The organism is Streptococcus sp. HMSC076H09 (assembly GCF_001811765.1).
Classification (GTDB): domain Bacteria; phylum Bacillota; class Bacilli; order Lactobacillales; family Streptococcaceae; genus Streptococcus; species Streptococcus agalactiae.
Window position 1 is genome coordinate 328,227 of the sequence record NZ_KV806614.1, and the last position, 57,671, is coordinate 385,897.

A 57,671-nucleotide genomic window follows, 5' to 3' on the forward strand; every position below is an offset into this window, starting at 1 on the left:
TATTCTTTTCGAAAATTATATCACTTTAGAGGTTAAGCACTATCAGATAAGAAAAAACATAGTATTGAAATACTATGCGAAATTATATCTATTTTTTTCCTTTCCAATTTAAAAAAGTAAGGAAAGTAGTAAAAATACTTTTAGTATTCTACTACTAATATGGACAATGTTTTTGTTTTTTTGAGAAAAAACCTTTATTTTAACTCATAGTATCAAAAAACTAGTGACAAACTCTATTATTTGTGATATGATATGCTAGTATCAAAGGAGAAAGCTATGTCATCACCACTTAAGCAAGAGCAAACTCACGAAAGCAAAACAGAGCAAGCTCAACCAAAATTTCAAGTATTTCAAGAATTTGATCACAGTGCTAAGTTGCGTGAGCTAGTCTTTTTTGCTCGTATCGCTCTCTTCAGTATAACCACTGTGCTAATCTCTTTCTTATTACTAGCACTAAGTTTAACACCTGTCTGGAGTTTCTTACTAGCGATGCTGGCAAGTCTAGCAGTTACATCTGCAGTCTCTTCATTCATTTGGTCACTCAGACAATAAAAATCTCATAAAAAAGAAGCTACTATAAGTAGCTTCTTTTTTATTTTTCTTTATCTTCTGTGTTTTCTTTATAATCAATGACAATATCTTCTACTTTTGTTTCAGGAGCCTTATTTTCTTTTTTAGCAGTATCCTCATCTGAGAATTTTGATTTAGCTTGATTGACAAAATCATTAGCAAAGTCAACTACTTCTCCGCTTTTTTCCTTAACGGCTGAGACGATATCCTCTGTTGTCAATTCACCTGATTCAAATTTACCTTTATAATCTTTAAAAGTATCAACAGCTAAATTTGAATATTCACTTGCTTTATCTTTAGCTATTTGATGATATTCTTCTGGATTTTCTTTATATTCTCCATAGAACTTTTCTGCATTTTTCCTTAGCTCTTTTCCTTTTTTTGTTGTTAAAAAATAAGCTGCTGCTGCACCTGATGCAGCACTGATAACTAAAGTTTTAAATAATTTACTCATTTTTTGTCTCCTTTTTTACGAAAAATTTTTGAAGCCGCTTTTCCAATAGCTAAAGCTGACCCTGCCTTAGTAACACTTGAGGTTGCACTACTTGCCTTTTGTCCAATGTGTCTTGCCTGTAGGTTTAAATCAGATACAGATTCTGATAAGTCAGCAATAGCTACAAAAAGAGGATCAATAGTAGATACTTTACCATTAACATCATCAACTAAAACATTAGCTTTGGCTAAAATTTCATTAGTTTGGTAAAGAGTCACGTTAACATCGCTTGTTAATACTTTAATAGTTTGCTTGGTTTCCTCAATCGTTTCTGATACTTTTTTCAGAACGAAAAGTATTCCTAAAACTAAAACAACAAACGCAATGGCAATAATTAATACAGCAATTTCTATCATAATACCTCCTCTGTTTAATAATATGAAATATGTTGTTCACGACGACGATAAATAATCATGACAATTCCGATAATAACTAAAATAACTGATAACCATTGTGACACGCGCAAACCCGCCAAATAAAGGCTATCTGTCCTCATCCCTTCAATAATGAACCGTCCACATCCATACCAAACTAAATAAAAACATGCCACTTCACCTTGTTTTAAAGTGCGCGGTCGATGACGAATAGACATGATGATGACAAAACCTAGGAGGTTCCAAAGAGACTCATATAAAAATGTAGGTACTCGGTAAGCTCCATCAATATACATTTGATTTTTTATAAAGTTGGGTAAGTAATTCAGATTTTTTACTGCCCTACCGTATGCTTCTTGATTAATAAAATTCCCCCATCTACCTATGGCTTGGGCAATCATCACTCCTGGAGCAGCAATATCCAGAAAATCAATGGGATTAATCAAGCGACGATATGAAAAAATCACAAGGAGAATGGCTCCGGTAATTAACCCTCCGTAAATAGCAATACCACCGTTCCAAATGGCGATAATCTCTACTGGGTGCTTAGAGTAATAAGCCCATTCGAAGATAACATAATAAATACGAGCTCCAACAATGGATAGTGGAAAAGCCATGAGAATGAAATCTAGAATATCATCCGACTTAATGTTCTTACGAGGGGCCTCTTTCATTGCTAAGTAAACTGCTAACAACATACCAGACACTATGCAAATAGCATACCAGCGAATAGAAAAGGGGCCTAATTGTATTGCTACTGGATTAATCATCATTGACCTCGTTCTGACTAATCAAATGTGTTAAACGATCCTCAAAAGTCTGGGTAGCATCAAACCCCATTTGTTTAGCTCTGTGATTCATAGCCGCTGCTTCAATAACTACTGACACGTTTCGGCCTGTTTTAACAGGAATACGTATCCGAGGAACCTTAACTCCAGATAATTCAATCTCTTCATTGCCATTTCCGAGTCTATCAAAAACTTTTCCAGTTTCAAAGTTTTCAAGGTATATAGCTAATTGCACTTGCGATGAATCTTTAACCGCACTAGCTCCATATAGGCTCATAATATCAATGATTCCCACACCTCTAATTTCAAGTAAATGACGTAATATCTCAGCAGGCTCTCCCCAAAGCGTCTCTTCGTCTTTAGCATAAACATCAACACGATCATCTGCTACCAAACGATGTCCTCGCTTAACTAGCTCTAGTCCTGTCTCACTCTTACCAATACCGGAATCTCCTTGAATCAGAACACCCATACCATAGATATCCATCAAGACACCATGAACACTTGTCCTCTCAGCTAAGCAAGAATCTAAATACCAAGAAACTTCACCTGATAAACGACTTGTAGGGGCCTTACTTTGAAGAATAGCAATACCGGTATCTTTAGCCGCCTCATACATCTCTTCTGGAATTTCTAAATCACGTGCTACAACAATAGCTGGTGTTTCTTTTTGGAACATCTCACGTAACACTTGATAACGATTATGTCCTGTCATAGCCATTAAATATGACCACTCTTTCATACCAACAAGTTGCAAACGCTCTGGTGCATAATAATCAAAATACCCTGTCATTTCTAGACCAGGACGTGAAATGTCAGCTGTTGTAATCCGCTTAGATAATAGATGTTCATCACCATAGATGACATTTAACTTTAAGCGGTCAACTAACATTTGAACAGTAACTGCCATACTTACTCCTTCTTATAAAAGTGAATATCCCTATTGCTATACCCTACAATTTAAAGTTGAGCAAAGGTACTAAACACTTTCATTAATTTACACCCACATTATATCATACTTTTTACTAAAAGTAAGCGCTAACGCGTTTTTCTGAAAAAAAGAAGATATTTTGAAAAAATGGTCTAAATAAAGCTAAGAAAAAAGGAGATTCGTCTAGCAAATCTCCTTTATATGAATTACCAGAACCAACCGTCATCATCAACAGGTTCAGCATCTTTACGTCTTCTGGGACCTTGTCTTCTTGTTTCAATAATATCTTCTTTATAGGGTAAGAAAACAGCTAATAAAATATATAGCAAAAGACCAAATTTGGTAAAATACAAAATCAGTGCAATCAACACCCGTGAAAGAGCTAAATCCCAGTTATACTTATCAGCTAGACCGGCGACAACACCGCAGACCAACTTACCTTTTCGTTGTTTGTAGAAGCTTGATTTCATACCTATCCTTCTTTCTATCTACTCTATATTTTAATTATAACTACTTTGACAGTAAAATTAAATAGGCCTTACGACTGATTTTAAAAACTCTCTATCAAGCGACCATGACAATAACCACAAGCAAACTTGCGTAAATTAACACGTCTCCTACGTCGGTATACTTGACCACAAGATTGGCAAGAGTAATGATGATAATTCACTTTAACAGCCGTAACTCTAGGGGTATATCGTAAGCCATCGACTTTTTCTAGTAACTCTTTAAAAGCTTTATCCCTATGTTGATATCCTTTACCTTGTATATAGAGATGATAATGGCAAAGCTCATGTCTTACAATCTTACGAAAAATATCAATACCAAACTCACGATAAATTTTGGGATTAAAGTCAAGGTGTCTATCGTTTGGAAAGAAGCGTCCTCCAGTTGTTCTCAAGCGATTATTCCAATGTGCAGTATGTAAAAACTGACATCCAAAATCTTCTATAGACACCTTCTTAACATAATTAGTCAAGTCCGTCTGGCTTGATAAGACTAAGTCCAATTCTGCTACGCTCCGCATCTACCTCTACAACCCAAACAGTTACAATATCACCAACAGAGAGATATTTGCTTGGATGTGGTAAAGGAGGCATTTTTCTAGTTTTTTTATCGCGTTTTCGCTTAATAAGGCGAGACTGGTGGATTAAACCATCTTCATGAACACCAATATCAACAAAAGCACCAAAATCAACGACGTTTCGAACAGTTCCTTGCAATTCCTGTCCAACTTTTAAATCACTGACATCTAAAACATCATGTCTCAAAACAGGCGCTTCAAAATCATCACGTAAATCACGACCTGGTTTCAAAAGATCTTCTATAATGTCTTTCAATGTTTCTTGACCTACCCCAATACTTTCTGCTGTTGCAATTAAGTCAAGGTTTTGTAACTTCTCTTTAGCAAAATCATCTAATTCTTTGATAGTCAGTTGGTCAAGCAACTTTTTAACAGCTTCATAAGACTCAGGGTGAACACCTGTATTATCCAAGAAATTTTTAGCATTAGGAATACGTAAGAATCCAGCAGCTTGCTCAAAAGCTTTTGCTCCTAATCTGGGTACTTTCTTAATTTCAGCACGTGACTTAATTTGCCCATTCTCTTCACGATATTTAACAATATTTTCAGATATTGTTTTATTTAAACCTGAAACGTGAGCTAACAAGGCTGGACTTGCTGTATTAACATTAACACCTACTTGGTTAACTACAGTTTCAACAACAAAATCAAGATTTTCTGCTAATTTTTTTTGACTAACATCATGTTGATATTGACCCACACCAATAGATTTTGGATCAATTTTGACTAGTTCTGCTAATGGGTCTTGCAGACGTCTTGCAATTGAGATGGCCGAACGTTTTTCAACCGTTAAGTCTGGAAATTCATGACGTGCCAATTCTGAGGCTGAATAAACAGAGGCACCACTTTCGTTAACAATCACATAGGATACGTCTGGAAAATCTTGTAAAACTTCTGCAACAAATGCTTCCGATTCACGACTCGCTGTTCCATTCCCTATAGCAATAATTTCTATATTGAATTCTTTGATAAGTTTTGCTAACTCTATTTTTGATTGTTCGATTTTTGCTTGATTAGCTGGAGGAACTGGATAAATCACTTGTGTTGTCATTAATTTTCCAGTTTGGTCTACTACTGCTAATTTTGCTCCTGTACGAAAGGCAGGGTCAAAACCTAACACCATTTTCCCCTTAAGCGGTGAGACTAACAATAAGTTACGAAGATTCTCTGAAAACAGTGAAATTGCACCATCTTCTGCTCCTTCACTTAGTTCTGTACGGATACGGCGTTCCATAGCTGGAACGATTTTTTTCTTGACAGTCTGTACAATAAGGTCATCTATATATTGGCTAGTTTCTTTAAATCGAACAGCAAAAAAGCGAAACATTTTTTCAAGGTTATGCTCAAAATTAACCTTAAGAACACCCATTTTCTCACCACGATTCAATGCTAAAACTTGATAGCCATGGAGTTTACTTATTTTTTCAGAAAAGTCATAGTAGATTTTGAAGACCTGTTTTTCATCAAGTGACTCATCTTTAACAACTGCAGTGATTGAGCTGTAGTTCCAAATCTCATTATATGTCCATGAACGTAATTTATTATCCTCAGAAAAAGCTTCGATAAGAATATCTACTGCTCCAGAAAGTGCCTTCGTAGTTGTCTCAAAACCATCTGTAAGATAGTTTTGAGCTTCTTCCTCAAGGTTATCCTTATTTTGTAAAATAAGACGTGCTAAAGGAAAAAGACCTGCTTCACGTGCAATCGTAGCTTTCGTACGACGTTTTTCTTTATAAGGTAGGTAGAGTTCCTCAACATCTGCTAGTTTAGTTGCTTCTTCAATAGCCTTTTTGAGTTCTTGAGTCAACTTTCCTTGTTCTTCAATTTTGGCTAAGACCGTAGTTTTACGATCTGAAAGAGCTGTCATACTCTTATCAAGGTCAATAATTGATTTGATTTGAACTTCATCCAAATTACCTGTCATTTCTTTACGATAACGGGCAATAAAAGGAATAGTATTTCCTTCATCTGTTAATTCTAAAACCTTTTCGATTTGTGACGCTTTAATACCTAAATCAATAGCAATTTGTGTAATATTTAAATTTTCCATAACGCTTTTATTATAGCATATTTTTGACTTACGAAGAGTTTTAAAAAGCGATTTCAAGATAGCGTTTTTATAATCTAACAATAAAAAACAGACCAGGTCTGCTTTAATTCTTTTCAAAATATTTTCGAACAATTGGTGCTACTTCCTCACCATAAAGTTTGATGGCATTTAGGACGTCTTTGTGAGGCATAGAGCCAACTGGTAGATGTAACATAAAACGGTCTAACTCAAGCGCTTCAACAAGTCCTATAATTTTATGTGCAACCACTTCAGGACTTCCTACAAAAATAGCACCTTCTGGACCTACTGAACGTAAATACTGCTCTTTAGTCATTTCAGACCAATGAGGGCGTCCCTTAGCAATATTATCGACGGTCTGTTTCGTAGGGAAAAAATAACGGTCAATAGCGGTTTGATTATCCTCTTCAATCCATCCCCAAGAGTGAGCGGCAACTTTTAGTTGTTCTGGTTTGTGTCCATTACGACTACCAACTTCTTTATAAATATGGACCAATTGACGAAAGGCTTTGGGATTCCCACCAATAGTTGCATAAACAATTGGCAAACCTTGTTCTGCAATACGAATTGTAGAATCAACATTTCCTCCTGTTGCCACCCATATTGGTAACTGTCTTTGTAATGCTCTTGGATAAATTGGTCGCTCATTAACTGTTTGTGTCAAATGACCTTTCCAATCGAGATTTGTCGCTGAGTTAATTGCTAACAACATATCCATTTTTTCATTAAATAAATCATCATAATCCGCTAAATCGTATCCAAACAATGGAAAAGACTCAATAAAGGAACCACGCCCTGCCATAATTTCTGCTCTACCATTTGAAAGTGCGTCAATCGTTGAAAATTGCTGGTAGACGCGAATAGGATCATTGGAAGAGAGAATCGTTACTGCACTAGATAAACGGATATTATTAGTTCTAACCGCTCCTGCTGCTAGGACAATTTCGGGTGCAGAGACCGCAAAATCTTCACGATGGTGCTCTCCAATACCATAGACATCTAAACCAACTTGATCAGCTAGTTCAATCTCAGCAACTAATTGGCGAATCCTCTCAGGATGTGAATAGCTTTGGTTTGTTTCTTCAAGGATTGTTGTCTCTCCGAATGTTGTAATACCTAATTCAATCATAATCTTACCTCATCAATCTACTAATAATATTTTATCACTATATAGTATTATTTCCAATCGATTTGTTTTTTTATGTTAAAAATAAGCTAATATAGTATAATAGGTTATTATATAAAGAAAGAGGTGCCATTAATGGCTATTACGCACAAACGTCAAGATGACTTAGAAAGTATGTTCGCTAGTTTTGCTAAAGTACCAAAACCTAAAAAAGTTGATTCTGATTCAAAACCTGAACAGAAAGATGATTCTCAGAAAGATTAAGTTCTATGGATATCTTTAATCAATTACCGGATAGTGTCCTTCAATGGTTTGCCATTTTCATTTCCATTATTATTGAGGCACTTCCTTTTGTTTTGCTTGGAACTATTTTATCAGGAATTATTGAAGTCTTTATAACACCTGATATAGTCAATAAGTTCTTACCGAAAAATAAATTTCTCAGAGTCTTATTTGGAACCTTCGTTGGCTTTGTCTTTCCTTCTTGCGAATGTGGTATCATTCCTATTATTAATCGATTCCTTGAAAAGCAAGTGCCTTCATACACGGCAGTTCCGTTTCTTGCTACTGCTCCTATTATTAATCCTATTGTTTTATTTGCAACCTACTCAGCATTTGGAAATTCTATACGCTTCCTGATATTACGCTTTGTAGGTGCTACCATTGTAGCCATTGCTTTAGGAGTCATGCTTGCCTTTTTAGTAGATGATAATATTCTAAAAGAAGACGCTAAACCTACTCATTTTCATGATTATTCTGATAAGAAGTGGTATCAAAAAATCTTTCTAGCCTTAGCTCATGCCATCGATGAATTTTTTGACACAGGACGCTATCTAGTATTTGGTACTTTAATTGCTTCAGCTATGCAAATTTATTTACCAACTCGAGTTCTTACTACTATCGGACACAGCCCTATCACAGCCATCTTAGTTATGATGTTGCTTGCTTTCATTTTGTCATTGTGTAGTGAAGCTGACGCTTTTATAGGTGCTTCTTTATTATCAACCTTTGGAATCGCGCCAGTAATGGCTTTCCTTTTAATTGGACCCATGATTGATATTAAGAATTTAATGATGATGGTAAATTCTTTTAAAACAAGGTTTATTGTCCAATTCATTAGTGTATCTTCTATTATTATTATCATCTATTGTCTATTTGTGGGGGTAATATAATGATTCGATTTCTTATTCTTGCTGGTTATTTTGAATTAAGCATGTATTTAAAATTATCAGGTAAACTAAATCAGTATATTAATACTCATTATACCTATTTGGCCTATATTTCAATGGTCCTATCTTTTATTTTAGCAATTGTACAGCTAATTATTTGGGTTAAAAATATGAAAATGCATAGTCACCTACATGGTAAAATAGCTAAATCAACAAGCCCAATGATTTTAGTATTTCCCGTTTTAGTAGGTTTGTTAGTACCTACAGTTAGTTTAGACTCAACCACAGTCTCTGCCAAGGGATATAATTTCCCTCTAGCAGCCGGCTCTACTGGTACTGTAAGTCAAGATGGGACACGCGTTCAATATTTGAAACCAGATACCAGCACTTATTTTACTTCTTCAGCCTATGAAAAAGAAATGCAAAAAGAGCTTAAAAAATATAAAGGCTCTGGTACATTAACCATCACAACTGAAAACTACATGGAAGTTATGGAACTAATTTATCTCTATCCCGAGCAATTCATGGATCGCCAAATACAATATACTGGGTTTGTTTATAACGAACCCAAACACGAAGGATATCAATTTATTTTCCGCTTTGGAATCATTCATTGTATTGCCGATTCAGGAGTTTATGGTCTACTAACAACTGGAAATCAAAAAAGTTATCCGGACAATACTTGGGTAACTGTTAGAGGTACAATTAAATCCGAGTATAATCAATTGTTACAACAAAACTTACCAGTCTTACACATTGAAGAGTCTCGTCAAGTTTCTAAACCTAATAATCCTTATGTTTATCGTGTCTTTTAATATAAAAAGAACTTTCTAAATGAAAGTTCTTTTTTCTTATAAAATTCCTTCCAGAAGGCCACGCATGAAATCTTCTGAATTAAATTCACCAATATCATCGATTTTTTCGCCGAAACCAATGAATTTAACAGGAATATCTAGTTCTTGACGAATAGCCAGTACCACACCACCCTTAGCAGTACCATCAATTTTAGTCAGAATAAGGCCAGTTAATGGTGTAATTTTCGAGAACTCTTTAGCTTGACTTAAAGCATTTTGTCCTGTAGATGCATCTAAAGCAAGCAAAGTTTCATGGGGAGCATCTGGTACGACACGCTTAATAATACGTCCAATTTTTTCCAACTCTGCCATAAGGTTTTCTTTATTTTGCAAACGTCCTGCTGTATCAATTAACAAGACATCAACGCCTTGAGCAATGGCTTTTTCCATGCCATCAAAGACAACGCTAGCCGGATCTGCTTTTTCTTCTCCAGTGACAACTGGTACATCAACACGGCGTCCCCATTCTACTAGTTGAGCCACAGCACCTGCACGGAAAGTATCAGCTGCTACTAACATAACTTTTTTCCCTTGAGACTTGTATTGATGAGCTAACTTACCTATAGATGTCGTTTTTCCAACACCATTAACACCTACAAAAAGCATTACGGTTAAACCTTCTTGGAAATTGATAGCCTCATTATAAATACCATCTTTTTCGTAGATTTCAACTAATTTTTCAACGATAACACGTTTTAAATCCTCTGATTTCTTGGCATTCTCTAATTTTGCTTCATAACGAAGATCTTCAGTTAACTGTGTTGCAACATTTACCCCAACGTCAGATAAGATTAACATTTCTTCTAATTCTTCAAAGAACTCTTCGTCAACACGACGGAAGTTAGAAAGGAAAGCATTAAGGCGTGCACTAAAACCTGTGCGTGTTTTTTTCAGGCTACGATTATATTTTTCCTCTTGACTCTCAGCTTTTATAGTGTCTGCCTGTGATTGCGATAAAACTTCCTGTGCCTCAGAAAGTTTTGACTCATCTGTTGACAGCGAATTAGACGAGATTTCTTTCTCAATTGCTTTACGTTTAGCATAGTAATCTGCTAAAAAAGCATCAGCCGCAGATGTATCCTCTGACTCTGTTTGTACCTCAGTTTTTCCACTAGACATCTCTTCTTGAAAGGGAGTTTCTGAAAACTGCTCTGAAGCCTGACTATTACTTGATTGCTCCTTATCACTAAAAGATGCCTCAGATTTAGCAGAAACATTGTCAGAAAGAGTCGTGGAATCAGGAACTACATTTCCTACCTCAGAAGTATCTGCTACCTTTGTCTTAGCCCTATCTTCTAGTTCTAAAAAACTATCGTCTTCTTTTACAGGAATTTCATCGGTATCTTCTGACTCTAAAGGATGAATTTCAGAGGTAACTGGTTGATGTGATTCTGACAATGCTGTATCTCTTTCTAATTCTAAGAAAGAATCATCTTCTGCAACAGGGACTTCAGAGGTTCGATTCAAAGTTGACTCCTTCGAAAAGTTGCTGCCCTCCTCTTTATCAATAACTGAATCTTCATCTTCTAAAACAACAGATTCTGATGCTTCAATTTCTGGTTCTTTATCTTTTTTCTTATGTCCAAATAGGCGGTCAAATAATCCCATTAATTTTCCTCACTTAAAATATATTTCCCAACTGCTTCGGCAACTCCAGACTCATCGTTATTACAAATAGTTGTCGCTTTTGCTATTGCCTTAGCTTCTGGAATACCATTAGCCATTGCAACTCCTAAGCCTGCCCACTCTAACATTGATAAATCATTTGCTTCATCTCCCATTGCCATAACTTGACTACTATCTAACCCAAGGTGTTTTGTCAGTAGTTCTAAGCCGACTGCTTTATGAACACCTTTAGGCATCAATTCTAAAATGATATCACGTGATTTAAACATTTCATAGTCAACTTTAAGTCTATCAGGAAGTTTAGCAATTTGTTGATCAAGATATGTAGCATCAATAACACTAACAATTTTATTATAAACTACATCCTTTGGCACTTGCTCTAAATCATCAACTTCTATAAATTCTAAGAGCGGGTTGGCTAAATGATATTGAGAATGGTGTCCCTTGTTAGCAATACTATATACCATTCCCTCACTTAAGATATCTGTTGGCAAACCCACTTGATACAACTCCTCATGGATATCTTCCACTTCTTGTCGTGTCATTGCAGTTTTAGCTAAGATTTTCCCTGTATTTTGTTGAACTAAACCACCGTTAAAAGTAATGCTGTAATCTTCATCAGATACTAACTCTAGGTCCTCTAACAAATTACCAATTGCTTTTAAAGGACGCCCTGTTGTAATAACAACTTTTATACCTTTTTCTCTAGCTGCTTTTAAGGCCACTTTATTTTCTTCTGAAACTTTTTTATCTGTTGTAAATAAAGTGCCATCTAAATCTAAAGCAAGTATTTTAATATCCGACATTAATCCACCATACTTTCTAAATAAGCCATTACAGCTTGATCATTGTGATGACCTATAATACAATCTGCTATCTCTTTAACTTCTGGTCTAGCATTTTCTGTTGCAATAGCTTTGCCTGACCACTCTAGCATTTCTAAATCATTAATATTGTCACCAAAAGATAAGACTTCTTCTGCTCTAATACCGTATTGTTCACAGAGGTGCTCTAAACCATTTCGTTTATTAACTGAGCTTAAAATAATATCAATGGATTTAAAGCCTGTTGTCACTGCTGTGGCATACGGTATAACTTGATTTACCCACTCCTCAGCTTGTCTAACAGTCTCTTCAGTAAAGTTAGCCGTTACTTTGAAAATAATATCATCAACATCTTCAAAGTGAGAAACTTTTTGCAAATTATCATAATAATGAGTGATGAATTCAATATAACCTGGATTGGCATCACTTAGAATATATGCACCATCCTTTCCAGATAAGACATATTCATTATTCTCCATATAAGGGCTCTTACTCAAATGGTCAATAATATCTAAGTATTGTTCTCGACTCAAGTGCTGTTCATATGCCAAGCGATCAAATAAGACTGCTGCACTTCCGTTTTCTGCTATAAAAGCCATCTGATCACGAAAGTCAGCAAATAATTGTTCAAGTGATAATAAGGAACGCCCACTTGCTGCCGTAAAGACAATTCCTTGTTCTTTAAATTTTTTTAGCACGTTTGCTAAACGTTTTTTATCATAGGTACCGTTTTCATCTAAGAATGTACCATCCATATCGGTTGCTACTAATTTTATCATGGAATCTCCTAACTAAAGGGTTTACATTTACTATTGTAACATAAAATAAGGCTGAAAATCCAAAAAACAGAAGGGATCCCCTTCTGTTTTCTAATTGGTCATTTCTTGAGCTTCTTTTAATTTTACAGAAACAATTTTGGAAACGCCTGATTCCTGCATCGTTACCCCATAGATACTATCAGCAGCAGACATAGTTCCTTTTCGGTGAGTAACAACGATAAATTGACTTGATTTATCAAATCGATTAAGATAATCGCCAAATCGCTTAACATTTGCTTCATCTAAAGCGGCCTCAACTTCATCCAAGATGACAAATGAAATTGTCTTAACACGGATAATGGCAAATAATAATGCTAACGCTGATAATGCTTTTTCACCACCTGACATCAAGTTTAAAGACTGGATTTTTTTACCAGGAGGTTGAACCGAAATATCAACCCCAGCTGATAATAAATCACCTTCTGTCAGAATAAGGTCCGCAGAACCTCCACCAAACATCTGTACAAAGGTTTCTTTGAAACTATGACGAATGGCTTCAAATGTCGATTTAAAACGAGTCTTAACTTCATCATCCATATCTGTAATCGTCTCTAGTAATAAATTTTTGGCATGAACTAAGTCGTCTCGCTGTGTGTTAAGGAAGGTCAATCGTTCATGAACTTCTTCAAATTGAGCAATTGCATCAATATTAACAGGTCCTAAAGCTTTAATTTTAGCTTGTAGAGATTTCAATTGTTCACGCGCCATCAAAATATCTTCCAAGACATTTGCTTTTACCTTCGCTTCATCCAATGTCATCTGATAGTCTTCTGATAATTGACGTGAGAATACCATCAATTGTTGAGATAATTGTTCACATTGTGACTCTAATTGAGCTTGCTGACGAATAAGGCTTTCATTTTTTTGTCCCTCTTTAGCCAGAGAAGCAGCTAAATCATCTAAAGCAGCTTCACAATCCTCCAATTCAAAACGGAGACTCACAAGCTTTTCTTCATCATTTTCTCTTCTCTTATTTGCTTGTAGCAACTGTTTTTCTATACGTGGAAGCTCTTCTTTGTCTAATTGACTGTCCTGATGGCTTAGTAATGTTTGTAAATTACTAATGTCACGTTTTATTTCAGACAAGGTAATCTCTAGACGTGTACAGTTGGCACGTTCAAATTTCTGCTCGTTTAGCAAATCACGTTCTTCTAGCTGTGCCTCTGACAATAATGTTGTTAGATTATTGACTTTTTCTTGAATTGAATCTTTATCTTCCTTAATTTGAGCAATTGAAGTTGTCAACTCCTCTTTTTTAATAGCAAATTGTTCAAGTTCTTTTTCTAAACGATTTTTTTCATTTTGAGAAGTAGTTTGTTCCGACACCCCGTTGCTTAATTGTAAGCCATTATATAGTTTATTTAAATCAGCAAGCTTTTCTGATAGTTGTTGATACTCTATATCAGCTCTTTGTTCCTCAAGACGAGCTTGTTCTCCATCATTCTTAAGTTGTGCTAAGGTTTCTTGTTTCTCTTTGAGTTGCTCTAACAATGCGGCAACTTCTTTTTCTTGAATTAATTGTTTACTTTGTGCCTGTTTTAATTCTTTTTTTAGATTATCCAATTCAGGCTTGATAAAAACAGTATTATTTTGACGATTTGCTCCCCCTGAGTACGACCCTCCAGGGCGTAATTCTGTTCCATCTAAGGTTACTAAACGTACTTGATAATTCAATTGTCTTGCAGCTACATTAGCATTATCAACCGTATCAAAAATAGCAGTTAACCCTAAGTTATTTTTAAAAATGTTTGACAAGCGTTGATCATAGGTTACCAATTCACTAGCTATTCCTAAAAACCCTTGAGAACTTTGTAATTTTGAGAGATAATGTTGTGCTAATTCTCTTGGTTTTATTGTAGTTAAAGGCAGAAATGTCGCTCTACCTTGGCGGTTTTTCTTTAAAAAAGCAATTGAACGTTTGGCAGCACTCTCGTCTTCAACAATGATGTGTTGGCTGCTACCTCCCAAAGCTATCTCCAATGCTATTTGGTAATGTTTGTCAAAGCTAAGATGCTCACTAACAGCACCTATGATACCTCCAAGCTGGTCCTTAGCCTGTAGAACTGACTTCACTCCAGCATAGAAATTACTATGATTTTTCAAAATAGATTCTAAACTCGAAATACGTGCTTGCTTTGATTTGATTTCATCTAAATGATCAAATAAAATTGACTGCTGATTCTTATACTCACCTTCTAGATTTTGCAAGGTTTGACCTAAATCTTGGTAGTGAGATAATAACCGACGAACATTCTTCTTTGCAGCCTCAAATCGTTCCAACGCTACCTTTGCGTTACTTTTTAATACTTCTAAATTTTTGCTAACTTCTTGTATTTCTTGAGATTTAGCTTGAGAAGCTTGTTTTTGATTCTCTATATCAGCTAGTAAAGCTGTTAAAGCGTTTGAAGTGTCGGCTTCTTCTTGCATCAAGGTAACAAAGTCTTCTCGAAGTTTTTCAATAATCTGATCCGGATTAGTTGAAAAACGCTCCAAGGAACTTTCTGTACTAACAATTTCTGATCTTATTTGGGCTATTTTTTCCGACAGAGTAGTTAACTCTATATTTTTTTGGGTAATCTGGTCACTACAATCTTTAGCTTTAATTTCTAACTCTGCTAAACGTTGACCTGCCTCTTCTTTTTTTTCAGCCTTTTGGTTTGACTCTAAACGAATCAGATCAATTTGGCGTTCCAAATCTGACTTTAACTTTGTAACGTCTAAAAGAGCTAACTGTTTAGCCTCAATTTCTTCAGATAAATGGTGACGTTTCTGTTTTAACGATTGATTTTCATCTTCAAGGGACTGACGTTGTTGGTAATAAGTTGCTAACTCTTCTCTTACTGTCAATAGCTTTTCCTCAACAGTAGTTAAATCTGATTGATGTTGTAAAATATCTTCAATCAAGATAGATAAGTGGAGTCCTTGTCGTTCCTCATCTAATACTAAAAAACGCTTGGCAATACTTGCTTGTTTTTCTAATGGTTGGACTTGCATATCCAATTCATAAATAATATCCTCTAAGCGATCTAAGTTCCCTTGAGTTTGTTCTAATTTGGATTGTGTTTCCTTCTTACGTGTTTTGTACTTCAGAACACCAGCGGCTTCTTCAAATATGGCACGGCGCTCTTCTGGTTTACTATTAAAAATAGCTTCAACGCGTCCTTGGGAAATAATAGAAAAAGAATCTCTTCCTAATCCAGTATCCATAAATAAATCATGAATATCACGTAAGCGAACTTTGCGTCCATCTATTAAATATTCACTATCTCCGTTTCGAAAAATACGACGTTCAACTCGAACTTCGTCAGCTATATTTTCGATAAAGTGGTCGCTATTATCTAAAGTAACACTCACTTGCGCATAATTAAGGGGCTTACGATTTTCTGTACCAGCAAATATGACGTCTGGCATCTTACCTCCTCGTAAACTTTTTGCGCTTGATTCTCCCAATGCCCAACGTAAACTCTCTGTGATATTACTTTTACCTGATCCATTTGGACCTACAACAGCAGTAACTCCTTGATCAAATTCTACCTTAGTTTTATCCGCAAAGGACTTAAAGCCTTGCATTTCAATTTCTTTTAAAAACATGATTTCCTCATTGTAACGTTGCTAAAGCATTTTTGGCAGCGTCTTGTTCAGCAGCTTTCTTTGATCGTCCAATTCCTTGGCTCAAATTTTCTTGGTTGACAGATACAGTCACCTCAAATTCCTTTGCATGTGCTGGACCACTTTCATTAGTAACTTGATAATCTATTTTTACATCCCCATGAGATTGAAGTAATTCTTGCAAGCTTGTCTTGTAATCTTTAACACGCTCATAGGTCCCTTTTTCAACGTGAGGGATCATTACCTTGTTAACAAAGGCATGAACCACTTCAACACCTTTATCCAATAATAAAGCTCCTAAAAAAGCCTCAAATAAATCTCCTAAAATAGTGTCACGATTACGTCCACCAGATTTTTCTTCTCCTTTTCCAAGTTTAATATAGTGATCAAAGCCACATAGACGTGAAAAACCTGCAAGACTTTCCTCACGAACAATCATTGAACGTAATTTTGATAAATCACCTTCTGCCTTTTGAGGGTACTTTGTAAAAAGATACTGTGAAATAAGTAATTGTAGAACAGCGTCTCCTAAAAATTCCAAACGTTCATTATGTGAAATGTTTAGGAGGCGATGCTCATTTGCGTATGATGTATGGGTAAAAGCTGTATCTAATAATTCTTGATTAGCAAAAACAATACCATAGTCTTTTTCCAGCTTTGATCTTAATTCTTTCATTTTTTCTCCTTGATTTCAATCATAGATAAAATATTAAACAAATACCATTATACCACAGTTGACAAATAATCAAACATTTTGGAAGTTAAACTTATCTTCCAAAGAAAACGTTTCCTTAATTACATATTTGAATATTCAACAAAAGACTAGGATACACACCTAGTCTCTTGTTAACTATTCATCAATTTTATCAGGTACTACATAAAAAAGCACATAAGTTCCTACAATAGTTCCAATCAATAATCCCAGTTTGAGCCACATTAGAGGAGCAAAATAGATTGAAATCCCCATCAAGATATAAATTTGCCAAATCATTGACTTTTTACGCGCTGGGGCAATACTTCTGCTTTCAACAAAATCTGCAGCGTAGTATTTATAAACTTTAGTTTGACGCAACCAAATATCAAATTTTTCAGAGCTTCTCGAAAAGCAAAAAGCTGAAAGCAATACTAATGGAGTCGTTGGAACTACCGGCAAGACAATACCTGCAATGCCTATCCCTAAACTAATAAATCCTAAACTAATGTAAAAAATCTTTTTCAATCTTAAATCCTCGTCAGTGGGGTAGCTGAATCAGGTGAAGTATCGTGAACAGAAAAATCTGTGCCCACACCAAAGTCAGCTCTCATTAAATTGTTTTCCATAGTCATGTGAGCAAGTTCCTTAATATTATTTTCCTTACTCAAGTGTCCTAAATAGATGTGTTTAGTACGGTTACCTATAGTGCGAATCATGGTTTCTGAACCATCTTCATTAGATAAATGTCCTTTATCTGATAAAATACGTTGCTTAAGTGTCCAAGGATAAGAACCCGAACGTAGAATCTCAATGTCGTGATTTGACTCGATCAAATAACCATCTGCATTCTCAATCAAACTTGCCATTCGGTCGCTAACATATCCTGTATCTGTCAACATCACAAAGCTCTTATCATCTTTCATCATACGGTAAAATTGGGGATCCACAGCATCATGACTTACACCAAAGCTCTCAATATCTAAATCCCCGAAAGTTAAGGTTTTACCGCGTCCAAAAACATGCTTTTGACTAACATCAACTTTGCCTAACATGTTACGCTCATCCATAACTTTCCACGTCTGCTCATTGGCATAAATATCAAGGTGATATTTCCTAGCCAATACGCCAACACCTTTAATGTGGTCAGAATGTTCGTGGGTAACTAGTATAGCATCTAAATCTTCTGGTTTACGATTAATTTCTGCAAGGAGGCTAGTCACTTTCTTGCCTGTTAAACCAGCGTCAATTAAAAGACGTTTTTGGGGTGTCTCAATATAAAAACAATTTCCAGTTGAACCTGAAGCTAAGATACTATATTTAAATCCTATTTCTGACATGTTTTAATCTTCAACGTCCTCCCATTCTTCATAAGTTACAGCATCTTTATCATAAGGCAAGACGATTGTAAAAGTAGATCCTTTACCATACTCACTCTTAGCCCAAATAAATCCCTTATGCTGCTTAACAATTTCTTTTGCAATTGACAAACCAAGTCCAGTCCCACCCTGTTGACGACTTCTCGCCTTATCAACACGATAAAAACGATCAAAAATGAGAGGTAAATCTTTTTTGGGAATACCTAAGCCTTGGTCTGATATTGATAAAATCATCTGCGTTTTAGTTGTGCGTAGATTAACTGTAATCTTACCACCATCTGGTGAATACTTGACTGCATTATTTAAAATGTTATCAATCACTTGAGTCATCTTATCTGTATCAATTTCCACCCAAATTGACTTAAGAGGATAATCTCTGACAATTTCATAAACTTTTCCTGTGACTGTTTTTTGATTTCTAATCTGATCAAATCGATTCAAAATTGAGGTCATGAAAGCTGTAAAATTCGTCATTTCAACATCTAAATGCGTTACTTCATTATCAATGCGCGATAAACTTAATAAATCTGATATCATACGCATCATACGATTTGTTTCATCTAGAGATACCTTAATAAAGCTTGGAGCAACTTCTTCATTGAGCGCTCCCTCATCTAAAGCTTCTAAATAAGATTTTACAGATGTCAAAGGTGTACGAAGTTCATGAGAAACATTAGATACAAAAAGTCTTCTTTCACGCTCTTCTTTCTCTTGCTCAGTAGCATCGTGTGATACTGCAACTAAACCGGAAATAAAACCACTTTCACGACGGTTCAAAGCAAATCGAATCCGTAAGGTAACAAATTCACCATTTTCATCACGTCTATTAAGAACTACCTCTGGCGTCTTAGAGACTAAATCTTGGAACGAATATGGACTTCCCGACCCTAACATATCAACAATATTCATTGATAAAGCTTCATCATATGCTAGATTGAACTGCTGTTGGGCTGTCTCATTAATCATAACGATTTTTCCTGAACGATCTGTAGCCAGCACACCGTCAGTCATATAAGTTAAGATACTTGCTAAGCGATTCTTTTCTTGTTCTAAGTTATCATGTGCCATTCGGAAGACATCAGATAAATCATTTAGACTTTCACCTAATTCTACCAAATCTGCATCACCTTGAATTAGAATACTATCTGAATAATTTCCTGCTATCAAATCTCTGACTTTCCAATTCAAAAGTCGGATATTTTTAGACATTTTAAAATCTCTAACCGCTAGATAAACAAAATAAACAGCAACAAAAACTAGTAAAAAAAGTAAGGCTAGCTCAAACGACCTAATATTTGCAGCACTATTATTCATAAGACTTCATGTAATAACCTACACCACGTCGAGTCAAAATATATTCTGGACGACCAGGAGTATCTTCAATCTTTTCACGTAAACGTCTCACCGTCACATCAACTGTACGGACATCTCCAAAATAATCATATCCCCAAACTGTTTCCAATAAATGTTCGCGTGTCATGACTTGTCCGATATGTGTCGCTAAATGGTGAAGTAATTCAAATTCTCGGTGCGTTAATTCAATTTCTTCGCCACGTTTCTTAGCAATAAAGGCGTCTGGTAAAATTTGCAACTCACCAATAGTAATATCCGAAGAAGCATTTTGAGCACTTTCTTCTGCTACAGCTGTTTCAATATTTTCAGTACGTCGTAAATGTGCTTTGACCCGTGCCAAAAGTTCACGATTTGAAAAAGGTTTAGTAACATAATCATCTGCACCGATTTCTAAACCAATGACTTTGTCAAACTCACTATCTTTTGCAGAAAGCATAATAATAGGAATATGGCTGGTTTTACGAACTTCCTTAGCCACTTCTAAACCATCTAGTTCAGGGAGCATTAAATCCAAAATGATTAAATCTGGTTGAAATTCTGCATATTGTACTAAAGCTTCACGGCCATCGAAAGCTGTCGCCGTCTCATATCCTTCTTTGGTTAAATTAAATTTGATAATATCTGAAATTGGTTTTTCATCATCAACGATAAGTATTTTTTTCATATTTTACCTCTATTACTTTCTGGTCTCCCACTTCCATTCATAAACTGAAAAATAAAAGTGACCGAAAATATGATAATATGGGCCTAAAGCACCACTATTATCACTAATTATAACAGATTTCCTAGTTAATTGGAAACTTTCAATACATCCTATTAAACTGAAAAATAAATGATACGAGAACGTAATATTTTTACTAAAAATACCGCTCTAAAAATAGCAATATTTAAATCAATCCTACTCTTTAATATTCTGAATTTATTGACAAGCTCACAAACAGGTGATACACTTATCTATAATGTTAGGTAACCTAACAATAAGCTGTTATTTTAGGAGGTTCTTATGTCACTCATATCTTATAAGAATGTTAACAAGTATTATGGAGATTATCACGCCCTTCGTCAGATTAATTTGGAAATAGAGCCAGGGCAAGTGGTTGTTCTATTAGGACCTTCTGGATCAGGTAAATCAACACTTATTAGAACAATGAACGCTCTCGAATCTATTGACGATGGTAGTTTGGTCGTGAATGGACATGAATTAGCAAATACTTCATCTAAAGAATTGGTCAACCTCCGTAAAGAAGTTGGTATGGTTTTTCAACATTTTAACCTTTATCCTCACAAAACCGTGTTAGAAAATATTACATTAGCTCCTATTAAAGTATTAAAACAATCTAAAAAAGAAGCTATGGAAATTGCTGAAAAATATTTAAAATTTGTCAATATGTGGGAAAGAAAAGATTCCTACCCATCTATGCTATCAGGTGGTCAAAAACAGAGAATTGCTATTGCTAGAGGGCTTGCCATGCATCCAAAACTCCTCCTCTTTGATGAGCCTACCTCTGCCCTTGATCCCGAAACCATCGGAGACGTTCTTTCAGTGATGCAAAAATTGGCAAATGACGGAATGAATATGGTCGTTGTAACTCATGAAATGGGATTCGCACGAGAAGTTGCTGATCGTATTATTTTTATGGCTGATGGGGAAATTTTAGTGGATACTACGGATGTGCAAGACTTTTTTGATAATCCCACAGAACCACGTGCCAAACAATTTTTAAGCAACATTATCAACCATACCAGTACTGACCTTTAGGAGGACGAAATATGCTGAGACGAAAAAGATTAACGCTCTATCTATTATCCTGTATTTTCATTTTCCTGTTATTTTATCCCAACTCAACGTCAGCTAATCAATTATCAGAAATCAAAAAATCGGGTGTCCTTAAAGTTGGAGTCAAACAAGATGTGCCTAACTTTGGTTATCATAATGCTGAGACGAATCAATACGAAGGAATGGAAATTGATATTGCCAAAAAAATTGCCAAATCCTTAGGCGTCAAACCAGTTTTTGTACCGACAACTGCACAAACCAGAGAGCCTCTGATGGACAATGGACAAATTGATATTCTAATCGCAACATACACTATCACGCCCGAAAGAAAAGCTAACTATAATATTTCTAAAGCTTATTATCACGATGAAATTGGATTTTTGGTGCGTAAAAATAGTCATATCAAAACTATAAAAGAATTGGATGGTAAACACATTGGTGTGGCTCAAGGTGCCACTACAAAAGTAAATTTAGAAAAATATGCTAAAGAACACAAACTAAAATTTAGCTATGCTCAATTAGGGAGTTTCCCAGAATTAGCGATATCGCTGTACGCTAATCGTATTGATGCTTTTTCAGTTGATAAATCTATCCTTAGCGGCTACCTTAGCCCTCATACAACCATATTAAAAGAAGGGTTCAATACGCAAGAATACGGTATTGCAACCAGTAAACAGGACAAAGTCTTGATTCCCTACGTTAATAAGTTACTGGTATCATGGGAAAAAGATGGTAGTTTAAAACACATTTATCAAAAATTTAAGCTTAAACCCGCTAAAGTAAAAAAAGAATAGGGAGGATTTTTTATGACTTTATTAAACATCAGTCCTTTTGCCATTTCAAGGTGGGGCGCTTTCTTTAACCATTTTGACCTATTCTTTAAAGGCTTCTTATATACTCTAGGTATTTCGTTTGGTGCACTCCTACTTGCTCTGATATTAGGAATTCTCTCTGGTGGTTTATCAACTTCTAAAAGTAAAGTTGGTAAGTTGATATCACGTATCTATGTTGAAGTTTTTCAAAACACACCTCTTTTAGTTCAAATGGTTTTTGTCTACTATGGACTAGCAATCATTAGTAATGGACATGTTATGATTAGTGCTTTTTTCACCGCCGTTTTGTGCGTTGGCCTATACCATGGTGCCTATATTTCTGAAGTTATTCGCTCAGGAATTGAAGCTGTCCCTAAAGGACAAACAGAGGCTGCTTTAGCTCAAGGATTCACAGCTAATCAAACCATGCAACTTATCATTTTGCCTCAAGCTGTCAGAACAATTTTACCACCAATGACCAACCAAGTTGTTAACCTAATCAAGAATACCTCTACCGTAGCAATCATTTCTGGAGCCGATATCATGTTTGTAGCTAAGGCCTGGGCTTATGATACGACTAATTATATCCCAGCTTTTGCAGGAGCTGCTATCTTCTATTTTGTTATTTGTTTCCCACTAGCAAGCTGGGCAAGAAAACAAGAAGAATTAAATAAGAAAACTTATTCTTAAGGAGGTTTGATATGTCATCAGTCTTAACACTAACAAATATACTATTTCTCCTTCAAGGGTTCGGTTTAACCTTATATATATCTTTTATTTCCATTTTACTATCAATGTTTTTTGGAACTCTATTAGCAATTATGAGAAATAGCAAAAATCCTATCTGGAAATTAATAGCTAGTATCTATATCGAATTTGTCAGAAATGTTCCAAATCTACTTTGGATTTTTATCATTTTCTTAGTATTCCAGATGAAATCAGTCAGCGCTGGTATTACTTCGTTTACAATTTTTACCTCCGCTGCTTTAGCAGAAATTATTCGGGGAGGTTTAAATGGAGTCGATAAAGGACAGACAGAAGCCGGACTTTCTCAAGGATTCACTTATTTGCAAGTTTTCATTATTATTATTTTCCCACAAGCTTTTCGCAAAATGTTACCAGCCATTATTTCTCAGTTTGTAACGGTTATAAAAGATACATCACTACTTTATTCTGTTATAGCTATTCAAGAAATCTTCGGAAAAAGTCAAATTCTAATGGGAAGATATTTCGAAGCTGGACAAGTTTTTACACTCTACGCTATTATAACTGCTGTCTATTTCATTACAAACTTTATCATCTCAAGTTTTTCACGTAAACTTTCAAAACGTTGGGAGCAAGCTACTGAGTAATTAAAACGAAGGCCTTTTAGACCTTCGTTTTTTTATATCTTATTTAAATTAATCATTCATATGATCTCTAGAACGTTCAATGATTTTTCCAGTTTCTGCATCAATTTGATAATCAACTTCATTTTTATTTTTCAGGTCCACAAAGTCAATATCATAAACTGATTTTCCATTTTCAATTTCTTCTTTGATCTTAAGATTACTGACTTCTGATTCCTCTATATTAGCATCTTTAAATGCAATCTTTTTGGCTTCTTCTTGACTTATTTTATGAGATTTTTGACTTGACGATGAACTTGACTGAGAAGTCGATTTTGAAAAGCCATTATTATCCATGTCCCGCTCAAGGATTTGTCCAGTCTTAGCATCTACATGATAGCTGTATTCTGCGCTTTTGGTATTGAACTCAATTTCGTAGCTCCCTCTAAAGTTTTCAAATTCTTTGTCAATTTTTTGATGTATGACATCCTTCTTAGCCACTTTAGCATCTTTATAAGCAATAGCTAACGCTTGATTAGTTGTCTTTTGGAATTGTGATTGGTAAAATAATACACCACCTCCAAGGATAACAACAAGGACTAAAAGAACTCCTAAAAAAACTTTATTTTTTTTAATCATACAGCACCTTCTTTCTATTATTCAATTATATTTTAACATAAGCTAGACACTTTTTCAATTTTGACCACTCGTTCATAAAAACATGTGGTCAATAAAAACCATTTGACATTAATACCTCAAATTAAAAGATACCATAGTACTATGGTATCTTTTAATAGTATATGTATCAGTTGATGCGCATTTTCTGCACAGCCTTCTTCAAGTATTTGACTTGTTTATCAACCGATTGCTTAGCACTACGCCTTCCAAATGCGTAATATCCTTTTTTATTGAAATAACTACAATCGTAATCCTCTTCTTTAAAGAAAAACCATTTCCTTCTAGATAGATTTGGCGATCTATAACCTCTAGTCATATCGTTTCGAAATTTTGGGTCTAACTTTACAGGATCAACATCTAATTCTTTATGACGTGTATTATTTTTAAAAGCATAATTAAAGCTAGCTCCATTGATAATGCCATTACGTGTTATTACTTCTGCGTCAATCTCGTTTAAAAAGTTTCCTTTATCGTCAATAATAAATTCCGTATGGAATGAAATTAAAAGCTTACTATTAATAACCTGCTCATCATCTGGGAAACCAAAGATTTCACCATTTCTCCGACGTTTATTATGCAAACGAGCAGATTCATAGTAGGCGATACTATCTGGTTCTCTTAAACATGATAGATAGTTTACTAAAGCATCTCTATCAGTCATACCAACATCTTTAAAGTATCGTCGAACATACTGTGCTTGCTGACTAGAAATCAAATAGCGGAATTGATGGAGTTTCCTATTTAATACAGTATCTTCGGCTAGACTATTCCCAGGAAAAGAATCATAAATAACTTGTGATAAGGCTATCCAGAAATCATCATGCGGAGCTAACTCATCTGAAAACTGTGCGACCAAGTATTGTGTTTCTGATAATTCTCCTGACAATTCAGTTGGCATTTTAGCCTGCTCTAACACGAATTCTAAAGCTTTGAGGGGTGCTTGTAAACTTAAAGAAGTCCAAAAATACTTAAAAATAGGAGAGCCAACTTTTATATCATCAATAGCCTTGAGTCCCTTTAAAAAAAGTAATAGATCATCTCTAGGTATGCTCCATTTATCTGCTAAAGACAGTATCATTTTTATATTTTGATAATAATTTTCTATCCCTTCAACTGTAAAAGGAATATTAAGAGCGGTCTTTGCCATATCTCTCCCCTCCAATTTTACTTATTATAGCAAAAAGGAAAGCTTAAAACCAAGAAATATCTTCACTAAAAAATGGCTCTTACTAGCCATTATGTTTTTAAACAAGATACTGCGGTTTTTCGATTTTATAACCTACTCCTCTAAGTGTTTTTATATATTTAGGATATTTACTATCATCTTCGATTTTGTCACGGATATTAGAAATATGCACCATAATCGTTGTCTCATCACCTTCTAAATACCTACCATTAATCTTCTCATAGAGTTGTGTTTTAGTATAAATCCTTCCTGGTGATGACATTAAGATATGAAGAATCTTAAATTCTGTAGCAGTCAACTTGATATGTTTACCATTTTTAGTTAGTTCAACATGTTCCTCATCTAATTCCAATTCCCCTATCTTTATAAATTGATTTTTAGGTTTGGCAAGACTATTGAATTCATAGTAACGACGCAGTTGCGAATTAATTCGAGCTAAAACCTCCAAAGAATTAAACGGTTTCGTGATAAAATCATCTGCTCCAATATTCAATCCTAATATTCTGTCCATATCTGTTGTCTTAGCTGCTAGCATAATAATAGGAATCTGACTATCTTGACGAATGAGTCGCGTCAACTCATATCCATCTATTTTAGGTAGCGTAATATCTATGATTGCTAAATCAATCTGATGTTGCTGAAATAAAGAAAAAGCCTCCTCACCATCACTAGCCATCACAACCTTATAAAGAGCTCCCTCTAGATACGACCTTAATAACTCTATTGTTTCGTCATCACCTTGCACTACTAATACTGTTCGCAATGCTCCATACCCCTTTTTATTAATACTATTTTCCTTTATGTGTCAATCATATTAATTATACCAAAAAAATCTAATTTTGTGAATGTTATATGAGATTATTTATCTATAATTAGCTTATAATTAAACATCAAGAAAAAATTAGCATCTAAAAAACTGATTCTGCATCATACAGTAATCAGTTCACATCATTTATTAATGATTTTTATAATGACTAATAAAATTTATTTAACTTCGTCAGGTCTAGATTTTCTTGCAATATCAGCTAAAATACTTTCTACAAATTCCTCTATAGATTTTGTTTCAGTCGCTTTGCTTCCATAGCGACGCACATTTACGGCTTTTTCTTCCATTTCCTTATCACCAACAATCAATTGATATGGAATTTTTTGGGTTTGAGCCGCACGAATCTTATATTGCATCTTTTCGTTACGGTCATCCACTTCAGCACGAATACCACGATCTTTAAGGACACGAGCCACTTCCCAAGCATAATCAATGTGGGCTTCATTTGAAATTGGAATAACAGAAACTTGTTGTGGAGCAAGCCAAGTTGGAAAGGCACCTTTGTAAGTTTCAATTAAAATAGCTGTAAAGCGCTCCATTGTTGAAATACCACCGCGGTGAATCATAATTGGACGATGTTCTTCACCATCTGCACCGATGTATTTAAGATCAAAGCGTTCTGGAAGAAGGAAATCTAGTTGGATAGTAGATAATGTTTCTTCATTACCAAGAGCAGTTTTCACCTGGATATCCAATTTAGGACCGTAAAAGGCTGCTTCGCCTTCTGCTTCAAAATAATCTAATCCAAAATCATCCATAGCCTCTTTTAGCATAGCTTGTGCATTTTCCCACATCTCATCGTTATCATAATACTTATGTTTATCTTCTGGGTCACGATAAGATAAGCGGAAACGGTAATCTGTTAAGTTAAAATCTTCATAAATTTCTGCTATGAGATTAAGAGCTTTAAGAAATTCATCTTTAATTTGCTCAGGTGTAACGAAAATATGGGCATCGTTGAGTGTCATTTCGCGTACACGTTGCAATCCTGTGAGGGCCCCTGATTTTTCATAACGGTGCATCATACCAAGTTCAGCGATACGAATTGGCAATTCACGGTATGAGTGAACATGATGTTTATAAACTTCAATATGGTGTGGGCAGTTCATTGGACGAAGAACGAATTCCTCTCCATCTCCCATATCCATTGTTGGAAACATGTCTTCACGATAGTGGTCCCAGTGCCCAGAAGTCTTGTAAAATTCAACAGATGCCATCGGAGGTGTGTAAACGTGTTGATAACCTGAAGCAATCTCCTTATCAACAATGTAACGTTCCAATTCGCGGCGAATAGTTGCTCCATTTGGCAACCAGAATGGCAATCCTTGACCTACTTCAGGATTAACCATAAATAAATCAAGTTCTTTACCTAATTTGCGGTGGTCACGTTCCTTAGCTTCTTCACGGCGTTTAAGATATGCTTTCAAATCTTTTTTATCAAACCAAGCAGTACCATAGACACGCTGCATCATAGCATTATCACTGTTACCACGCCAGTAAGCCCCAGCGACATTTAGAAGATGAAAGACTTGAATACGTCCTGTTGATGGGACATGAGGTCCACGACAAAGGTCTACAAATTCACCTTGACGATAAACAGTTAAACCATCTTCAGCATGTTCACTAATTAATTCAACTTTATAAGGGTCATCTTTAAAAAGTTCTAACGCTTCTTCTTTACTGATTTCTTCACGAATACAAGGGTGATTTTCCTTAACAATTTTTTTCATTTCTTCTTCAATACGAGGAAGATCATCATTTGAAATTTGACCTGATTTATTATCAGTATCATAGTAAAAACCATCTTGAATAGCTGGACCTACACCTAAACATAAGTCTGGAAAAAGGCGTTTTGCAGCTTGAGCAAATAAATGCGCTGCTGAGTGACGAAGAACTCCTAAAGCATCTTCGTGGTCAGGTGTTACAATCTCAATACTACCATCTTCTTCGATAGCACGTGTTGTATCAATAAGTTGACCATTAAATTTACCAGCTAAAGCTTTTTTAGCTAAAGAGTTAGAAATTGATTGTGCAATTTCAAATGTTGTGATGCCAGATTCAAATTCACGAATTGCACCATCTGGGAAAGTGATTTTAATCATCTTGTTCTCCTTTTCTTAATAACTGTTAGGGTGATACCAATTCCTAAACACATTAATTCACTAATAAACAAAGGGATTGACCTTTGATTGAATTCCACATTATCCTAGCTAGGGATAATAAGTATAACATTAGCAAAGCAATCTGCCTCTTTTATGCAACCACTTCTTTTATAAAAAAAGAGCCTTTACATCCAAAAGGACGTAAAGACTACGTGGTTCCACCTCAATTTATCCAACACAAAAACTCGAGTATACTTGTGTCAGACCTCTAGTGGCGATAAGGGAACCACCCTTTTATGTTTGCATAAAATCAAGGAAGTAGTACTAAGTTCTCTAATTGCACTCTTTCCACCAACCAGTGCTCGCTCTTAAAATCTATTAGAACCTAACATGTCTTCATTTTTTATTATAACAATATTTTTTATAATTTCAAGACATTTACTAATTTTATTCGTCTCAATCTAAAAAATCTCGAATAGATGAAATACGACGTTTAGGTGCTTTTACCACTTTTTTAGAGGCTCTTCCTGTAAAGGTAAAAACTTTCTTAGGTAAATATACCGCTTTTCTGACAAAACGAAGAGTAGAATGGCTATCCTTATTTCCTATTGTCAGAGAGACTTTTTCTTTCACACTAGCTTTTTGTGAAATCAGAAAGTCTAGGTAAAAAGCATATACAGACTTGCTGAAATTCTCAGCAGAAATCTCATATAATTTCTGTTCATAAGCTTCTTGAGTCATTTTGGGTGTCTCTGCTATTGCATCTAGGATAGCATCTGCCAAATCACTTTCCTTCTTGTACAGAGTTCCAAACATTTTATCTGAAATAACATCATCTAGATAAGGATTACTTTGCGCAATGATTGGACGTCCACTCGCCAGACTCTCAATGTAAGTTAATCCTTGCGTTTCACTTGTTGAAGCACTAATAAAGAAATCACATGCTTTATAGTAGATAGCCACTTGGCTATGCTCAACCATACCTGTAAAAATAACTGAATTTTCAAGTTCTAGAGAGTGAACAAGTTCTTTTAGATCTGAAAGATAAGGACCATCTCCAACTATCACTAATTTTACGTGAGGATTTTCATCAACGATAGCTGATAAATGCATCAAGATTGCTTGAATATTTTTTTCAAAAGATACCCGTGATAAACTCAATAGCATTGTATCATTATCCGCAAGTCCAAGCTCCGTTCGTAGATTCTTGATTGTTTCTTCAGAGATATCCTCTCGACGATAGTTCTCAACAGGAATACCTGTCGGAATAACTTGTTTTGGAATTTTGACACCGTAACCATCTAGAAGATTGAGAACAATTCGAGAAGGACATATGACACCATCCAAATCACTTAGGTAGGTACGCATGATATATTTGACCATACTTGGCTTAATCAATTTGCCTTTTGCGATATAACCAACGTAATCCTCATATTGAGTATGATAAGTATGCACAACAGGTATTCTTAAAGCTTTTGCAACTAATTTTCCTAAAAGTCCTAAACTGAATTCTGTTTGAGTATGAATAATATCAAGTTCGTAGTCTTTAGCTATCCTATAAGCAGAAATTAAACCTCTATAAACTACTCGACGATCTGTAAAAGAAATAAAAGGGACACTTGGTAAACGAATAATTGTAGGGTCTTCAAAACGTTTGACATTACGGTCGGTAGTTGTGAAAATATAAACTTCGTGTCCTTCCTTCTCCAACCCTTCCTTTAAAGTTCGGATACTTGTTGAAACTCCCGAAACTTGGGGAAAGTATGTATCTGTAAATAGACCTATACGCATCTTACAACTCCATTACTTTTTGATAAACACTTGCCAATTCATGGGCAATTCGTTCGATACTTCGACTCTCAGCCACACGATAACCTTCTTTAATCTTATCACTCTTACCAGATAAGACTTTATCCAACTTTTCAACAAAACCATCAACATCAGTCGCTAATTCAACACTGTCTTCGGTCACCCAACCGTGATACACAGGGATATCTCTTAAAACCACATGCTGATGACTAGCTAAAGCCTCTAAAACTACTATCCCTTCTGTCTCTTCACGACTCGGAAAGAAGAAAGCATCGCTAGCACTCATGGCACCTTCATAAACATCACCTTTTATGTAACCAGCAAAAGTAACATTTGAGGGATGTTGCTTGGTAACGATTTGCCTAACCTTTCGAGGAATAACCCATTTATTTGTTTCTCCAAACCAAATAAAACGAATATCAGGCATTTTTGCAGCTACTTCAACAAATTGGTCAATTCCCTTACGCATGAAATAAAGACCGGCCCCCATAACAACTTTATCATCCTTACTTAAGTGAAAATAGTGACGAAATGCAGCTTCTTTCTTTTCTGACCTCTGATAGCGACTTAGATCAATCCCGTTAGATAAAACAAAAATTGGTTTCTTGATGCCATATGCTTTTATTAGTTGTTTAGAATAATCAGTTGGGGTTATAATGGCATCTGCTTTTTGATAAAAACGGCAAAGGTACCATTTAAAAAGCGGGGATACTAAATTTGAGCCAATAAAAGAATTTCTAAAGTCCTCTTCAGTGGAATGGCCATGCATAATTACTTTTTTCCCAGTTTTTTTAGCTTTACTCATCAAAAGCCAACTTCTAATACCATAGGTATTCATATGAACAAGGTCAAAGTCATCTGTAGGATTAGTGGTATAATCTATCCCAGCAATTTGAAGAGCTTTCTCTTGATGTTTGATAGCACGACCGATACCTGACTTTTTCAAGTATTCTTCAGCCTCTAAATACAGTAAAACTTTCATAGGTCTTATTATATCTCATTTTACCTTTTTTTTCACCTGATTTATCAGTTAGCTTCCTCTATTTTAGGGACCCAAGCCGAGATAGACGCAGATGCAACTAAAAAATCACCCCAACCATCATCTCCTATAACAACCTCTTGTTCACAATTGCCTAAATAATCAACAAAAGTTTTGCCTGCATAAATTTCCCCTACTTCCATATGTTTCCATCCCTGATCACCATTTGTTAGGACCACAGCTAAACAAGAATTATGTTCCTCATCCCCAAGACAAGTCCAACCAATACAATTTGAATGCGTAAAGTAATCGACTTGTTCGCCAAATACATAGTTTTGGCGTAGCTCAGCCATTTTATCAATAACCTCTTTAAAGGATGGTTGGCCAAATTCTCCTTGAATGCCATAGTAATCACCATAAAAAAGACATGGAGTCCCTTGTTGGCGTAAAAGTATCAAGCCATAAGCTAAAGGTTTAAACCAATCTTCCACTCTACTTTCTAGAGCTTGTCCACTTTGCGTATCGTGATTTTCTACGAATGTAACAGCATACTCAGGATTATCAATAACAAGACTATCATCAAAAATTGTTCGCATATCAAAATCACGGTTTTGGTGACTGGCATCAAAAAAATTCATATGCAAGGTGACATCAACAAGAGAAAATTGAAATTGTGTTGCCTCTAAATAGTCCTTCATTGATGTTTGGTCAGATTTCCAATATTCGCCAAAGACCTCTAAATCGGGTTTTATTTTTGTACGAATATCATTAATGAAAGTTTGAATAAAGTAAGAATCGATATGTTTCACAGCATCCAAACGAAAACCTTCAATGCCTGTAGTTTCAATAAACCACTTAGCCCAATCTTGTAAGTTTTTTATAACTTCAGGATGCTTAAAATCAATGTCATTGTACATGAGATAATCGAAATTACCATTTTCATCATCAATCAAATCATCGTCTGCCCAACCTTTATTATCGCCTACAATCATAAAGATGTCTGTTTCATTATTTTTAGCATCGTAATCTAAACCAGTAAAGTGGTACCAGTGCCATTTAAAATCATTGTACTCACCCTGTCTACCTGGGAAATCAAATCCCGTCCATCCTTCAATCTCATAGGGTTCACTTAATGCTTCTTGACGATTTTCAGGATTGACTTTGATGACTTGAAATTTTTCTTTATGATCACCATTGGCTTTATGGTTAAGAACGATATCTGCAAACGGTTTAATGCCATTTGCCTTTAACGACTTAATAAGCTTTAGATACTCTTCTTTCCTACCATATTTTGTTCTAATTGTTCCATTCTGGTCAAATTCTCCTAAATCAAAGAGATCATAAACACCATATCCTACATCATCACTGCTAGTTCCCTTAAATGCTGGTGGTAACCAGATTTTACTAATTCCAAGTTTTTTAAGGTCTGATATAGACTCCTCTAATTTCTTCCAGTGATTCCCATCACTAGGTAAATACCACTCAAAAGCTTGCATTATCAATTCATTTGTCATATTACACCTCTAAAAAAAGATTAGGAAGCTAAGCTACCCTAATCCTCTCAATATATCATGTTAAGTATCAGAAAGTTAAGCGCTAAGCTACTACCATTCTACCACTATTTTCCAAATAACATACTCTAACACTAATTATTTGTTGTGCCACGTTTAACAATCCCGTGATTAAGCACTATTTCTTTTTCTTCCAACTCTTCTTTGTGCATAATTTTTGTTAGCATACGCATGCTAACAGCACCCAAATCATAGACCGGTTGACTGATAGAAGTTAAGTTAGGACGTGTATATTGTGCGATTGGCGAGTCATTGCTTGTGATAATTTCAAAATCTTCAGGAACACGTTTACCTGCCTCAAAAAGACCATTTAACAAACCTGCCGCTAACTCATCCTCAGCAACATATGCTGCTGTTGCTCCAGCATTAATCACACGTTGAGCTAATGCAAAGCCTTCAGCATAACGGTAGTTGGCTTCAAAAACCAACCCCTCTTTAAAGTTTAAGCCATTTTTCTTGAGACCTTCTTTGTATCCTGCCAAACGAACCTTGCCATTAATATCGTCAATAAGTGGTCCTGATACAAAAGCAATGTCTTTATGATTGCCAGCTAAAATATCAATAACATCAACTGCTGCTGCTTTGTAATCGATATTAACACTTGGTAATTGATGCTCAAGGTCCACAGTACCTGCTAAAACAATCGGTGTGCGTGAACGAGAGAACTCTGCACGAATCTTTTCAGTTAAGTGGTGTCCCATAAAAATAATACCGTCTACTTGCTTAGCAAACAAAGTATTAACAACATTAACCTCTTTATCATCGTCTTCATCACTTGAAGCAAGGACAATGTTATATTTGTACATTGCTGCAATATCATCAATACCACGCGCTAAAATTGAAAAGTAGCTATTTGCGATATTAGGAATGACAACACCAACAGTTGTCGTTTTTTTACTTGCTAAACCACGCGCCACAGCATTTGGACGATAGTCAAGACGATCAATAACTTCAAGGACTTTCTTACGTGTATTTTCCTTGACATTTTTATTTCCATTTACCACACGACTAACAGTTGCCATCGAAACACCTGCTTCACGGGCAACATCATAAATCGTAATCGTATCATCTGTATTCATATTGATTTAACTTCCTTTCTATTTGAAAATGACGCTTTCACTGATATTTTATCACCTTTTGGAAACACTTTCAAGCTTTTATAAAGCTTTTTTATGAAAAACTTTCAAAATACTAACTAAACTTGATTTTTTCCTATTTTTTTGGAAAAATAATAGGCATAAGAAACTAGCCTAACTAGACTAAGTTCCTTTTAGGAAGAAGGGTTATTATGTCAAAACTTAATCGTATACGCCATCACTTACATTCAGTCCAAGCTGAACTTGCTGTCTTTTCTGATCCTGTGACAGTCAACTATTTAACAGGTTTCTTTTGCGATCCCCATGAAAGACAAATGTTTTTATTTGTCTATGAAGATCGCGATCCTATTTTATTTGTACCAGCACTAGAAGTATCGCGTGCAAAACAAAGTGTACCATTTCCCGTCTTTGGTTACATAGATTCAGAAAATCCTTGGCAAAAAATAGCTAGCAACTTACCATCCTTTTCTGTTTCTAAAGTTCTAGCCGAATTTGATAATCTTAATGTTACTAAATTCCAAGGTCTCCAAACCGTTTTTGATGGTCATTTTGAAAACCTAACACCTTATATTCAAAACATGCGCCTAATTAAATCACGAGATGAAATTGAGAAAATGTTAGTCGCTGGAGAATTTGCTGATAAAGCTGTTCAAGTTGGATTTGACAATATCTCGCTAAACAACACTGAAACCGATATTATCGCTCAAATCGAATTTGAAATGAAAAAACAAGGTATCAATAAAATGAGTTTCGACACTATGGTTTTGACTGGCAATAATGCAGCAAATCCACATGGTATCCCAGGAACTAATAAAATCGAAAATAATGCTTTGTTATTATTTGATTTAGGTGTAGAAACACTAGGTTATACGTCAGATATGACCCGTACAGTAGCAGTGGGGAAACCTGATCAATTCAAAAAAGATATTTACCATTTATGTCTTGAAGCACATCAAGCGGCTATTGATTTTATTAAGCCAGGAGTCCTTGCTTCTGAAGTTGACGCAGCAGCAAGAAATGTTATTGAAAAGGCTGGTTATGGACAATACTTTAACCACCGCCTTGGTCATGGATTAGGTATGGATGTCCATGAATTTCCATCTATTATGGCTGGTAACGATATGGAGATTCAAGAAGGCATGTGCTTCTCTGTTGAACCAGGTATTTATATACCAGATAAAGTTGGTGTGCGAATTGAAGACTGCGGTTATGTGACTAAAACCGGCTTTGAAGTATTTACCAAAACACCCAAGGAACTACTCTATTTTGAAGGATAAAAAAAGAGCTTTAAGCTCTTTTTTTATGTTACATAAAAGTACATCATCTTGTTTCTATTAGCATTGGCGCCATAAATGTGTATCAATTAAACCACAGTAAGCATCTACTGGTGAAACTCCTGTAAATTCTGATTCTCCAGCCAATTTCGCAACTACTGCACTTATCGTGCTAGGAAGCCCATCATAAGCATTAATATAAGTCCCTACCTGTGGCATATCTGCTAAAGCAAATGCATGTTGTACTGAAATCACAATAGATGGTATTTCATGAACGTAAAAAGGCTGATCAGGGGTGCCTTTAGCTGCTGGCCAAATAATACGTTGTGTTGTTCCTCCAGCATTGACATCTACCAAGTTAATAATCAAGTCATAGTGTTCTGTTAGATTTGCGATTGGCTGTTTTTGTGCGTAAACATTAGCGATAGCTGCTGCCCGCTCCTCTTGAGGCAATTTCATAATGCGCTCTTCGGTAGACTCCCAGACAGTTACTTCATGGCCACGTGCCTCAAGTAACTCTTTCATGTAATCCGATGCACGTTGTTTGTTTCCAGCAATCATCGCACCAAAACCTCCCTTATATCCTTCAACGTTAACAAGTAAGATATGACGATAACGTTCTGGATTTACTGGAAAGATATCTTTTTGTTTATCTTTTACCAGAGTTACTGCTTTATCAGCAACTTCATCAGCTATTTTTTGCGACTCTAATGTGTTGATTAAAGCCATAGCCTTATCTTTAGGCATAAAGAGTTCTTGGCGACGTCCCTCATAGTTATGCAAGCCTAATTTCGCTTTTAGACCGAGAGTACGACGTAAAGCGTCATGGAGACGTTCCTCTGTTAGAATACCTTTTTCGTAACCTTCTTTCATCCATTGAATGTCTTCATCGGGGTCATTAAAGAATAAGAATAAGTCACAACCTGCTTCAATCGCCGTTGGCAACAAATCTCTCCTTGGCATTGAAGCAGTCATTCCAACCATATGAGAAGCGTCCGTTACAATAGCTCCATTATAACCTAACTCTCCTCTCAATAACTCATCTAAAAGTGTTTTATTCAATGAAGCTGGTAACATATCATCAAGGTCTCGCTCTGGATGCATTTCTTTTTCAACATTTGGTAAATGTATGTGACCTGCCATGACTCCTGGTAGACCTGCGTCAGCCAATTCACCATAAATGCGGCCAAATGTCGACATCCATTCCTCTTTACTCATAGGATTGGAAGCAAATGACAAATGATGATCACGCTCATCAATGCCATCCCCTGGAAAATGTTTAGCGAAAGGTACAATATTATATTGCATGATTCCTTTCATATACTCTTTTGAAAGTGAGATAATTTGATCAACGTTAGCACCCCAATTTCGACTAGCTATGATAGGATTACGCCAATTACGTGTCAAATCTACAATTGGAGCAAATGAAGCATTACAACCCACAGCAGATGCCTCCATCCCTGCGATTCTTCCCATTTCATAAGCATATTTCGGATCATTTGTAGCAGCCACTTTTATTTCATCGCCAACTTTAGTTCCATCTGTGACAGCACCGTCTCCACCAGCTTCTGTATTTGCAGCAATCAACATCGGTAATTTCGACTTTGTCTGTAAAATTAAATTCTGATCATAAATTTCACTTGAACTACCTCTATTATAGCGAACAGCAGCAATATGATACCGATCCAAAACATCTGTTAAATATTCTTCTGAACGACTAGCTCCCATATTGAAAAAAAGTTGCCCAATTTTCTCATCCAATGTCATCTCATTAATTGTTTTTTCAATCCACTCAATTGCTTCTTGATTTAGATTGAAGGGTTTCTTTGTTAAGTCAACTAAATGTGTCATAGCCCATCCTTTCTATTAGTTATCTAAATTAGCCCAAAAGGTATTAATAGATTCTTTTTGCCTTTGCTGTTCGAATTGACCTTTTGCAAAAGCTTCACCAATATCTTCTCTAAGAATTTCCCATGATTTGACTTCCTTACCAACAAGTACTGGGTAAAATGCAATACCATTTTGTTCTGCTGCAGCCAAATCACCTGGGGAATCTCCTACCATCAAAATAGTTTCACGGCAGTAACCACTTGCAATTAAAGTGGCGATAACATCTTCTTTTTTACCTCTATCTTGACAATAGATATCATCAACATACTTTAGCAATCCCTGTTCTTCCCACTCTTGCCAAACAGCTTCCTTGTTAGCAGAACTCACGACATAAACATTACCAAATTGACTTAATCGTTCTAAACTTTCTAACACACCTGAAAACGCTAAAGAATCTCCCTCATAATTTTTGATTTGGTGATTCACTTCATTGGACCATTCTAAAGCCTTCTCTAAATCTCTACTAAAATCGTTGGCAAGCGCTAACTCTAAGGAATTATTAGACAATGAGTCTGTTGTTTCGACCCATTCTTTTAATTTATCAATATGTTCTACTCCGGCAAACTCAAGGCCCATAACCAATCCCACAAACCGATTAACTCCACGAGTTCTTGAATAAAGATTGACTCTATCCCACTCTTTTAAAAAACTTGTTCTTTCTTGTTCTGATATCCCAAATATATCTGCAGCAATTGGACCAAAAAAGAGTTGATGCTTATATGTCATTGTATCCATTGCGCAACCATCGGAATCTATGCAAAAAGCGATTTTGTGATTTGTATCTACCATATTATCTCCAGTTTCTAAATTTATCTAACTTATGAGGATTTTCCAATTAGCAACCTACCCATCATTTAGTGGTAAGATCATTAAACAAATTTCCTTAAAAAACCACTCAACTCAATAATCTCTTAGATGTTAAGTGGCTATTATCTTGTAAATTAAACACCAGAGTAAGCAGCAAATCCACCATCAATCGGAAGGACAACGCCATTAACAAAACTTGATGATTTTTCATCTGCTAAAAAGAACAATCCGCCAATCAGCTCACTTGCTTCTCCAAACCTTCCCATTGGTGTATTATTAAGAATTTTCTCAGCACGCGCAGTTGGCTGACCGTCCTCAGTGAATAACAAGCTTCGGTTCTGATTTGTTACCAAGAAACCAGGTGCAATAGCATTACAACGGATACCAACTTTTGAGAAATGAACAGCTAGCCATTGTGTGAAGTTACTAATAGCTGCTTTAGCTCCAGAATAAGCTGGTATTTTGGTCAGAGGGGTGAAAGCATTCATTGAAGAGATATTAATAATATTCGCTCCTTCACGTCCAACCATATCTTGGGCAAATACTTGCGTTGGCAATAATGTTCCTAAATAATTTAAGTTAAAAACAAAGCTAATACCAGCTTCATCTAACTCAAAGAAGGTTTTTGTTTCTGAAGGTAAGTCTAATTCGTGAAATTCATTATCAGTTGTGGCTTTAGGATTGTTGCCTCCTGCACCATTAACTAAAATATCAGTTGGTCCAAGATCCTCTAAAACGGCTTGATGCACTTCTTCAAGGTTTTCTTTAGACAAAACGTTAGCTTTATAAGCCTTGGCGATACCACCTTCTGCTACAATTTCATCAGCAAATGTTTGAGCAGCTTCTTGATTCAAATCTAATAATGCCACTTTAGCGCCTGCTTTCGCAAATTCTTTAGCCATATAACCACAGAGAACACCGCCTGCACCTGTTATGACGACAACTTTATTGGTAAATGTAATTATTTTTGACATCTTATCCCTCTCACTAACTTCTATAAGTATTCTACTCTTAGCTAAGTACAATCATATTATGATAATAACTTTCCAAATTTCTCTTGCAGGAGATTGGAACAGGAGAAATTTGGAAGCATCGCCTTATTTTGAACCTTTAATAACAGCTTCGTATAAACCAGAAAGGTAAGTGGCTCCTAAAGCTCTATCGTATAGGCCATATCCTGGACGACCTGTTTCTCCCCAAATCATACGCCCGTGGTCAGGTCGAATAGCACCCTCAAACCCAAATTCATGGCATAACTTAATAACTTCATACATGTCTATTGACCCGTATTCTGATGGATGAGCCGATTCTTTAAATGACTTTCCATCACCTAATTTAATATTGCGAGCATGAACAAAGTTTACACGATCTAACTCAAAAGCACGTCGCGAAATCTCTAAAACATCATTCTGGGGATCAGAAGCGTAAGAACCCACACATAAAGTGATGCCATTACTTTTACTATCGTACAATTTCACAAAACGCTCAATAGCCTCTAACCCAGTAATAATGCGAGGTAAACCAAAAATAGAATATGGTGGGTCATCCGGATGAATGGCCATTTTAACGCCTACGGCTTCCGCTTCAGGAATAATACGTTTAATAAAATAAGTGAGATTTTCCCAAAGTTTTTCCTCATCAATTTCAGCATAGGCATCCATGATAGCCTTCATTTCTTCTTTACTATAGCTGGCATCCCATCCTGGCAAAGATAATTCACCGTTTACTGGATCCATTTTTTTAGAAACCGTCTCATCAAATATCAAAGCTGTAGAACCATCTGGATATTGATATGCTAAATCAGTGCGTGTCCAGTCAAATACTGGCATAAAATTATAGCAAATAGTATCAATACCTTCCGCAGCCAAATTTTTGACGGTTTGAATATAATTATCAATCAAGAGGTCACGTGTTGGACGTCCCAATTTGATATCTTCATGAACAGGAACTGATTCGATAACCGAAATTTTAAGCCCTGCTGCCTCTACCTTTTCTTTCAGCTGTTGAATGCGCTCACGTGACCAAACTTCTCCTACTGGTACATCGTATATCGCTGTAACAATCCCTTTCATTGTTGGAATTTGACCAATATTTTCTAAAGTAACGGGGTCGTCTTCACCATACCACCTAAATGACATTTCCATGATTTCACTCTTCCTTTTTAGTTCTTAAAATAATTAACTGCATTTTGATAAGCAATGTCTTTAGCCATACTTCCTAAAGCTTGATAATCTTCTGGAACTTCTCCTTCTTCAATCCATTCTCCTAAGTAGGTACATAAAATACGTCGAAAATAGTCATGACGTTGATAAGATAGAAAACTTCTAGAATCTGTTAACATACCAATAAAATTCGCCAACATGCCTTGCTCTGCTAAGGCATTCATTTGACTAATCATCCCTAATTTAGTATCTGCAAACCACCAACCTGCACCAAATTGAAGGTAAGATCTCACTCCAAGTTCGTTAGCTTGAAAATTTGCCAAAGTGTTAGCTACTGCTATATTGTAAGCTGGATTGAGATTATACCAAATCATTTTAGGCAGACTATCTTTTTTAACCAAGGAATCCAATAAACGGTTCATATTAACAGTTAAAGCCACTTGGTCACCAAGTGAATCCACACCCACGTCAGCTCCCAATTTTTCAAAAATAGTAGAATGATTATTTCTCAAAGCTCCAAAATGCACCTGTGTTACAAAACCATATTTTTTATATAATCGGCAAAGTTCCATAAAAACAGCTGTTTGCCATTTGCTGATTTCTGATTGATTTGGGATATAGCCTTCACAAACTTTATTAAATAAATCGTTCAACTCCAATTCATCAGTTTGTTCAAAGACGATTTCCGTAAAACTGATATCGCTAGCCCTACAACCATTTTGAGCAAAATACGCAATGCGTTCTTCCATTGCTGCTATAAATGTTGAAAAATCTGTAATCTCTTTTTGAGTAATGTCACCCAGTTTAGTTATAAAATCAACAAAATGTCGATGTTCAATAAAAGCTTCATCCGGCCTAAATGTCGGAGCAACAACTGTTTTAAAACTCTCATCAGCAGCCAACTTTTTATGCCACTTGAGAGTATCAAGAGGATGGTCTGTAGTACCAATAAACATAACTTTGCTATCTGCAATTAAACGTCTAGGACTTATTTTATGCTCTTTCAAGAAATGATTTAAACGATGATAAATTTCCTCAGCATTTGATTCTGTCAAAATCTCATTAACACCAAAGACATTTTTCAATTCCATAGCAGACCAATGGTAAACAGGATTACCGTATGCTCTTTCTAGTGTTCTAGCAAATGATTTAAATTTCTCAAGGTTGGATGCTGGACCTGTAATTTCTGCTTCAGAAATACCATTAGCCCTCATAAGACGCCATTTATAGTGGTCACCACCAAGCCACAAATCCACAATATTATCAAAAATACGATCTTCAAAAATGTCCTTTGGATCTAAGTGGCAATGATAATCAAAAATAGGTTGCCTCTTGACCTCTTCATACAGCTGTATAGCTGCTTGATTTTTTAACATAAATGTTTCAGTATTAAACGTCATATTCTTCTCCTACTCACTAATCAAGTGCAGAAACAAACTGTTTAGCTATTTTAGTAACACTATCATAGCCTTCTGTGGCTACTTTACTAGATAATGCTGAGCCAACACCAACCGCAACTGCTCCTGCTTTTCTCCATTCAGCTACATTTGAAACAGAGACGCCACCTGATGGCATTAAATCAACATCTGGAATAGGACTATGAATATCTTTGATCAAATCTGGGCCCACAACTCCACCTGGAAAAAGCTTTATAATCTGACATTTATACTTTCTAGCTACCACGATTTCTGTTGCCGTTGCACAGCCTGGGAAATAATAAACCTTGTTTTCATTAGCTAAATTAGCAATATCTGAATCAAAGTGTGGGCTAACCAAAAATTTAGCTCCAGCATCAATAGCATCTTTAGCAAGTTCAGTTGTCATAACCGTTCCGGCCCCCACAATAATTTTTTTATTATTTTTAAAGTCATCTGATAATTGTTTGATGACTTTGCTTGCTTCAGGAGTCGAAAAAGTTACTTCAATATTCCGAATACCACCTAAAATAGCATGCTTTGCGATTTCTAGTGCATCCTCAGATGATTTTCCTCGAATAACAGCGAAGAAATAGTTGTTTTTCAATTGATTTAACATAATACCTCCCAAAATGTAACCGTTATCTTTATCTATATTATATAAGTCGTCTGATGAATTGTCAAGAAGAATACTAAAAAAATAGCTATTCAAGAATAGCTATTTTTCTTCTTATATTAAGCTTTCAATGCTGAACGTCTAACACTCATGATATGCATAAGCATAGCATCATGTGCAGCTACTGGATTTTTTTCTCGGATTGCTTTGATAATTTCTCTATGTGCTTCTAAACTATCCGACTTCATCTGACGATTTGTATAATTCGCATTTATCAGATGAATTGACTGGTTGATGACTGGCAAAAGGCTATCCATTGCAATATTACCACTGTATTTAGCTAGCATGGAATGAAATTCCACATCTAAAAGTAAATGTTTCGGATCGCCTGCGTGAACAGCATCTTCAATATCTCCAACAAGCTTTTCGAGTAATTGTAACTGATCATCTGTAATTCTATAAGCTACCAGCTCCGCTATTCGAGGTTCCAATAAAAGGCGTAGTTCAAAGAGATCTGATGTCAACCTATCTGTGTCCTTTATTAGAGAGAACCCTAATGGATCCTCAGAAACACCCTTTTTAGAACTAATATATGTTCCAGAGCCCTGTCTGACTTCTAAAATATTACGCGTTGCTAAACTTCTGACTGCTTCTCGGATTGTGCTGCGACCAACATCTAGATCTTCCGCTAATTCATATTCATTGGGGAGCTTAGCACCAACAGGGTATTCTCTTTCTAAAATTAAATGCAATAGACGATCTGCTGTTTGTTCTACTAAGGGTCTAGCCATATCATCACCTCTTCTAAAATAACTACCCCTATTTTACACTATTTTTTTTATTATGGTAATGAGGAATAGTCATCCAGCGTTTTTTAAATTCTTTGACGACTTGTTTTGGCTGGCGATTCCTTGAAAAGAGACCTTTGTGATTCCCCTGTACACGAAGTATCATCAGATTAGTTTCAAAGTCTGCAAAGTTCCAGACTTGCTCACCAACTAAATTAGGAATACCATCAAAAACACGATGACTCATTTCATAAAAATCACATTGAAATTCTTCTGTATATGGAATATTCCAAGTAGAGTGTAATCCCGGCAACGTATCAGCGCCATACTCCGTTATGATAATTGGTTTGTCAGGAAATTTATCTTGCCATTCTAATAACTCTTTTCTTAGACCTACTTCTGCATTTGTTAAATCACCGTGGTCAACGTACCAACCATAGTAACGATTAAGGCAGACAACATCAACCAGGTCCATCACTTGGTCTCTATCTGGGGTTGCCATTAAAATATTAACCAAGGTGACAGGACGTTTTTGAGGGTCTAAATCTTTATAAAGTTTTACTAATGGCTCAAAATAATCGTGTGCTCCCGCTTCATGACTAGCCGGTTCGTTAGCGACTACCCACATCACGACGCTAGGATGATTTTTATCACGCTTCACTAATTCTTGGATAGCTTGTTCATGCGCAGCTTTTGTTTGCATCAAACTCCACGTACCATTATCTTTTGGTGACAAATCTAAGGAAGCGTTAAAGTTTTGAAATAACCCTACTGCTGGAACCTCATCTATCACTAACACTCCCATTCGATCTGCTAAACGCATCATTTCTTCAGAATAAGGATAGTGGGATGTTCTAAAAGAGTTTGCCCCTATATCCTTCAAAAGATTCAAATCCATTAAGTTAGCAGCTTCATTCAAACCTCTGCCATTAATGAACGTATCTTCATGTTTACCAAATCCTTTAAAATAAATAGGTTTGCGATTCAATAGGAATTGACCATTTGTCACTTCTATTTCTCTAAGACCAAAATTTTCCTCATAGACATCTTGGAGTTGATTATCAACAAAAATTTCAACACGCGCTGTGTACAGATAGGCATTTAAAACTTCCCAAAGATGGACATCACTAAGAAATAATCTGCTATCCTTCGTTTCACCCACTAGTTTGTTATCTTCATCAAAAACGCTAATTCTAACTTCGTCAACCTTTTGATTAGTCTCAACTAAAAAATGTAAATCTGCTGACTGTAAATCATCTGATAGACGACTTGTAATTGTAATATCAGAAATATGATTTTTAGGACGTATCATCAACTTAAGAGGACGATGCACACCTGCATAATTGAAGAAATCAAAATTCTCACGTACTTTCTTCTTAATGCTACCATCTTCTTGAATGATTTCACTATAATTTCCGACCGGAAGCGTGGTATAGTCTAAAACGTTATTAGCACAAATTGATACCTTAATTTTCTCATTATTGTACTTACATTCAGGAACAAGAACTTCAAAAGGAGTAAAACCTCCCTTATGCTCCCCTACCAATATACCGTCAACATAAATTTTAGCTTGATGTGTCACTGAGCCAAAACGTAGCACCATCTCTTCACCCTCTGATACTTTAGGTACTTCAATGACTTTTTCATACCAAAAATCACCTATATAATCACGTTTTTCTTTACTTACCATCAAATCATTAAATGAAGTCGGGATAACCATGACTTCATCTGAAGGTAGTAATTCATTTGGATTATGTTCTCCTAATTTAAAGTTCCAAATACCGCCTAAATCATAAGTATTTCTTGTTTTTGTCAATAATGGATATAACATACACTCTCCTTTTACACTATCGTTTAATATCATTTGTTTCTTTTTCAATGAGGTAAGCAATATCATCTCGTGTCATGATATTGATATCTCCTTGAATGGTATGTTTGTATTTAAATGTAGTCATAGCAATTTCTAAGGCCCTTTGAGGAGTTTCTTTTTCCAGAAGCGCATGAATTAAACCTGCAGCAAAGGCATCTCCCGTCCCCACACGATCTAATACTTCAACGCCAGTTTTATCAGTTTGATATAACATATTATTATGATACAAATATGATTTTAACATATACTGATTAGTATATCCCATTTCCCTTTGAGTAAAGGCAATATAGTCTAACCCATATTCTTGAACAATCTTTTGAGTTATCTTTTCAAGTAATTCAATATCAAGGTAAGGTCTGGATAAGCCCAACTCATCTTTTAAATCTTCACTTTCGCCAGCTAAATAAATCGGCTCTAAGCCAAAGCAAACATCTGATAATCCTAATAGTGGCGATAATTGCTCACGCGCCTCTTGAAAAGATGACCATAAACTCTCACGAAAATTGAGATCAATCGATACTTTTACACCTCCTTCTTTAGCTTTTGTCATAAGGAACCGAGTCACCTCATATAAGTCCTTGGTTAGTGCTGGAGTAATTCCAGAAACATGAAACCAATCCACTCCCTTAAAAATAGAAGTAAAATCATAATCACTCAAGGTACTTTCCCAAAAAGATGAATAGTTACGATCGTAGATAACCTTATTTGTTCTTACCGAAAATCCTTGTTCATAATAATAAATTCCTAGTCGTCCTTCTTTTTTAATTATAGCAGCTGGACTAATTTGCTGTGACAATATAAATTGTCTTGCCATCTTACCCAAATCATTATCAGGCAAAGCTGAGACTAATCCTACATGGTGACCTAGTTGAGCAAGGCTTGCTAAGACATTAAGTTCTGAACCACCAAATTGGCATTTTAGGTGATTAGCCTGCATCAGTGTGTGATATTGAGGTGGAGATAATCGCAAAAGAACCTCACCTAATGAAATAATTTTTGCCATAAGAATCCTCCAATGGTAGCTCTTATTTAACAAAATAGCTGCTCTATTGAAGAGCAGCTAAACTTTTTAATCTTTATCAATAGGATATTTTGTTACATCAACATAATCCATATCTGTCAAAGGAACATTACGAGCAATATCTTTAGCACGTTCCTTAGTAGTTGCTGCTTTCATAACTTGAATCTTCTCTTGAATACGAAACATTTCTTCTTTATCTAGTTTGTAAAATTTCATTAAAAGAAGGGCTATAGACAAAGCTATAAATGGAATGGCCACAAGGAGACTAATAGCTGCCATTTTTAAATCAGGGGTCAGTGGTGTTTCGATAGTTGGAAACGATTTTGAAAATCCAATTCCTGCTAACACAAAACCTACTACCATAGGAGCAAATGAAGAAGCAATCGAATCTGTTAAGGAGAAGATAGTTCCAATCATTCCTGATACATAACGACCGGATTCAGAAGTTTCATAGTCAGAAATATCTGCTCCCATAGTCAATACTAAACTAGCAGGTGCTTGTGAAGCGTATCTCGCAATAATATTCGTAACGATAAATAAAATAGTATAAAGATTTAGGCTTGTTAAACTAAGGTCACCAGGCTTACCAACGTAAAGAACTGCACCAAAAGCAAGTAAACCAATCATACCGACCTGAATTGCTCTGACATATGAAAAACGAAGACCTTTTTTACGAGCAATTGTTGAGAACAAAATATTAATAATAACACCAGGAACAATGAAAAGAAGTGAGAATTGTCCTGATAAAGCATAATTACCAAATAAAATACCAAACAATAGCACCATAACAACGGAATCGCCAAAGAATTGGATGGCAAATTTTACCAAAGCTGCAGCAATGGATAATATCTGAAGCGGTTTATTTCCTTTCAACACCTTCCAGTAATCTTTTAGAGCAGTCTTTTGGGTATTTTCTCCTAAACCAAAGAATTCTTTTCTGTCTTTTGCCCAAATCCCAATAATTGCAACGATTGCTAAAATAGCTGAAATAAGAATTGTTCCAAAAATAAGGACATTGAAGAATTGAGGTGTAAAATTACCAAATTTTGGTACTAAGAAACCTGAAACTACAAACTGACCGCCTGTCATTAATGATGTTGTCATAACTGCATCAACGATATTAAAAATAGGACGTTGCTTAGGGTCATTTGTCAGTGCTGTTTACCCTGCTTTAGTTATTGTCTGTTGCATTGAGTATCCAATTTTATGGATAATTAGAACAAGGATAAATAATGGGAAACGAATATTTTCATCGACACCTCTCAATGCAAGAAGAAAAATCAATGACAAAGCCGTAATAACGTTCCCAATAATCAAAATAGGACGATACTTACCAAATTTTGTATCAGTTTTATCAATCATAATACCAATAGCTGGATCAATAAAACCATCAAAAATACGGATATAACCCATAATTTGACTGACAAAAATGGCTGCCAAGCCAAGAACGCCAGTTGAGAAATAGGTAACAAACATAAACGTAAATAAGTATATATTTGTAGAAGCATTGTTCATGGCAAACATAACTAACTGCCATACTTTCGCTCGGTTATAAGATACAACTTCTTCACGTTGTTCCATATCCATTGTTTTCTCCATGAGAGAACCCTCCTTGTTTTTTGTAAACGCTTTTATGATTAAATAATACTATTCATCTGATGTTTTGTCAATATTTTTATAAAAAATATCTTTTTTTATTATAAAAAAGACTTTTAAGCTATAAATACATAAGATGTTTTTTACTTTAAGATTCATAATCGTCATATGTTTTGTTAGTCCACAAAAAAAGATGCCTAAGCATCTTTTAGTTGACTCTCGTAGTAGTTGTTCCCGTTTCAACCACTTCTACACAAGCATTTAAGGCACCCTCTACTAGATTTTTGACCGCTTCATCTGTATAATAAGCCGCATGAGGAGTGTATATTACTTTCGGATGGTTAATCAGTCTTAGGAAATCCTTGTCTGAAATGTCCTGACCTTGACAATTTTTAGGTATATATGGCCCCTCAAATTCATAAGTATCAATACCAGCTCCCTCCAAAAGCCCTTGATCTAAAGCCTCAAGAAGATCTTTGGTTTCCACCAATGCTCCACGTGCCATATTCATTAAAATAGCACCTTTTTTAAACTGTTTAAACATATCTAAATTAAATAGATGCGTATTTTCAGCAGTTGGTGGCATATGTAAGGACACAAGATCAGCTTTTTCAACAGCTTCTTCTACCGAATTGACATACTCAAGGATACCATCTGCCATTGGATTATGGTAAATATCATAACCAATAACACGACATCCGAACCCTTTAAAAATTTTAGCAGTCGCTAGACCAATGCGACCAGTTCCTATTATAGCCACAGTCATGTTACCTAGGACTCGTCCTCGAATTGGCAAGGTCCATGAAAAATTCTGTTCACGAACATTAGCTCTAATAAGCTCAACTTTTCGAATAAGGTTAAGAGCGATTGTCACTGTAAATTCTGCAATAGACTCCGGTGAGTAACTTGGCACATTGCTAATGATAATACCATGTTGCTTAGCTAACTCAAGATTATACATATCGACACCAGCACTGCGCTGAGCGATTTGCTTAATTCCCATTTCTTTGAGAAGAGGATAAATAGCATCATCTAAAGGCCCAATCTGTGCATTAGCAATCCCATCAAAACCTTCTACCTCATTAACAGTTTCCAATGTCAAAGGTCCTTCACTCATAGAAAGTTCCACATGATTTCGGTTTGCCCAATCTTGTGCTAATGTTGCTTCTTCTTCTCTAACATTAAATACTTTGAGTTTCATCACTAATATCTCCTTAAATATCTAATTTATAGTCCATTGGATCAATAATTTTAAGTACTTTTATAAAGAGGTAATTAAAAATAAAATTCAATATAATTGGTGCAGCAACAAATATTATAATTATCAATAACATATTCATAACTGACCATCCACCTTTTGCTAAATTAAGAGCATTAATCGGTCCAATCAAACCACTGATACCAAAACCTGCACTAGCTGGTGTTCCTTGAATATTAAAGAGAGCTCCGAGAATTCCTAGTATTGCTGCTGAAGATATCATAGGTAGCATAATCTTCGGTTTTGCTAATACATTAGCCATCGAAATCTTAGGAGACCCTAAAACATGCGCTAAGGCTGTCCCCTTAGAATTGACTGACCACCCAGCCATACAAAGCCCAAAACTAGCAGCACAGATACCTAAATTAGCAGCACCAGAACCAATTCCGGACAAACTAATTGCCAAAGCAATCCCAACTGTTGTGATTGGAGATACGATCAAGAAACAGAAAATCATCGCAATTAAAATTGACATCAAAACAGGTTGTAAACCAAGTAATGAAGCAATCCCTTGTCCAATCATGGTGGTAATCATTTTGACATAAGGTAATAACACATGACCTACTCCTCCAACTAGTAAGAGTGTTACTGTTGGAATGACAATCAAAGTGAATGATTTCGTCTTGTCAGATAAAAATTGGATCAAAAGGACACCTAAGGCAGCAGTAATTCCCATATTAATGATATCGCCTGTTCCTTTTAGCATAATAGCGCCTTTAAGGAAGGTTGCAGCTCCACCTGCAAACATAACCGCTAATCCTAGTGATGCTGATTGAATGGGATTAAATTTAAAATTGAGACCAACCATAATACCAATAACAAGCCCCATCATACTTGTTGCAACTGCTGTTGCAGCGATTAAAGTTGCAAATCCGCTCCACATTGGCAGTAAAGCTTTCATTAATTCTCCAAGGATTGCTCCTGGTATCAAGACAATAACAGTCCCTAAAGCTAAACCATTTAATACGTTCATTATAAACGATTTAGCTGTTTGTTTTTCGACAACATCCGACATAAGATGCCTCCTACTAATAATGATTGTTTGTGATTTCGCTAACTATATTAACTATATCATAGCTATTTGCAAAAGGAAAATTGGAAAAAATTATATAAGTATAGCTTTTACTAATATTATTGTGGAAATAATCATAAAGGTCAGATTGATAGACTTGTGCTATACTATTACTAAGAAAAAAGGACAGATATTATGGATATTAGACAACTTACTTACTTTATTGCTGTTGCAGAAGCAAAAAATTATTCACACGCTGCAAAAAGTCTTTTTGTGACCCAACCTACACTTTCACAATCCATTAAAAAATTAGAAGCAGAATTAAATACTATTTTATTCTTACAAAATGGTCGTCAACTCGCTTTAACTGAAGCAGGAGAAATTCTCTATGAGAAAGGACAATTGTTGATGACTAATTTTAATCAAATGGTTACGGAAATCCAGCAATTAAATCAAGAAAAAAAGGAAGGTATCCGTGTAGGGCTTACTTCTCTTTTTGCTATTCAATTTATGAAACAGATTTCAACTTTTATGGCTACACATTCAAATGTTGAAGTATCTTTGATTCAAGATGGTTCCCGTAAATTACAAGAATTGTTAGCAAAAGGAAAGATCGATATTGGCTTATTGTCCTTTCCAAGTACCCGCAATGATATCACTATCGAACCACTGCAAACCTCAACTAAAGGATATAAAGTAAGCATTGTCATGCCAAAATCGCATCCTCTTGCAACACTTCCTGAAATTGAACTTAATGATTTAAGAGATTACAAAGTTGCCTCACTCAACGAACATTACATGCTAGGAGAGATGTTGCCTCGTAAATGTCGTGCTTTAGGATTTGACCCCCATATCGTCTTTAAACACAATGACTGGGAAGTTCTTATTCATAGTTTACAAGACCTCAATGCAGTCACTATTTTACCAAGTGAATTTGAAAGCATTAGCCAAGTTCAAGATTTATGCTGGGTCCCACTTAAGGATAAAAATAATTTTTATCCGATTGGTATTGCTTACCGAAATGATACTTCTTTTAGTCCTATAATTGAAGAATTTTTAAGTCTTTTAAAGACCAATTAATAGCAGTTAAACCAAAAAGTTTAAAACTTTTTGGTTTTATTTATTTTCCAAATGACAAAGAAAATCATAAACTTTTTGATTCCACTCATAAAGTGTTTCGTTACAGTAATCTAAATAATAAACTCTGTGTTTCAAGTCATTAGGCACAAGGCTTTGATAATCTTCTTGATAATGTTTTGGGATAACACATGCAACTAAATGTTCTGCTAAAGAAAGTTGATTTTTAATTTTAGCAGGATGATAACCATCAAAAATAGAATCAGGATGATTGATGATATCTTGATAATTAAAATGAAAGCTGACCCCTGGCTTAAAAGCTACTGTTAACTCCTGTTCAGATGGTGCTTTGCCTAACAATCTTTCCATTACTAAACGATAACCAGAATTGGTATTTGACCAGTTCAACATCACATAGTCAAAGTAATCTTTAGGGTCTCCAGCAGCATTCCTCTTATCATTTACCAGTACTTCAGCAGGCTTATTAAAGGCTTTAACTGCTGATAAGATTTTACCTTCTTTAAAAATTAGTTTTGCAGTTTCAATCGTACATGTATGGCTTAAAAAATCAGAAGTTAAACTAATACCATCCTCATTAAAAGTAGCTGCCGCTTCTCTATATTTGGGAATATAGGGAAAAGTAAAACTATTGTATTTTAAAAAATGAACAATTTTTGTGAGGAGATGTTTATCGTCACATTGTATCTCAATTTTTCTTTTATATTGTTTCTCGTAAGCTATGAAAGCTCCTATCCTTTCCAATTCAAACGCCTTAATTCGAGGATAATCCAGCAAAGCTAATTGGTAAACACCTCCCCATTGTAAACTATATGCTGCACGACAAATTTTTAAAATCATTTCTTCCTCCTTTTGATAATCCCTATAACAATTTCTATTAAATAGTAGCATTTAAACGTAATCGACTCAATAACTTAGTCAATTTTCGATCAAAAATAAGATTAAGATACCAAAAAAGCCTGGACTATACTTACCAGACTAACATACTGTTTATTAAAATGAATCAATCTTTTGTTACTACTAATTGCTTACGATTATTAAAGAAAATTTTATAAGCCAAATAAGTAGCTACAAAAGAAGCTATCGAAGTCGTTGCTAATAGCATAAACGTCACCATCATTTGGTATTTAACCGCTTGGATAGGTGAAGTTCCAGCAAGAATTAACCCTGTCATCATCCCTGGCAAAGATACAATCCCAAGTGTTTTAGCTGAATCAATTGTAGGTACCATACCGGTTTTGATAACATCACGAATAATATCAATCGAAGCTGGCAAAATATCTGCTCCTAAAGCTAATTTTGTCTCCACTTCCTCTTGTTTACTTCTAAATTCGGACAATAATTGTTTATAGCACAAACCGATTGCTACCATAGAATTACTAATAATCATACCACCTACAGGAATCATTTGATTCGGAACAAATTTTAAAATTCCTGAAAAAATCAAGACAGATAAAGTGATTATAGTCCCTGACCCAATAGCTATAAATGAAATAACAAACCCTTTATTAATCCCTTTACCACGCTTAGCTGCGTTATAAGAAGCATTAATAATCATGAATAGCATTAAAAGAGCTGTGAAAATAGGATTTTGATAACCAAATATATAGTCTAGCAAAAACCCCACTGCTAATAATTGAATCACTGCTCGGATAGCGCTAATAATCACTTCTTTTTCTAGGTTTAACTTTTGCCAGTAAGAAAAAAATAAAGTAATCAAAACTAATGATGATGCCATTAGTAATGACATTAAAGAAATAGAATTTGCACCGCTCATTTTATAACCTCCATTGCTTCAATACTACCATTGACAACTTTTAAGACTTTATTGGCAAATCGACGACTCTGCTCCTCATCATGCGTAATCCACAAAATCGTTATTCCTTTGTCATGTAATGATTTAATAACCTTTTCAACAATAGCTTTATTATGATTGTCTAAAGCCGAAGTAACTTCATCTAAGAGTAAAACTTTAGGTTCAAACAATAATTGCCTAATCAGAGCAATACGTTGCTTTTCTCCTCCTGATAGTTTTTTGACATCCTGTTTCAGGTAAGACTGGTCCATTTCAAAACGTTGAAATAAATCATCAACGCGTCTATAATCTACTTTTTCGTGTCGAATGTGGTAAGGAAAACTAATATTGTCTTCCACTGTATTACCAAATAAATGTGGCGTTTGAAAACAGTAAGAAATCATTTTTCGACTTTCAATCGGTTCTAATTGGTTCAAATCTTTTCCATCAAAGAAAATATGACCTGCAGTAGGACTCATTAAACCACTGGCCAATTTTAAAACAGTACTCTTACCACTTCCAGATGGTCCTACAATAGAAACAAAATCACCTTCATCAATTGCAAAGTTGATATCATTTAAAACCAACTTATCATCCGTTTTAAAATCAACGTGTTTAAAGGTTAAATAGGACATTGTTAAGCTCCTTTACTTCTTATTTATAATCATTATAATTAAGTCTAACATAAAAATCAAAAAAAAGCTCTTTAGAATAATTCTAAATTAATAAGTAAACTTATTTTACCTCTTATTAAAAATTTTCTGATAAAATAGGCTTTGTAAGAGGCCTTATAAACAAGATAGTTATCATCCAAGTCTCTGCACTTTAGTTGATCAATAAAGGAGACTCCTATGTTTTTAATCGATTTTATTTTACATATTGATACTCATATCTATGCTATGGCTAACACTGTTGGTAATTGGACCTATCTATTGCTCTTCCTCGTTATTTTCGTTGAAACTGGGGCTGTCATCTTTCCATTTTTACCAGGTGATAGTTTATTATTTGCTGCTGGAGCCCTTGCTGCAAATCCAAAAATGTCCTTCAATATTGTAACTTTCCTTATTATTTTCTTTATTGCAGCATTTATTGGTGATAGTTGCAATTTCTTGATTGGTCGTACATTTGGTTACCGTTTTATCAAACATCCTTTCTTTCGTCGTTTCATTAAAGAAAAAAATATTCGAGATGCTGAGCTTTATTTTGAGAAAAAAGGTACTGCTGCCATCATTTTAGGGCGCTATATCCCTATTATCAGAACCTTTGTTCCTTTTGTAGCAGGTATTAGTCAGCTCCCTCCAAAAGTATTTATCAAACGCGCCTTCATTGCAGCATTATCTTGGTCAGTTATTGCAACAGGTTCTGGTTTTCTCTTTGGTAATATTCCTTTTGTGAAGCAGCACTTCTCGCTTATTATCTTGGGAATTGTATTTGTTACCTTAATTCCTGTCCTTATTTCTGGTGTCAAATCATATCGGAACACTAAGTAATGTATCCAAAAATTTCTATTTAACACTATTAATCACTAAGAATGACAACAAAAAAAGAGCAATTAGTTGCTCTTTTATTAATTTAGTGTTATTTCTCCTGTTGCATAATCCATAGTGTATGATGCTTGTGTGTTTGGAATAGCAACATTAAATTCTAATGTGCCATCTTGTGATTTAGCTTCTAGGTGCATTGCAAATGGAACTAAATCAGTATCATTACGGTACAATGGAGTTACACGGTAACGAACACGTTTGTTTTGGTCAACCGCCTTACGAACTAAGCTTTCATAATAATTTTGTCCACGATTGATTTTTTGATTTGATTGGTTGGAATGAGCTGTTTGTGTGACAACATTTTGAGGATTTGACACGGAAGCATCCCAACCTTTGAAATTTCCAGCTAAAGCATAGGCAATTAAATGCCCCTTGTCGACTGCATGCCCATAATGGTCATTAGTAGCTACTTGATGCCAACCTAATGGTTTCCAATTTGCATCGGGAAGAGTGGTATCTCTGCGATTTTGATATTGACGAATGGTTCTATCAAGCATTGCATTAGCAGTTGATGGTCTTTGTTGATTGTCAATTGTATTTTGAACATACGCTTTAACATTGACATCAGCATTTAAATTTGTTTGATTATTATTTAATTCATAAATACCATTAACATATTGAAATGGTAGGTTACCAATAGCATTTTTTAAATTATTTTGAAATTCCTGGCTCGTATCAACAGATGAATTGACATCAGCATGTACTATCGGTGTTACGTTTTGCGGCTGCGTTGGAAGACCAAAGGTCATTACCCCCAACATACCTAATGTAGCAATTACGGTTATAAACAGTTTATGTAATCTTTTCATAAGCTTTACCTCTTTCTAATTACATTAAACAAGCGTCTACCATATTGATATCCGTTTTAGCTAATTGCTCTCCTTTTGTCACAACCATATCATATGCCTATTATTTAAGCATGTCAATCATTTATTTAATCTTCTCTTAATTTAATATTACTTTAAATTTAATTTACTCGTTAAATTAGAAATTCTGCAAATAATAGCTTTGTTCATCCCCTAACTTAAATCAAAATTTATGCTATGATAGTGGTAAGGAGGCTTGTTCTGTGAAAAAAACAATTGGTATTATAGGTATGGGAGTTAGTGGTTTAGCTGTTCTACTAGCACTTTCTCGTAAAAAAGAGAAAGAGTTAAAACAGTTAGCTATTTTTTGTTTTGATGATACTGTCCACTTTGGACGAGGAATTCCTTTTCAAGAAGACGTTGACTCAGCTTTAATCAATTCCCCAATCAACGATATTTCATTTGATTATCGCCATATGTCTGACTTCATGGATTGGTTAGAAGAAAATTACTATGACACAAATCTAACCTATGTATCAAGGACACTTTACGGACAATACCTTTCAGAAAGAACTAAATTACTTTTAGATAAACTCCCTGTCACGGTTATTAAAACAAGAGTGGATAAACTAAACTATTTATCAGATAAGCAACAATGGCAAGTCTATATTCAAGATAAGCTTTTTCCTGTCACATTTGATGAATTACATTTAGCTTGTGGTGCTCTGCCCGTTATAGACCCTTATCATTTGGAAGGGAAGACTGATTATATCAAAGACCCTTATCCTATCAAACACTTGGCTCAGGAAAATTGGAAGGGAAAAACAGTTGCTATCATCGGGACTGGTCTAGCTGCAATTGATGTTATAAAATGGTTGCTACTCAATACACAATCTTCTGTTAAAGCATTTTCAAGAACCAACTACTTCCCTAGCGTCCGTATTGTTAATGATTTACCACTTACTTGGCACTTTTTTACCAATGATAACCTTAAAGCATTTCTATCACATCCTTCAAAAACCTTCACTATTGCCGATTTTAATGATTTGATGTCTGGTGAATTGGAGCATCTTGGCTTTAAAAACTGGAAAAATACAACAGAAACCTTTTTATCCCCAGGAATTGATGGTCTCAAGTGAGCCTTTAAGTACCCTAAGCAACTCTATCTATTACAACAACTAGCTTCACGAATCACTGTCTGGTTAACTGACCTTTGGCCACTCATGTCATTATCAGATAAGAAAGAGTATAAAGCACTATATGGAAAAGCGATTATTAACTTGCGAAATCCTATGCCTGATGAATCTGCTAAAGTAATTTTGAAAGCTGCACAAAAAGGGACTTTTTCCCTGATCAATAACGTCAAGACAATTGCAAAAAATGACGAAGGATTTTCAATAGAAAAAGAAAAACAAAATCATATATCTGTCGATCGCGTCATTAATGCTACTGGTTACCAGTTAAATACTAAAAACTGGACAAAAGCCAATCCACTCCTAAAATCGCTCATCAATCAAGAATTTTGTCAAATTGACGATCAAGGAGGGATTACTATTTTAACTGAAAATGCACAAGTTTTGTCTCCAAAATATGGTCCAATGCCAGGTTTATATGCGCATGGTGCACTGGTTAATGGTGTCGTTTATCAGAATAACTCTACAATTAAAATTCAACAAATGGCAGAGCGAGCCTTTTCTGATAATAAATAACCATTTCTAAAAAATACCTCCTCTTTTATTATTTAAGAAAGGGAGGTATTTTTTTATTATAAATTCCTTTGTTGTAATATAGACTGTGCTATACTTTCTTTTGATAATTCTTTTAAGTTATCTCCTGTCAATTGTAAAGCAGTATCAGCCATATGAGCGATTTCTCTACTATGTGTCACCATAATAACACATCGTTTTTCTTTATGCGCAAAATCTTTAAGACGCATCGTAATATCACGTGCAATGTCAAAATCTAAATTCCCCGTAGGTTCATCAAGTAAAATAGCTGGTGTTCCTGCAACCAAAGCCCTCGCAATAGCTACACGTTGTTGTTGCCCTCCTGATAATCTCAAGATATTTCGCGTTAACATATCTTCTTTTAAACCTAAATCCAACAATAATTGTTTATCTGCAGTAGGTTTTACCAACTGAACATTTTCCAATGGGGTTAGATAGTCTAAAAGGTTATAATTTTGAAAGACCAAAGCTATATTCTTTTTGCGATGCTGAGCATAACCTGCTTCTTTAATATCTTTTTTGTTAAATAATACTTGTCCCTCAGTGGGCGAATCAAGACCTGCCATCAAGGATAGAAGGGTTGTTTTACCTGAATCAGAATTCCCTAATATAGTATAAAATACCCCTGACTGAAAACTATAATTGATATTTTCTAATGTTTTATTGTCGTTCCCCTTATAACGATAAGCAATATTTTTTAATTCGAACATAGATTTCCCTTTCTTGAGCTATGTATTCAATAGCAGAGCATATTCATTTTAACCGTTAATATAGATGTCACTATTGGTCGGTATACTTATGGCACTTTAGGACAGTTTTGATAAGATTTCCCTTGGTTTGTAGCGAGCAATAATTAAACTAGTAGTAATAATAGCAAATAAGACGATTGCTAAACCAACTAGAATTACTAACCAGACTTCCTCAGGCTTCACTTGTACATTTCGTTTGCATAAACATATCTGTATCACTATCAGACCCAAGCTGCATATTCCCAAACCCTTTCATAAAGTCTGCTCTGACAGTTCTAGAGGCCTGATACACTAAGGAGTCTGCTAATTTTTGACCAATAAATT

Annotated in this window: 53 protein-coding genes and 2 pseudogenes (1 of these 55 only partly in view); 12 read left to right on the top strand and 43 right to left on the bottom strand. The window is 35.3% G+C overall.

Features of this window, described 5'->3' with window-relative positions; genetic code table 11:
- The first annotated feature begins 276 nt into the window (after positions 1-276).
- The gene (locus tag HMPREF2818_RS08600; RefSeq protein WP_000097985.1) at positions 277-552 is read left to right on the top strand and encodes a DUF3270 domain-containing protein; all 276 of its coding nucleotides are present in this window, start codon (positions 277-279) and stop codon (positions 550-552) included.
- A gap of 40 nt (positions 553-592) precedes the next feature.
- Here HMPREF2818_RS08600 and HMPREF2818_RS08605 read toward each other — a convergent pair whose 3' ends face one another.
- The 8 genes from HMPREF2818_RS08605 to HMPREF2818_RS08640 form a co-directional block, all read right to left on the bottom strand.
- Positions 593-1,024 carry a YtxH domain-containing protein gene (locus HMPREF2818_RS08605; RefSeq protein WP_000039972.1) on the bottom strand — a complete coding sequence of 144 codons (432 nt, stop codon included), beginning with the start codon at positions 1,022-1,024 and terminating at the stop codon, positions 593-595.
- A complete protein-coding gene (locus HMPREF2818_RS08610; RefSeq protein WP_000569599.1) occupies positions 1,021-1,419 on the bottom strand; it encodes a DUF948 domain-containing protein in 399 nt (132 codons plus the stop codon). The genes HMPREF2818_RS08605 and HMPREF2818_RS08610 overlap by 4 nt, the downstream gene beginning before the upstream one ends.
- 14 nt (positions 1,420-1,433) lie before the next feature.
- On the bottom strand, positions 1,434-2,207 hold the full coding sequence (gene lgt, locus HMPREF2818_RS08615; RefSeq protein WP_000609728.1) for a prolipoprotein diacylglyceryl transferase: 774 nt from the start codon (positions 2,205-2,207) through the stop codon (positions 1,434-1,436).
- Complete coding sequence (gene hprK, locus HMPREF2818_RS08620) at positions 2,200-3,135, bottom strand: HPr(Ser) kinase/phosphatase (protein WP_000301753.1); 936 nt, start codon at positions 3,133-3,135, stop codon at positions 2,200-2,202. Before hprK ends, lgt begins: the two co-directional genes overlap by 8 nt.
- 227 nt (positions 3,136-3,362) lie before the next feature.
- Positions 3,363-3,626 (bottom strand): PspC domain-containing protein, encoded by a 264-nt coding sequence (locus HMPREF2818_RS08625; protein WP_000842478.1) that lies wholly within the window; start codon positions 3,624-3,626, stop codon positions 3,363-3,365.
- Between the two features lie 80 nt (positions 3,627-3,706).
- Positions 3,707-4,165 carry a SprT family protein gene (locus tag HMPREF2818_RS08630; RefSeq protein WP_000366646.1) on the bottom strand — a complete coding sequence of 153 codons (459 nt, stop codon included), beginning with the start codon at positions 4,163-4,165 and terminating at the stop codon, positions 3,707-3,709.
- A complete protein-coding gene (locus HMPREF2818_RS08635) occupies positions 4,128-6,290 on the bottom strand; it encodes a Tex family protein (protein WP_025194076.1) in 2,163 nt (720 codons plus the stop codon). Before HMPREF2818_RS08635 ends, HMPREF2818_RS08630 begins: the two co-directional genes overlap by 38 nt.
- A gap of 103 nt (positions 6,291-6,393) precedes the next feature.
- On the bottom strand, positions 6,394-7,437 hold the full coding sequence (locus HMPREF2818_RS08640; RefSeq protein WP_000571058.1) for an LLM class flavin-dependent oxidoreductase: 1,044 nt from the start codon (positions 7,435-7,437) through the stop codon (positions 6,394-6,396).
- Between the two features lie 132 nt (positions 7,438-7,569).
- On the opposite strand from HMPREF2818_RS08640, the gene HMPREF2818_RS08645 reads away from it, so the two are divergent.
- From HMPREF2818_RS08645 to HMPREF2818_RS08655, 3 genes are read left to right on the top strand one after another with little or no spacing between them, the layout of a single operon-like run.
- The gene (locus HMPREF2818_RS08645; protein ID WP_001018624.1) at positions 7,570-7,698 is read left to right on the top strand and encodes an SPJ_0845 family protein; all 129 of its coding nucleotides are present in this window, start codon (positions 7,570-7,572) and stop codon (positions 7,696-7,698) included.
- A 5-nt stretch (positions 7,699-7,703) separates the two neighbouring features.
- Positions 7,704-8,606, top strand: a complete 903-nt coding sequence (locus HMPREF2818_RS08650) for a permease (protein ID WP_000350893.1) — start codon at positions 7,704-7,706, stop codon at positions 8,604-8,606.
- On the top strand, positions 8,606-9,418 hold the full coding sequence (locus HMPREF2818_RS08655; protein ID WP_000617815.1) for a TIGR03943 family putative permease subunit: 813 nt from the start codon (positions 8,606-8,608) through the stop codon (positions 9,416-9,418). Before HMPREF2818_RS08650 ends, HMPREF2818_RS08655 begins: the two co-directional genes overlap by 1 nt.
- A 36-nt stretch (positions 9,419-9,454) precedes the next feature.
- On the opposite strand, the gene ftsY is transcribed toward HMPREF2818_RS08655, so the two are convergent.
- The 9 genes from ftsY to yycF all read right to left on the bottom strand — a co-directional run bounded on the left by ftsY (position 9,455) and on the right by yycF (position 20,421).
- Entirely contained in the window at positions 9,455-11,065 is a 1,611-nt protein-coding gene (gene ftsY / locus HMPREF2818_RS08660) for a signal recognition particle-docking protein FtsY (RefSeq protein ID WP_000522271.1), read from the bottom strand.
- Positions 11,065-11,889 (bottom strand): Cof-type HAD-IIB family hydrolase, encoded by an 825-nt coding sequence (locus HMPREF2818_RS08665; RefSeq protein ID WP_001280059.1) that lies wholly within the window; start codon positions 11,887-11,889, stop codon positions 11,065-11,067. Before HMPREF2818_RS08665 ends, ftsY begins: the two co-directional genes overlap by 1 nt.
- Positions 11,889-12,686: a Cof-type HAD-IIB family hydrolase gene (locus HMPREF2818_RS08670; protein WP_000594099.1), complete on the bottom strand. Its 798-nt coding sequence runs from the start codon at positions 12,684-12,686 to the stop codon at positions 11,889-11,891. The genes HMPREF2818_RS08665 and HMPREF2818_RS08670 overlap by 1 nt, the downstream gene beginning before the upstream one ends.
- A 90-nt stretch (positions 12,687-12,776) precedes the next feature.
- Positions 12,777-16,316, bottom strand: a complete 3,540-nt coding sequence (smc, locus tag HMPREF2818_RS08675; RefSeq protein ID WP_000478775.1) for a chromosome segregation protein SMC — start codon at positions 16,314-16,316, stop codon at positions 12,777-12,779.
- Between the two features lie 7 nt (positions 16,317-16,323).
- Positions 16,324-17,010: a ribonuclease III gene (rnc, locus tag HMPREF2818_RS08680; RefSeq protein ID WP_000661526.1), complete on the bottom strand. Its 687-nt coding sequence runs from the start codon at positions 17,008-17,010 to the stop codon at positions 16,324-16,326.
- Between the two features lie 174 nt (positions 17,011-17,184).
- The gene (locus tag HMPREF2818_RS08685) at positions 17,185-17,553 is read right to left on the bottom strand and encodes a YbaN family protein (protein WP_000719384.1); all 369 of its coding nucleotides are present in this window, start codon (positions 17,551-17,553) and stop codon (positions 17,185-17,187) included.
- A 2-nt stretch (positions 17,554-17,555) separates the two neighbouring features.
- Positions 17,556-18,365 carry an MBL fold metallo-hydrolase gene (locus tag HMPREF2818_RS08690; RefSeq protein ID WP_001289498.1) on the bottom strand — a complete coding sequence of 270 codons (810 nt, stop codon included), beginning with the start codon at positions 18,363-18,365 and terminating at the stop codon, positions 17,556-17,558.
- Between the two features lie 3 nt (positions 18,366-18,368).
- Positions 18,369-19,718 (bottom strand): cell wall metabolism sensor histidine kinase VicK, encoded by a 1,350-nt coding sequence (gene vicK, locus HMPREF2818_RS08695; protein WP_001065469.1) that lies wholly within the window; start codon positions 19,716-19,718, stop codon positions 18,369-18,371.
- Positions 19,711-20,421 (bottom strand): response regulator YycF, encoded by a 711-nt coding sequence (yycF, locus tag HMPREF2818_RS08700; protein WP_000722052.1) that lies wholly within the window; start codon positions 20,419-20,421, stop codon positions 19,711-19,713. The genes vicK and yycF overlap by 8 nt, the downstream gene beginning before the upstream one ends.
- A gap of 339 nt (positions 20,422-20,760) precedes the next feature.
- On the opposite strand from yycF, the gene HMPREF2818_RS08705 reads away from it, so the two are divergent.
- Genes HMPREF2818_RS08705 through HMPREF2818_RS08720 form a run of 4 tightly spaced genes read left to right on the top strand, consistent with a single transcriptional unit; the run spans position 20,761 to position 23,698 of the window.
- Positions 20,761-21,516 (top strand): amino acid ABC transporter ATP-binding protein, encoded by a 756-nt coding sequence (locus tag HMPREF2818_RS08705; RefSeq protein WP_000053155.1) that lies wholly within the window; start codon positions 20,761-20,763, stop codon positions 21,514-21,516.
- Positions 21,517-21,527: 11 nt separating this feature from the next.
- Positions 21,528-22,328, top strand: a complete 801-nt coding sequence (locus tag HMPREF2818_RS08710; RefSeq protein ID WP_000946169.1) for a transporter substrate-binding domain-containing protein — start codon at positions 21,528-21,530, stop codon at positions 22,326-22,328.
- Between the two features lie 12 nt (positions 22,329-22,340).
- Complete coding sequence (locus tag HMPREF2818_RS08715) at positions 22,341-23,036, top strand: amino acid ABC transporter permease (RefSeq protein WP_000173642.1); 696 nt, start codon at positions 22,341-22,343, stop codon at positions 23,034-23,036.
- 11 nt (positions 23,037-23,047) lie between these two features.
- Positions 23,048-23,698 carry an amino acid ABC transporter permease gene (locus HMPREF2818_RS08720; protein WP_000100034.1) on the top strand — a complete coding sequence of 217 codons (651 nt, stop codon included), beginning with the start codon at positions 23,048-23,050 and terminating at the stop codon, positions 23,696-23,698.
- Positions 23,699-23,746: 48 nt separating this feature from the next.
- On the opposite strand, the gene HMPREF2818_RS08725 is transcribed toward HMPREF2818_RS08720, so the two are convergent.
- The 8 genes from HMPREF2818_RS08725 to ccpA all read right to left on the bottom strand — a co-directional run bounded on the left by HMPREF2818_RS08725 (position 23,747) and on the right by ccpA (position 33,904).
- Positions 23,747-24,313 carry a PepSY domain-containing protein gene (locus HMPREF2818_RS08725; protein WP_000592389.1) on the bottom strand — a complete coding sequence of 189 codons (567 nt, stop codon included), beginning with the start codon at positions 24,311-24,313 and terminating at the stop codon, positions 23,747-23,749.
- Between the two features lie 166 nt (positions 24,314-24,479).
- Entirely contained in the window at positions 24,480-25,499 is a 1,020-nt protein-coding gene (locus HMPREF2818_RS08730) for a DUF3114 domain-containing protein (protein ID WP_001140274.1), read from the bottom strand.
- A 97-nt stretch (positions 25,500-25,596) separates the two neighbouring features.
- Positions 25,597-26,301 carry a response regulator transcription factor gene (locus HMPREF2818_RS08735; protein ID WP_001261248.1) on the bottom strand — a complete coding sequence of 235 codons (705 nt, stop codon included), beginning with the start codon at positions 26,299-26,301 and terminating at the stop codon, positions 25,597-25,599.
- A gap of 221 nt (positions 26,302-26,522) precedes the next feature.
- Positions 26,523-28,466 carry a threonine--tRNA ligase gene (gene thrS / locus HMPREF2818_RS08740; RefSeq protein ID WP_000591012.1) on the bottom strand — a complete coding sequence of 648 codons (1,944 nt, stop codon included), beginning with the start codon at positions 28,464-28,466 and terminating at the stop codon, positions 26,523-26,525.
- Between the two features lie 456 nt (positions 28,467-28,922).
- Positions 28,923-30,257: a glycosyltransferase family 4 protein gene (locus tag HMPREF2818_RS08745; protein WP_001219474.1), complete on the bottom strand. Its 1,335-nt coding sequence runs from the start codon at positions 30,255-30,257 to the stop codon at positions 28,923-28,925.
- Between the two features lies 1 nt (position 30,258).
- Positions 30,259-31,257 (bottom strand): LTA glycolipid anchor biosynthesis glycosyltransferase, IagA/BgsA family, encoded by a 999-nt coding sequence (locus tag HMPREF2818_RS08750; RefSeq protein ID WP_000866349.1) that lies wholly within the window; start codon positions 31,255-31,257, stop codon positions 30,259-30,261.
- A 44-nt stretch (positions 31,258-31,301) separates the two neighbouring features.
- Positions 31,302-32,768, bottom strand: coding sequence for an alpha-amylase (locus tag HMPREF2818_RS08755; protein ID WP_000180587.1), 1,467 nt, complete (start codon positions 32,766-32,768; stop codon positions 31,302-31,304).
- A gap of 131 nt (positions 32,769-32,899) precedes the next feature.
- The gene (ccpA, locus tag HMPREF2818_RS08760; RefSeq protein WP_001090621.1) at positions 32,900-33,904 is read right to left on the bottom strand and encodes a catabolite control protein A; all 1,005 of its coding nucleotides are present in this window, start codon (positions 33,902-33,904) and stop codon (positions 32,900-32,902) included.
- A 209-nt stretch (positions 33,905-34,113) separates the two neighbouring features.
- On the opposite strand from ccpA, the gene HMPREF2818_RS08765 reads away from it, so the two are divergent.
- The gene (locus HMPREF2818_RS08765) at positions 34,114-35,199 is read left to right on the top strand and encodes a M24 family metallopeptidase (protein WP_000040811.1); all 1,086 of its coding nucleotides are present in this window, start codon (positions 34,114-34,116) and stop codon (positions 35,197-35,199) included.
- 57 nt (positions 35,200-35,256) lie between these two features.
- On the opposite strand, the gene HMPREF2818_RS08770 is transcribed toward HMPREF2818_RS08765, so the two are convergent.
- The 12 genes and pseudogenes from HMPREF2818_RS08770 to HMPREF2818_RS08825 all read right to left on the bottom strand — a co-directional run bounded on the left by HMPREF2818_RS08770 (position 35,257) and on the right by HMPREF2818_RS08825 (position 49,634).
- On the bottom strand, positions 35,257-37,047 hold the full coding sequence (locus HMPREF2818_RS08770; RefSeq protein WP_000149440.1) for a glycoside hydrolase family 3 protein: 1,791 nt from the start codon (positions 37,045-37,047) through the stop codon (positions 35,257-35,259).
- A gap of 15 nt (positions 37,048-37,062) precedes the next feature.
- A complete protein-coding gene (locus HMPREF2818_RS08775; RefSeq protein ID WP_000228633.1) occupies positions 37,063-37,875 on the bottom strand; it encodes an HAD family hydrolase in 813 nt (270 codons plus the stop codon).
- Between the two features lie 152 nt (positions 37,876-38,027).
- Positions 38,028-38,867 carry an SDR family oxidoreductase gene (locus tag HMPREF2818_RS08780; protein WP_000034787.1) on the bottom strand — a complete coding sequence of 280 codons (840 nt, stop codon included), beginning with the start codon at positions 38,865-38,867 and terminating at the stop codon, positions 38,028-38,030.
- Between the two features lie 123 nt (positions 38,868-38,990).
- Positions 38,991-40,037 carry a mannonate dehydratase gene (gene uxuA, locus HMPREF2818_RS08785; RefSeq protein WP_000426044.1) on the bottom strand — a complete coding sequence of 349 codons (1,047 nt, stop codon included), beginning with the start codon at positions 40,035-40,037 and terminating at the stop codon, positions 38,991-38,993.
- A 17-nt stretch (positions 40,038-40,054) separates the two neighbouring features.
- On the bottom strand, positions 40,055-41,455 hold the full coding sequence (gene uxaC, locus HMPREF2818_RS08790; RefSeq protein ID WP_000143787.1) for a glucuronate isomerase: 1,401 nt from the start codon (positions 41,453-41,455) through the stop codon (positions 40,055-40,057).
- A gap of 16 nt (positions 41,456-41,471) precedes the next feature.
- On the bottom strand, positions 41,472-42,125 hold the full coding sequence (locus HMPREF2818_RS08795; protein ID WP_370695889.1) for a bifunctional 4-hydroxy-2-oxoglutarate aldolase/2-dehydro-3-deoxy-phosphogluconate aldolase: 654 nt from the start codon (positions 42,123-42,125) through the stop codon (positions 41,472-41,474).
- 80 nt (positions 42,126-42,205) lie between these two features.
- On the bottom strand, positions 42,206-42,877 hold the full coding sequence (locus HMPREF2818_RS08800) for a FadR/GntR family transcriptional regulator (protein WP_000113632.1): 672 nt from the start codon (positions 42,875-42,877) through the stop codon (positions 42,206-42,208).
- A gap of 28 nt (positions 42,878-42,905) precedes the next feature.
- The gene (gene uidA, locus HMPREF2818_RS08805) at positions 42,906-44,705 is read right to left on the bottom strand and encodes a beta-glucuronidase (protein ID WP_000966723.1); all 1,800 of its coding nucleotides are present in this window, start codon (positions 44,703-44,705) and stop codon (positions 42,906-42,908) included.
- A gap of 16 nt (positions 44,706-44,721) precedes the next feature.
- Entirely contained in the window at positions 44,722-45,747 is a 1,026-nt protein-coding gene (locus HMPREF2818_RS08810; RefSeq protein WP_001062634.1) for a sugar kinase, read from the bottom strand.
- A 66-nt stretch (positions 45,748-45,813) separates the two neighbouring features.
- Positions 45,814-47,364: pseudogene (locus HMPREF2818_RS08815) on the bottom strand (MFS transporter).
- A 205-nt stretch (positions 47,365-47,569) separates the two neighbouring features.
- On the bottom strand, positions 47,570-48,562 hold the full coding sequence (locus HMPREF2818_RS08820; protein WP_000770077.1) for a D-lactate dehydrogenase: 993 nt from the start codon (positions 48,560-48,562) through the stop codon (positions 47,570-47,572).
- A 13-nt stretch (positions 48,563-48,575) separates the two neighbouring features.
- Positions 48,576-49,634 (bottom strand): PTS sugar transporter subunit IIC, encoded by a 1,059-nt coding sequence (locus HMPREF2818_RS08825; protein WP_001286423.1) that lies wholly within the window; start codon positions 49,632-49,634, stop codon positions 48,576-48,578.
- Between the two features lie 192 nt (positions 49,635-49,826).
- On the opposite strand from HMPREF2818_RS08825, the gene HMPREF2818_RS08830 reads away from it, so the two are divergent.
- Positions 49,827-50,711 (top strand): LysR family transcriptional regulator, encoded by an 885-nt coding sequence (locus tag HMPREF2818_RS08830; protein ID WP_000354836.1) that lies wholly within the window; start codon positions 49,827-49,829, stop codon positions 50,709-50,711.
- Between the two features lie 36 nt (positions 50,712-50,747).
- On the opposite strand, the gene HMPREF2818_RS08835 is transcribed toward HMPREF2818_RS08830, so the two are convergent.
- From HMPREF2818_RS08835 to HMPREF2818_RS08845, 3 genes are all read right to left on the bottom strand, one after another.
- On the bottom strand, positions 50,748-51,566 hold the full coding sequence (locus tag HMPREF2818_RS08835; protein WP_000600997.1) for a hypothetical protein: 819 nt from the start codon (positions 51,564-51,566) through the stop codon (positions 50,748-50,750).
- A 163-nt stretch (positions 51,567-51,729) separates the two neighbouring features.
- The gene (locus tag HMPREF2818_RS08840; protein WP_000011926.1) at positions 51,730-52,503 is read right to left on the bottom strand and encodes an ABC transporter permease; all 774 of its coding nucleotides are present in this window, start codon (positions 52,501-52,503) and stop codon (positions 51,730-51,732) included.
- Positions 52,500-53,156, bottom strand: coding sequence for an ABC transporter ATP-binding protein (locus HMPREF2818_RS08845; protein ID WP_000121094.1), 657 nt, complete (start codon positions 53,154-53,156; stop codon positions 52,500-52,502). The genes HMPREF2818_RS08840 and HMPREF2818_RS08845 overlap by 4 nt, the downstream gene beginning before the upstream one ends.
- 216 nt (positions 53,157-53,372) lie before the next feature.
- Here HMPREF2818_RS08845 and HMPREF2818_RS08850 point away from each other — a divergent pair, with 216 nt between their 5' ends.
- Entirely contained in the window at positions 53,373-54,011 is a 639-nt protein-coding gene (locus HMPREF2818_RS08850) for a VTT domain-containing protein (protein ID WP_000478529.1), read from the top strand.
- Positions 54,012-54,088: 77 nt separating this feature from the next.
- Here HMPREF2818_RS08850 and HMPREF2818_RS08855 read toward each other — a convergent pair whose 3' ends face one another.
- A complete protein-coding gene (locus tag HMPREF2818_RS08855; RefSeq protein ID WP_000825437.1) occupies positions 54,089-54,874 on the bottom strand; it encodes a DNA/RNA non-specific endonuclease in 786 nt (261 codons plus the stop codon).
- Positions 54,875-55,134: 260 nt separating this feature from the next.
- Between HMPREF2818_RS08855 and HMPREF2818_RS10180 the strand changes: the two are divergent.
- Positions 55,135-56,580, top strand: a pseudogene (locus HMPREF2818_RS10180) (FAD/NAD(P)-binding protein).
- Positions 56,581-56,636: 56 nt separating this feature from the next.
- Here the strand turns inward: HMPREF2818_RS10180 and HMPREF2818_RS08865 are convergent.
- Together HMPREF2818_RS08865 and HMPREF2818_RS10375 are read right to left on the bottom strand one after the other, a co-directional pair.
- The gene (locus tag HMPREF2818_RS08865) at positions 56,637-57,308 is read right to left on the bottom strand and encodes an ATP-binding cassette domain-containing protein (protein ID WP_000462434.1); all 672 of its coding nucleotides are present in this window, start codon (positions 57,306-57,308) and stop codon (positions 56,637-56,639) included.
- A 211-nt stretch (positions 57,309-57,519) separates the two neighbouring features.
- Positions 57,520-57,671, bottom strand: the 3' portion of a protein-coding gene (locus HMPREF2818_RS10375) for a hypothetical protein (RefSeq protein ID WP_000560511.1). The gene runs 43 nt beyond the window's last position; 152 of the gene's 195 nt are visible here — the last part of the coding sequence; the start codon falls outside the window, past its right edge; the stop codon is at positions 57,520-57,522.

Excerpts from the sequence above, each read along its gene's own strand:
- HMPREF2818_RS08600 (WP_000097985.1), top strand. The coding sequence starts at position 277 with ATGTCATCACCACTTAAGCAAGAGCAAACTCACGAAAGCAAAACAGAG.
- HMPREF2818_RS08605 (WP_000039972.1), bottom strand. The coding sequence starts at position 1,024 with ATGAGTAAATTATTTAAAACTTTAGTTATCAGTGCTGCATCAGGTGCA.
- HMPREF2818_RS08610 (WP_000569599.1), bottom strand. The coding sequence starts at position 1,419 with ATGATAGAAATTGCTGTATTAATTATTGCCATTGCGTTTGTTGTTTTA.
- lgt (WP_000609728.1), bottom strand. The coding sequence starts at position 2,207 with ATGATTAATCCAGTAGCAATACAATTAGGCCCCTTTTCTATTCGCTGG.
- hprK (WP_000301753.1), bottom strand. The coding sequence starts at position 3,135 with ATGGCAGTTACTGTTCAAATGTTAGTTGACCGCTTAAAGTTAAATGTC.
- HMPREF2818_RS08625 (WP_000842478.1), bottom strand. The coding sequence starts at position 3,626 with ATGAAATCAAGCTTCTACAAACAACGAAAAGGTAAGTTGGTCTGCGGT.
- HMPREF2818_RS08635 (WP_025194076.1), bottom strand. The coding sequence starts at position 6,290 with ATGGAAAATTTAAATATTACACAAATTGCTATTGATTTAGGTATTAAA.
- HMPREF2818_RS08640 (WP_000571058.1), bottom strand. The coding sequence starts at position 7,437 with ATGATTGAATTAGGTATTACAACATTCGGAGAGACAACAATCCTTGAA.
- HMPREF2818_RS08645 (WP_001018624.1), top strand. The coding sequence starts at position 7,570 with ATGGCTATTACGCACAAACGTCAAGATGACTTAGAAAGTATGTTCGCT.
- HMPREF2818_RS08650 (WP_000350893.1), top strand. The coding sequence starts at position 7,704 with ATGGATATCTTTAATCAATTACCGGATAGTGTCCTTCAATGGTTTGCC.
- HMPREF2818_RS08655 (WP_000617815.1), top strand. The coding sequence starts at position 8,606 with ATGATTCGATTTCTTATTCTTGCTGGTTATTTTGAATTAAGCATGTAT.
- ftsY (WP_000522271.1), bottom strand. The coding sequence starts at position 11,065 with ATGGGATTATTTGACCGCCTATTTGGACATAAGAAAAAAGATAAAGAA.
- HMPREF2818_RS08665 (WP_001280059.1), bottom strand. The coding sequence starts at position 11,889 with ATGTCGGATATTAAAATACTTGCTTTAGATTTAGATGGCACTTTATTT.
- HMPREF2818_RS08670 (WP_000594099.1), bottom strand. The coding sequence starts at position 12,686 with ATGATAAAATTAGTAGCAACCGATATGGATGGTACATTCTTAGATGAA.
- smc (WP_000478775.1), bottom strand. The coding sequence starts at position 16,316 with ATGTTTTTAAAAGAAATTGAAATGCAAGGCTTTAAGTCCTTTGCGGAT.
- rnc (WP_000661526.1), bottom strand. The coding sequence starts at position 17,010 with ATGAAAGAATTAAGATCAAAGCTGGAAAAAGACTATGGTATTGTTTTT.
- HMPREF2818_RS08690 (WP_001289498.1), bottom strand. The coding sequence starts at position 18,365 with ATGTCAGAAATAGGATTTAAATATAGTATCTTAGCTTCAGGTTCAACT.
- vicK (WP_001065469.1), bottom strand. The coding sequence starts at position 19,718 with ATGAATAATAGTGCTGCAAATATTAGGTCGTTTGAGCTAGCCTTACTT.
- yycF (WP_000722052.1), bottom strand. The coding sequence starts at position 20,421 with ATGAAAAAAATACTTATCGTTGATGATGAAAAACCAATTTCAGATATT.
- HMPREF2818_RS08705 (WP_000053155.1), top strand. The coding sequence starts at position 20,761 with ATGTCACTCATATCTTATAAGAATGTTAACAAGTATTATGGAGATTAT.
- HMPREF2818_RS08710 (WP_000946169.1), top strand. The coding sequence starts at position 21,528 with ATGCTGAGACGAAAAAGATTAACGCTCTATCTATTATCCTGTATTTTC.
- HMPREF2818_RS08715 (WP_000173642.1), top strand. The coding sequence starts at position 22,341 with ATGACTTTATTAAACATCAGTCCTTTTGCCATTTCAAGGTGGGGCGCT.
- HMPREF2818_RS08720 (WP_000100034.1), top strand. The coding sequence starts at position 23,048 with ATGTCATCAGTCTTAACACTAACAAATATACTATTTCTCCTTCAAGGG.
- HMPREF2818_RS08725 (WP_000592389.1), bottom strand. The coding sequence starts at position 24,313 with ATGATTAAAAAAAATAAAGTTTTTTTAGGAGTTCTTTTAGTCCTTGTT.
- HMPREF2818_RS08730 (WP_001140274.1), bottom strand. The coding sequence starts at position 25,499 with ATGGCAAAGACCGCTCTTAATATTCCTTTTACAGTTGAAGGGATAGAA.
- thrS (WP_000591012.1), bottom strand. The coding sequence starts at position 28,466 with ATGATTAAAATCACTTTCCCAGATGGTGCAATTCGTGAATTTGAATCT.
- HMPREF2818_RS08745 (WP_001219474.1), bottom strand. The coding sequence starts at position 30,257 with ATGCGTATAGGTCTATTTACAGATACATACTTTCCCCAAGTTTCGGGA.
- HMPREF2818_RS08750 (WP_000866349.1), bottom strand. The coding sequence starts at position 31,257 with ATGAAAGTTTTACTGTATTTAGAGGCTGAAGAATACTTGAAAAAGTCA.
- HMPREF2818_RS08755 (WP_000180587.1), bottom strand. The coding sequence starts at position 32,768 with ATGACAAATGAATTGATAATGCAAGCTTTTGAGTGGTATTTACCTAGT.
- ccpA (WP_001090621.1), bottom strand. The coding sequence starts at position 33,904 with ATGAATACAGATGATACGATTACGATTTATGATGTTGCCCGTGAAGCA.
- HMPREF2818_RS08765 (WP_000040811.1), top strand. The coding sequence starts at position 34,114 with ATGTCAAAACTTAATCGTATACGCCATCACTTACATTCAGTCCAAGCT.
- HMPREF2818_RS08770 (WP_000149440.1), bottom strand. The coding sequence starts at position 37,047 with ATGACACATTTAGTTGACTTAACAAAGAAACCCTTCAATCTAAATCAA.
- HMPREF2818_RS08775 (WP_000228633.1), bottom strand. The coding sequence starts at position 37,875 with ATGGTAGATACAAATCACAAAATCGCTTTTTGCATAGATTCCGATGGT.
- HMPREF2818_RS08780 (WP_000034787.1), bottom strand. The coding sequence starts at position 38,867 with ATGTCAAAAATAATTACATTTACCAATAAAGTTGTCGTCATAACAGGT.
- uxuA (WP_000426044.1), bottom strand. The coding sequence starts at position 40,037 with ATGGAAATGTCATTTAGGTGGTATGGTGAAGACGACCCCGTTACTTTA.
- uxaC (WP_000143787.1), bottom strand. The coding sequence starts at position 41,455 with ATGACGTTTAATACTGAAACATTTATGTTAAAAAATCAAGCAGCTATA.
- HMPREF2818_RS08800 (WP_000113632.1), bottom strand. The coding sequence starts at position 42,877 with ATGGCTAGACCCTTAGTAGAACAAACAGCAGATCGTCTATTGCATTTA.
- uidA (WP_000966723.1), bottom strand. The coding sequence starts at position 44,705 with ATGTTATATCCATTATTGACAAAAACAAGAAATACTTATGATTTAGGC.
- HMPREF2818_RS08810 (WP_001062634.1), bottom strand. The coding sequence starts at position 45,747 with ATGGCAAAAATTATTTCATTAGGTGAGGTTCTTTTGCGATTATCTCCA.
- HMPREF2818_RS08820 (WP_000770077.1), bottom strand. The coding sequence starts at position 48,562 with ATGAAACTCAAAGTATTTAATGTTAGAGAAGAAGAAGCAACATTAGCA.
- HMPREF2818_RS08825 (WP_001286423.1), bottom strand. The coding sequence starts at position 49,634 with ATGTCGGATGTTGTCGAAAAACAAACAGCTAAATCGTTTATAATGAAC.
- HMPREF2818_RS08830 (WP_000354836.1), top strand. The coding sequence starts at position 49,827 with ATGGATATTAGACAACTTACTTACTTTATTGCTGTTGCAGAAGCAAAA.
- HMPREF2818_RS08835 (WP_000600997.1), bottom strand. The coding sequence starts at position 51,566 with ATGATTTTAAAAATTTGTCGTGCAGCATATAGTTTACAATGGGGAGGT.
- HMPREF2818_RS08840 (WP_000011926.1), bottom strand. The coding sequence starts at position 52,503 with ATGAGCGGTGCAAATTCTATTTCTTTAATGTCATTACTAATGGCATCA.
- HMPREF2818_RS08845 (WP_000121094.1), bottom strand. The coding sequence starts at position 53,156 with ATGTCCTATTTAACCTTTAAACACGTTGATTTTAAAACGGATGATAAG.
- HMPREF2818_RS08850 (WP_000478529.1), top strand. The coding sequence starts at position 53,373 with ATGTTTTTAATCGATTTTATTTTACATATTGATACTCATATCTATGCT.
- HMPREF2818_RS08855 (WP_000825437.1), bottom strand. The coding sequence starts at position 54,874 with ATGAAAAGATTACATAAACTGTTTATAACCGTAATTGCTACATTAGGT.
- HMPREF2818_RS08865 (WP_000462434.1), bottom strand. The coding sequence starts at position 57,308 with ATGTTCGAATTAAAAAATATTGCTTATCGTTATAAGGGGAACGACAAT.